Source organism: Umezawaea sp., from assembly GCF_036375055.1.
GTDB lineage: Bacteria > Actinomycetota > Actinomycetes > Mycobacteriales > Pseudonocardiaceae > Umezawaea.
In genome coordinates this window covers 1-57,671 of sequence record NZ_DASUSQ010000142.1, presented here as the reverse complement: position 1 = coordinate 57,671, position 57,671 = coordinate 1, and the positions used below count along the sequence as shown (strand labels likewise).

At 73.3% G+C, this 57,671-nt stretch carries 39 protein-coding genes (1 of these 39 running past the window's edge); 29 read left to right on the top strand and 10 right to left on the bottom strand.

The features are described 5' to 3' along the window. Positions 1-392, bottom strand: partial view of a 4-hydroxythreonine-4-phosphate dehydrogenase PdxA gene (gene pdxA / locus VFZ92_RS34915; protein WP_330880972.1) — the start only. 1,699 nt of this gene lie to the left of the window's left edge; only the first 392 of its 2,091 coding nucleotides appear in the window; its start codon is at positions 390-392; its stop codon lies off the left edge, out of view. A gap of 166 nt (positions 393-558) precedes the next feature. On the opposite strand from pdxA, the gene VFZ92_RS34910 reads away from it, so the two are divergent. From VFZ92_RS34910 to VFZ92_RS34870, 9 genes are read left to right on the top strand one after another with little or no spacing between them, the layout of a single operon-like run. After that, positions 559-2,136 (top strand): ABC transporter substrate-binding protein, encoded by a 1,578-nt coding sequence (locus VFZ92_RS34910; protein ID WP_330880970.1) that lies wholly within the window; start codon positions 559-561, stop codon positions 2,134-2,136. 3 nt (positions 2,137-2,139) lie between these two features. Next, a complete protein-coding gene (locus tag VFZ92_RS34905) occupies positions 2,140-3,075 on the top strand; it encodes an ABC transporter permease (RefSeq protein WP_330880968.1) in 936 nt (311 codons plus the stop codon). Further along, positions 3,072-3,995 (top strand): ABC transporter permease, encoded by a 924-nt coding sequence (locus tag VFZ92_RS34900; protein WP_330880966.1) that lies wholly within the window; start codon positions 3,072-3,074, stop codon positions 3,993-3,995. The genes VFZ92_RS34905 and VFZ92_RS34900 overlap by 4 nt, the downstream gene beginning before the upstream one ends. Next, complete coding sequence (locus VFZ92_RS34895) at positions 3,992-4,822, top strand: ABC transporter ATP-binding protein (protein ID WP_330880964.1); 831 nt, start codon at positions 3,992-3,994, stop codon at positions 4,820-4,822. The genes VFZ92_RS34900 and VFZ92_RS34895 overlap by 4 nt, the downstream gene beginning before the upstream one ends. Further along, entirely contained in the window at positions 4,819-5,646 is an 828-nt protein-coding gene (locus tag VFZ92_RS34890) for an ABC transporter ATP-binding protein (RefSeq protein ID WP_330880962.1), read from the top strand. Before VFZ92_RS34895 ends, VFZ92_RS34890 begins: the two co-directional genes overlap by 4 nt. Then, entirely contained in the window at positions 5,643-6,599 is a 957-nt protein-coding gene (locus tag VFZ92_RS34885) for an aldo/keto reductase (RefSeq protein ID WP_330880960.1), read from the top strand. The genes VFZ92_RS34890 and VFZ92_RS34885 overlap by 4 nt, the downstream gene beginning before the upstream one ends. Positions 6,600-6,618: 19 nt before the next feature. After that, complete coding sequence (locus tag VFZ92_RS34880; protein WP_330880958.1) at positions 6,619-7,386, top strand: HpcH/HpaI aldolase family protein; 768 nt, start codon at positions 6,619-6,621, stop codon at positions 7,384-7,386. Continuing rightward, entirely contained in the window at positions 7,383-8,561 is a 1,179-nt protein-coding gene (locus VFZ92_RS34875; RefSeq protein WP_330880956.1) for a sialidase family protein, read from the top strand. The genes VFZ92_RS34880 and VFZ92_RS34875 overlap by 4 nt, the downstream gene beginning before the upstream one ends. Continuing rightward, on the top strand, positions 8,558-9,238 hold the full coding sequence (locus tag VFZ92_RS34870; RefSeq protein ID WP_330880954.1) for an SDR family oxidoreductase: 681 nt from the start codon (positions 8,558-8,560) through the stop codon (positions 9,236-9,238). The genes VFZ92_RS34875 and VFZ92_RS34870 overlap by 4 nt, the downstream gene beginning before the upstream one ends. Here VFZ92_RS34870 and VFZ92_RS34865 read toward each other — a convergent pair. The 3 genes from VFZ92_RS34865 to VFZ92_RS34855 all read right to left on the bottom strand — a co-directional run bounded on the left by VFZ92_RS34865 (position 9,227) and on the right by VFZ92_RS34855 (position 13,064). Next, positions 9,227-10,342, bottom strand: a complete 1,116-nt coding sequence (locus tag VFZ92_RS34865) for a putative glycoside hydrolase (RefSeq protein ID WP_330880951.1) — start codon at positions 10,340-10,342, stop codon at positions 9,227-9,229. The two genes, VFZ92_RS34870 and VFZ92_RS34865, sit on opposite strands and share 12 nt — an antisense overlap. Positions 10,343-11,088: 746 nt before the next feature. Further along, the gene (locus VFZ92_RS34860) at positions 11,089-11,691 is read right to left on the bottom strand and encodes an NAD(P)-dependent oxidoreductase (RefSeq protein ID WP_330880949.1); all 603 of its coding nucleotides are present in this window, start codon (positions 11,689-11,691) and stop codon (positions 11,089-11,091) included. Beyond that, the gene (locus VFZ92_RS34855; protein WP_330880947.1) at positions 11,688-13,064 is read right to left on the bottom strand and encodes an MFS transporter; all 1,377 of its coding nucleotides are present in this window, start codon (positions 13,062-13,064) and stop codon (positions 11,688-11,690) included. Before VFZ92_RS34855 ends, VFZ92_RS34860 begins: the two co-directional genes overlap by 4 nt. A 97-nt stretch (positions 13,065-13,161) precedes the next feature. Here VFZ92_RS34855 and VFZ92_RS34850 point away from each other — a divergent pair, with 97 nt between their 5' ends. Together VFZ92_RS34850 and VFZ92_RS34845 are read left to right on the top strand one after the other, a co-directional pair. Continuing rightward, entirely contained in the window at positions 13,162-13,872 is a 711-nt protein-coding gene (locus tag VFZ92_RS34850) for a TetR/AcrR family transcriptional regulator (protein WP_330880945.1), read from the top strand. Between the two features lie 192 nt (positions 13,873-14,064). Further along, entirely contained in the window at positions 14,065-15,126 is a 1,062-nt protein-coding gene (locus VFZ92_RS34845; protein WP_330880943.1) for a YbhN family protein, read from the top strand. A gap of 174 nt (positions 15,127-15,300) precedes the next feature. Here the strand turns inward: VFZ92_RS34845 and VFZ92_RS34840 are convergent, their stop codons facing one another. Both VFZ92_RS34840 and VFZ92_RS34835 read right to left on the bottom strand, forming a co-directional pair. Continuing rightward, a complete protein-coding gene (locus tag VFZ92_RS34840; RefSeq protein WP_330880941.1) occupies positions 15,301-16,386 on the bottom strand; it encodes a M20 family metallopeptidase in 1,086 nt (361 codons plus the stop codon). Beyond that, positions 16,364-16,993, bottom strand: coding sequence for a TetR/AcrR family transcriptional regulator (locus VFZ92_RS34835; protein WP_330880939.1), 630 nt, complete (start codon positions 16,991-16,993; stop codon positions 16,364-16,366). Before VFZ92_RS34835 ends, VFZ92_RS34840 begins: the two co-directional genes overlap by 23 nt. Before the next feature lie 88 nt (positions 16,994-17,081). Between VFZ92_RS34835 and VFZ92_RS34830 the strand changes: the two genes are divergently transcribed. The 5 genes from VFZ92_RS34830 to VFZ92_RS34810 all read left to right on the top strand — a co-directional run bounded on the left by VFZ92_RS34830 (position 17,082) and on the right by VFZ92_RS34810 (position 28,065). Beyond that, positions 17,082-18,815 (top strand): ABC transporter ATP-binding protein, encoded by a 1,734-nt coding sequence (locus VFZ92_RS34830; RefSeq protein ID WP_330880983.1) that lies wholly within the window; start codon positions 17,082-17,084, stop codon positions 18,813-18,815. Next, the gene (locus tag VFZ92_RS34825) at positions 18,812-20,671 is read left to right on the top strand and encodes an ABC transporter ATP-binding protein (protein WP_330880937.1); all 1,860 of its coding nucleotides are present in this window, start codon (positions 18,812-18,814) and stop codon (positions 20,669-20,671) included. Before VFZ92_RS34830 ends, VFZ92_RS34825 begins: the two co-directional genes overlap by 4 nt. A gap of 683 nt (positions 20,672-21,354) precedes the next feature. After that, positions 21,355-24,585 (top strand): hypothetical protein, encoded by a 3,231-nt coding sequence (locus tag VFZ92_RS34820; RefSeq protein ID WP_330880935.1) that lies wholly within the window; start codon positions 21,355-21,357, stop codon positions 24,583-24,585. Next, entirely contained in the window at positions 24,585-27,179 is a 2,595-nt protein-coding gene (locus VFZ92_RS34815) for a CHAT domain-containing protein (RefSeq protein ID WP_330880933.1), read from the top strand. Before VFZ92_RS34820 ends, VFZ92_RS34815 begins: the two co-directional genes overlap by 1 nt. Positions 27,180-27,189: 10 nt before the next feature. Then, on the top strand, positions 27,190-28,065 hold the full coding sequence (locus VFZ92_RS34810; protein WP_330880931.1) for a toll/interleukin-1 receptor domain-containing protein: 876 nt from the start codon (positions 27,190-27,192) through the stop codon (positions 28,063-28,065). On the opposite strand, the gene VFZ92_RS34805 is transcribed toward VFZ92_RS34810, so the two are convergent. From VFZ92_RS34805 to VFZ92_RS34795, 3 genes are read right to left on the bottom strand one after another with little or no spacing between them, the layout of a single operon-like run. Beyond that, entirely contained in the window at positions 28,037-28,300 is a 264-nt protein-coding gene (locus tag VFZ92_RS34805; RefSeq protein ID WP_330880929.1) for a DUF6510 family protein, read from the bottom strand. The genes VFZ92_RS34810 and VFZ92_RS34805 overlap by 29 nt on opposite strands. Position 28,301: 1 nt before the next feature. After that, positions 28,302-29,021, bottom strand: a complete 720-nt coding sequence (locus tag VFZ92_RS34800) for a ferredoxin reductase (protein ID WP_330880927.1) — start codon at positions 29,019-29,021, stop codon at positions 28,302-28,304. A 2-nt stretch (positions 29,022-29,023) separates the two neighbouring features. Next, entirely contained in the window at positions 29,024-29,623 is a 600-nt protein-coding gene (locus tag VFZ92_RS34795) for a sulfite oxidase-like oxidoreductase (RefSeq protein WP_330880925.1), read from the bottom strand. Between the two features lie 92 nt (positions 29,624-29,715). Here VFZ92_RS34795 and VFZ92_RS34790 point away from each other — a divergent pair, with 92 nt between their 5' ends. Both VFZ92_RS34790 and VFZ92_RS34785 read left to right on the top strand, forming a co-directional pair. After that, positions 29,716-30,237 (top strand): CGNR zinc finger domain-containing protein, encoded by a 522-nt coding sequence (locus VFZ92_RS34790; protein WP_330880923.1) that lies wholly within the window; start codon positions 29,716-29,718, stop codon positions 30,235-30,237. Further along, positions 30,234-30,869 carry a GNAT family N-acetyltransferase gene (locus VFZ92_RS34785; protein WP_330880921.1) on the top strand — a complete coding sequence of 212 codons (636 nt, stop codon included), beginning with the start codon at positions 30,234-30,236 and terminating at the stop codon, positions 30,867-30,869. Before VFZ92_RS34790 ends, VFZ92_RS34785 begins: the two co-directional genes overlap by 4 nt. Here the strand turns inward: VFZ92_RS34785 and VFZ92_RS34780 are convergent. Continuing rightward, positions 30,817-31,233 carry an STAS domain-containing protein gene (locus VFZ92_RS34780; RefSeq protein WP_330880919.1) on the bottom strand — a complete coding sequence of 139 codons (417 nt, stop codon included), beginning with the start codon at positions 31,231-31,233 and terminating at the stop codon, positions 30,817-30,819. The two genes, VFZ92_RS34785 and VFZ92_RS34780, sit on opposite strands and share 53 nt — an antisense overlap. Before the next feature lie 178 nt (positions 31,234-31,411). Here VFZ92_RS34780 and VFZ92_RS34775 point away from each other — a divergent pair, with 178 nt between their 5' ends. From VFZ92_RS34775 to VFZ92_RS34725, 11 genes are all read left to right on the top strand, one after another. Next, positions 31,412-31,816, top strand: a complete 405-nt coding sequence (locus VFZ92_RS34775) for an ATP-binding protein (protein WP_330880917.1) — start codon at positions 31,412-31,414, stop codon at positions 31,814-31,816. Between the two features lie 130 nt (positions 31,817-31,946). After that, on the top strand, positions 31,947-32,408 hold the full coding sequence (locus tag VFZ92_RS34770) for an Asp23/Gls24 family envelope stress response protein (protein ID WP_330880915.1): 462 nt from the start codon (positions 31,947-31,949) through the stop codon (positions 32,406-32,408). 46 nt (positions 32,409-32,454) lie between these two features. After that, a complete protein-coding gene (locus VFZ92_RS34765) occupies positions 32,455-32,631 on the top strand; it encodes a hypothetical protein (protein ID WP_330880913.1) in 177 nt (58 codons plus the stop codon). Between the two features lie 2 nt (positions 32,632-32,633). Then, a complete protein-coding gene (locus VFZ92_RS34760) occupies positions 32,634-33,005 on the top strand; it encodes an Asp23/Gls24 family envelope stress response protein (protein ID WP_330880911.1) in 372 nt (123 codons plus the stop codon). Continuing rightward, positions 33,002-33,538: a DUF6286 domain-containing protein gene (locus tag VFZ92_RS34755; RefSeq protein WP_330880909.1), complete on the top strand. Its 537-nt coding sequence runs from the start codon at positions 33,002-33,004 to the stop codon at positions 33,536-33,538. The genes VFZ92_RS34760 and VFZ92_RS34755 overlap by 4 nt, the downstream gene beginning before the upstream one ends. Continuing rightward, positions 33,535-34,101 carry an alkaline shock response membrane anchor protein AmaP gene (locus VFZ92_RS34750; protein WP_330880907.1) on the top strand — a complete coding sequence of 189 codons (567 nt, stop codon included), beginning with the start codon at positions 33,535-33,537 and terminating at the stop codon, positions 34,099-34,101. The genes VFZ92_RS34755 and VFZ92_RS34750 overlap by 4 nt, the downstream gene beginning before the upstream one ends. Positions 34,102-34,141: 40 nt before the next feature. Continuing rightward, a complete protein-coding gene (locus VFZ92_RS34745) occupies positions 34,142-34,513 on the top strand; it encodes an STAS domain-containing protein (protein ID WP_330880905.1) in 372 nt (123 codons plus the stop codon). A gap of 1,289 nt (positions 34,514-35,802) precedes the next feature. Beyond that, positions 35,803-36,009, top strand: coding sequence for an MbtH family protein (locus tag VFZ92_RS34740; protein ID WP_330880903.1), 207 nt, complete (start codon positions 35,803-35,805; stop codon positions 36,007-36,009). 541 nt (positions 36,010-36,550) lie between these two features. After that, on the top strand, positions 36,551-37,876 hold the full coding sequence (locus tag VFZ92_RS34735) for a serine hydrolase domain-containing protein (RefSeq protein WP_330880901.1): 1,326 nt from the start codon (positions 36,551-36,553) through the stop codon (positions 37,874-37,876). 80 nt (positions 37,877-37,956) lie between these two features. After that, entirely contained in the window at positions 37,957-51,612 is a 13,656-nt protein-coding gene (locus tag VFZ92_RS34730) for an amino acid adenylation domain-containing protein (protein WP_330880899.1), read from the top strand. A 14-nt stretch (positions 51,613-51,626) separates the two neighbouring features. Then, on the top strand, positions 51,627-57,671 hold a 6,045-nt coding region (locus VFZ92_RS34725), incomplete at its 3' end, for an amino acid adenylation domain-containing protein (RefSeq protein WP_330880897.1).

The window sequence follows — 57,671 nt, the reverse complement described above, 5'->3', positions numbered from 1 at the left end:
CACGCGTCCGTGTCGTGCAGGGGCACGCCGTCCAGGTGCACGACGCCGCCGAGCACCGCGCGGCCGAGCCGGGGGAGCGCGGGGCACACGACGGCGAACCCGCCCGCCCCGCGCACGGCGGCGGCCACGTGCCCGCGCAACTGCGAGTCGACCTTCACGAACACCTGCCGGGACGCCCCCAGCGCGGCGATGGCCCGCGCGGTCCCCGACTCGGCCTCGGTGGCGGGTCCCGACCGCGTGTCGAGGTCCACGACGATCACGTCACCGTCATCGGGAGGCAACACCGGGCCGATCCCCAGCAGCACCAGGTTGCGCGTTGTGCGCACACCGATCGCGGCGGCCACTTCGGCGGATCCGGACAGATCATCAGCAATAACGAGGATCTTTGTCATGTTCGCCCCACCTCCTCCGGTTGAAGGATTGCACAGAACGCGCCAAAATGACCAGAGCGCTTGCGCGAAACGTGCAGGCCGTGTCAGTGTGGCTCGGGTAACACCGGTGTCCCCGGCCGTGCAGGGCCGCAGCGCCGAATCCCCCGAGCACTGTGAGAGGTCGACGATGACCCGATCCGGAAGCGGCCCGGAGCTCTCCCGCCGCACCCTGTTGAGGTGGGGTGCGATAGCCGGAGCAGGCGTCACGCTGGGTCCGCTGCTGACCGCGTGCGCCGGTCCGACCGGGACCCCCGGCCCCGGCACGCTGACCCTCGCGCTCAACCGCTCGCTGGTCAGCCTGGACAACAAGCTGAACCAGTTCGACGCGGCCGTCACCGTCCAGCGCGGTGTGCGCCAGGCGCTGACCAGGGTCGGCCAGGACCTGAAGCCCCAGCTCGTGCTGGCCGACCGGTTCGAGCTGACGGCACCCACCCAGTGGACGGTGCACCTGCGCGACGGCGTGCGCTACTCGGACGGCTCGCCCGTCACGATCGAGGACGTCAGCACCGCGCTGAAGATGTACCAGCAGGTGAACGGGTCGTTCATCGCGGGCTTCTTCTCCGAGTTCCCCACGGTCGTGCCGGTCGACGACGCCACCTTCCTGCTCCAGACCGAGCGCCCCATCCCGGTGCTGGACTACCTGATGGCGAACATCCTGGTCACGCCCTCGGCGAGCAACCGCCCGGAGGAGTTGCAGGACGGCATCGGCTCGGGCCCGTACGTGGTGCGCTCCGGCAACCGCGGCACCGGCAACTACTCCCTGTCGGTCAACGAGAACTACTGGGGTCCCAGGCCGAGCGTGCCGAACGTGCAGGTCCGGTTCGTGCCCGAGGAGTCGAGCCGGGTCGTGTCGCTGCGCAGCGGCGAGGTCGACGTGATCGACTCCATCACCCCGGACTCCGCCGACCAGCTCGCGGGCCTGCCGGGCGTGCAGATCACCCGCACCCCGAGCACCCGCGTCAACCAGCTGTTCTACAACTTCCGCAAGCCGCAGGGCCACCCGCTGGCCGACCCGAGGGTGCGTGAGGCGCTGACCTACGCCATCGACGGCCGGTCGCTGGTCCAGGACGTGCTCGTCGGCTCGGTCACCCAGGCCGACGGCGTCGTGCCGACCGGCCTGGAGGGCGCGGTCAAGACCGGCGAGTACGTGTACGACCCGAACCAGGCCAGGCAGCGGCTGGACGCGCTGGGCGTGCGCGACCTCGAACTGAAGATCATCTGGGAGAGCGGCGAGTTCGCCAGCGACACCTCGGTGATGGAGGCCGTGCTCCAGATGCTCGGCCAGGTCGGGGTGCGCGCCTCGCTCCAGCAGTTCGAGCCGGGCGGCGACATCCTGTCGTGGCGGCAGGGCAAGGCGGGAGACTGGGACGTGCTCGGCAACGGCTTCTCCAGCCCCACGGGCCTGGCCGTGAGCATCCTCCAGGGCATGTACGCGGGCACGCCCGAGAAGGAGCAGACCCGCGACACCTACCAGGGCTACGTGGTCCCGTCGATCGCCGCGCAGATCGCCGACGCCTCCGCCGAGCCCGACGCCGCCCGTCGCGCGCGGCTGCTCAGCGACGCGCAGAAGGCCGTGTGGGCGACCTGGCCGTGCCTCTGGGCGTTCGTGCCGAACGCCGTGCTCGCCAGCCGCAGCCGGGTCGGCGACATCTCGCTCGTCCCCACCAACTCCTACGACCTCGCGTCCGCGCGACTGGAGGGCTGACCGATGGCGCCCTACCTGTTCAAGCGCCTCGGCCAGAGCGTCCTCACGGTGTTCCTGACGATCTCCACCGTGTTCGTGCTGATCCGCATGGCCTCCGGCGACCCGGCCGCCGCGTACGCCGGTCCGCTCGCCACGACCGAGGACCTGGCGAAGATCCGCGCCGCCTTCGGCCTCGACCGGTCCGTGGTCGAGCAGTACCTGCTGTTCCTCAAGGGCATCCTGACCGGCGACCTCGGCACGAGCTACTCGTTCCGCTCGCCCGCGCTGGACGTGGTGCTCGACCGGCTGCCGTTCACCATCACCCTCGCGGTGGCCGCGATCCTGATCACCACCCTCGTGTCCGTCCCACTGGGCGTGTGGATGGCCCGCCGCGCCGACACGGGCCGCGAACTGGGCGCCAACGTCGTGACCATCGCCGGTCAGTCCATGCCGGACTTCTGGAGCGGCATCATGCTGCTCACGGTGTTCGCCGTGCTGATCCCGGTGCTCCCGGCGTCCGGCTTCGCCACGTGGGGCGGCCTGGTGCTGCCCGCCCTCACCGTCGCCATCCTCCAGATCGCGCTCATCTCGCGGCTGGTGCGCAGCGAGATGGCCAAGAACCTCACCGCCCCCTACCTCACCGTGGCCCGCTCGCGCGGGGTGTCGGAGCGGGCGCTGGTGTGGCGCTACGCCATGACCAACTCGTCGATCCCCGTCGTCACCGCGCTGGGCACGCGGTTCGCGTCCATGCTGAACGGCGTGGTCGTCGTGGAGGTCGTGTTCGCCTGGCCGGGGGTCGGCTCGCTGGTGGTCCGCGCGCTGGAGACGCGCGACTACCCGCTGATCCAGGCCACCGTCCTCGTCACGGCGGCGCTCGCCGTCACCGTCCAACTCCTGGTCGACCTCGCCTACCCGCTGCTCGACCCGCGGGTGCGCCTCGGGAAGAAGGTGTCCGCGTGAGCACCACACACCCCGGACCGGCCCGCGTGCAGCGGTCCGGACCCGGGCCCAGCGCCGTCACCCCGAAGCACCTCGCGCGGGCGAAGATCACCCGGCAGCGCCGGGGCTCGCGGCTCAAGCTGTGGGCCGGGCTGGTCTGCACGCTGGTCGTCGTCATCCCCGTGGCGCTGGCCCGCGTGCTGCCCCTGCCGGGGCCCGACCAGCAGGACCTCGCGAGCCGCCGCCTGGCGCCGTTCACCGACGGGCACCTGTTCGGCACCGACCAGCTCGGCCGCGACCTGCTGTCCCGCGTCCTGCACGGCGGCCAGGTGTCGCTGCTGGTCGGTCTGCTCGCGGTCGTGGTGTCCGGCCTGATCGGCATCGTGCTCGGCGCGGCGGCGGGCTACTTCGGCGGCTGGATCGACACGGTCGTGTCGCGGCTGCTGGAGGCCCAGCTGTCGTTGCCGCTGCTGATGATGCTGCTCCTGGTGGTGGCGCTGTTCGGACCGTCCATCCCGGTCATCACGTTCGTCATCGCCATCGCGCAGTGGCCCGAGGTGGCCAGGCTGACCCGGTCGCTCGTGCTGGTGGAGCGGGAGAAGCCGTACGTGGCCGCCGCCCGCGTGCTCGGGCTGCACCGCCTCGCGATCCTGCTGCGCCACGTGCTGCCGAACGTCGTGAAGCAGGCCAGCCTCGTGGTCCTGCTGCTGCTGGCGCAGGCCGTGCTGCTGGAGAGCGCGCTGTCCTACCTGGGCGCCGGTCCGCAGCGGCCGTTCGCCACCTGGGGTCGGATCATCTCCGACGGGCAGGACTACATCACCACCTCGTGGTGGATGGTCACGCTGCCCGGCCTCGTCATCGTCGCGCTCGTCGTGGGCGTGAACCTGCTGGGAGACGGCCTGCGCGACCGCGCACGCCGTCGGAAGGTGAGCACGTCGTGAGCGCCGCGCTGCTGGACGTCGTGGACCTCCAGGTCGAGCTGATCACCGCGGGCGGTGTCGTGCGCGCCGTGGACGGCGTCAGCTTCACCATCGGCGAGGGCGAGACCGTGACCGTGATCGGCGAGTCCGGCTCGGGCAAGTCGACCACCGCGATGGCCGTCCTCGGCCTGCTCCCGGACGACCTGGCCGTGCTGTCGGGCTCGGTGCGCTTCGGCGACACCGACGTCATCGCCGAGCCCGGTGCGCTGCGCGCCGTGCGCGGCCGGACCGTGTCGCTGATCCCGCAGGACCCGATGACCGCGCTCAGCCCGGTGCACACGATCGGGCGGCAGTTGGTCGAGGCCGTGCGCCTGCGCAGACCGGAACTCGCCAAGCGCGACGCCGAGGCGCGTGCCGTGGAACTGCTCGACCTGGTCCACGTGCCGCGCTCGACCGAGCAGCTCGGCCGGTACCCGCACCAGCTGTCCGGTGGGATGCTCCAGCGCGTGCTGATCGCCATCGCGCTGGCGGGGGAGCCCCGGCTGCTGGTGGCCGACGAGCCGACCAGCGCGCTGGACGTGACCGTGCAGGCCGGGATCCTCGGGCTGCTGCTGGAACTCCAGGAGAGCACCGGCATCGGCATCCTGATGATCACCCACGACCTGGGCGTCGCGCGGCTGGTGTCCGACCGCATCCACGTGATGCGCGACGGCCGGTTCGTCGAGTCCGGCGACGTGGAGGCGGTCGTCGACCACCCGAGCCACGAGTACACCCGCAAGCTGCTGTCCGCCGTGCCCGTGCTCGGGCCGTGGGACGAGGACGGCACCGCCGCCGGAGGAGACCGATGACCACACCGCTGCTCGACGTGCGCGACCTCGTGGTGGAGTACCACGTCCGCGGCGGCTCGTTCCGCGCGGTCGACACCGTCAGCTTCACCGTCCACAAGGGCCGGACGCTCGCCATCGTCGGCGAGTCCGGCTGCGGCAAGTCCACCATCGCCTGCGCGATCGTGCGGCTGCTCAAGCCCAGTTCCGGGCAGATCCTGCTGGACGGCACGGACATCGCCCCGCTGTCGGAACGGCGGATGCGCCCGCTGCGCTCGCGGGTGCAGATGGTGTTCCAGGACCCGTACGCCTCCCTGGACCCGCACCTGAGCGCGCAGGACATCGTCGCCGAACCGCTGCGGCTGCGCGGGGTCAGGTCCGCCGCCGAACGCCGCGCGACGGCCGCCGAGCTGATCGACCGGGTCGGCCTGCCGTCCAGCGCGCTGGAACGGCGGCCCGCCGAGTTCTCCGGCGGCCAGCGCCAGCGGATCGGCATCGCGCGGGCGCTGGCCAGCAGCCCCGAACTGCTGGTGTGCGACGAGGCGACCAGCGCGCTGGACGTGTCGGTGCAGGCGCAGGTGCTGGCGCTGCTGGAGGACCTCCAGCGTGACACCGGCCTGACGTGCATCGTCATCTCGCACAACCTGGGCGTGGTGCGGCAGATCAGCGCGGACGTCGTCGTGATGAGGGCGGGCCGGGTCGTCGAGTCCGGGCCGACCGCCGACGTGCTCGCCGCGCCGAAGGAGCCCTACACCCGTGCGCTGCGCCGGGCCGCGCTCGACCCCACCGCCATGACCGGCCGCAAGCCGCGCGCCTTCGTCACGGCCCGAGAGGAGATCCCCGCGTGAGCACGTTCGCCCTGTCCCGGCTGGTGCTGGGCACGATGACGTTCGGCGACACCGTCGACGCCGACGGCGCGCGCCGGATGCTGGACGCGGCGCTCGACGCCGGGATCACCGGTGTGGACACCGCTAACGGCTACGCGGGCGGCGCGTCGGAGGAGATCCTGCGTGACCTGCTGCCCGGTCGCCGCGACCGGATCGTGCTGGCCACCAAGGCGGGCATCCCGCACCCCGACGCCGGGGGAGACGGTCCGCTGTCGGCCGCCGGGCTGCGCAAGTCCCTCCGGGGCAGTCTGCGGCGGCTCGGCGTCGACCACGTCGACCTGTTCTACCTGCACCAGCCCGACCGCTCGACGCCCATCGCCGAGACCGTGTCCGAACTCGGCAAGCTGGTCGCCGAAGGGCTCGTCTCCGCGATCGGGGTGTCGAACTTCGCCGCGTGGCAGATCGCGGACCTCATCCGCGAGTGCGACGCGCAGGGAGTGCCCCGACCCGTCGCGGCGCAACAGCTCTACAACCTGCTCGCCCGCCGGGTCGAGGACGAGTACCTGGAGTTCGCCCGCGTCACCGGGCTGCTCACCGTCGTCTACAACCCGCTCGGCGGCGGTCTGCTGACCGGCAGGCACTCGTTCGCCGAGAAGCCGAGAGAGGGCAGGTTCGGCGACTCCCGGCTGGCCGCGATGTACACCGAGCGGTACTGGGACGACCGGTTGTTCGCCGCCGTCTCCGCGCTGTCGGACGTCGCCGCGGGCGCCGGGATCCCGTTGACCGAGCTGTCGCTGCGGTGGCTGCTCAGCCAGGCCGACGTGGGGTCGGTGCTGCTCGGCGGTTCCCGCGTCGAACACCTCGTCGCCAACGTGCACGCCGCTTCCGCCGGTCCGCTGGCCGCCGACGTGCTCGCCGCGTGCGACGAGGTCGGGGCCGCGCTGCGCGGTCCCATGCCCGCCTACAACCGCTGAAAACCCTGGAGGAGCTGGTATGTCCGCGAGCGAGTTCGCCCGCAAGATCCGCGCCCGTGAGCGGGCCGTCGGCTACTGGTGCGTCCTGGACGCCCCCGTGGCGACCGAGCGGGTCGCGAGGCTCGGCTACGACTACGTGTGCCTCGACGGCCAGCACGGGCTGCTCGGCTACTCGGGTCTGCTGGCCGGGCTGACCGCGATCGACGCGGGCGGCGCGTCCACCGGTCTGGTGCGGGTGGAGGCGAACGACCCCACGCCCATCGGCCGGGCGCTGGACGCGGGCGCGGGCGGGGTGATCGTGCCGCTGGTCGACACCGCCGCGGACGCCGCGGCCGCCGTGACCGCGGCGAAGTACGGCCCCGAGGGCAAGCGCTCCTACGGGCCGATGCGGTCCGCGCTGCGCATCGGCCCGACCCCGGCGGAGGCCAACGCCTCCACGGTGGTGCTGGTGATGATCGAGACCGCGCAGGGCCTGGCGAACGTCGAGGCGATCTGCGCGACCCCCGGCCTGGACGGCGTGTACGTCGGTCCGTCCGACCTCATGCTGGCCCTGGGCGGCGCGTTCCCCGGCGACCCCGCGCTGGCCGCGGAGTTCGAGGTGGCGCTGACCCGCGTCCGCGAGGCCGCCGCGGCGGCCGGGATCGCCGCGGGCATCCACACGATGGACGGCGCCTCCGCCGCCAAGCGGCTGGCCGAGGGGTACACGTTCGCGTCGATCTCCTCGGACCTGACCCACCTGGAGGAGTCCGCGGCCACGCACCTCGCCGCGTCGCTGGACGAGTCGTGAGCGTGCCGACCGTCGCGTTCGACGGGGTGCTGCGCCCCCGTGCCGACGACCCGGAGCGGCTGGACGCGATGCTGCCCGCCCCGGCCGTGCAGAACCACGCCGCGAACCTGGCCTCGCTCCCCGGCGGTGACCTGGGCTGCGTGTGGTTCGGCGGTACGCAGGAGGGTGTTCCGGACATCAGCGTCTGGTTCGCCCGGCTGCCCGTCGGCGCGGACACGTGGTCCACGCCCGTGCGGCTCTCGGACGACAGCACCCGGTCCGAGCAGAACCCTGTGCTGTTCGTCGCGCCCGGCGGTGCCGTGTGGCTGCTGTGGACCGCGCAGATCGCGGGCAACCAGGACACGTCCGAGGTGCGCCGCCGGATCTCGGCCGACGGCGGTCGCACGTGGGGTTCGACCTCGACGCTGATCCCCGCCAGCGACACCGGCGGTGTGTTCGTGCGGCAGCCGATCGTCGTGCTGGACTCCGGCCGGTGGCTGCTGCCGGTGTTCCACTGCGTGTCCGCACCGGGCCGCAAGTGGGTGGGGGACCGCGACACGAGCGCCGTGCTGATCTCCGACGACGCCGGGGAGACCTGGCGGGAGAGCGCCGTGCCGGACAGCACGGGTCGCGTGCACATGAACGTGGTGCCGCTGCCCGACGGCACGCTCGCCGCGTTCTACCGCAGCCGGTGGGCGGACTTCGTCTACCGCTCCACGTCGACCGACGACGGCGAGACGTGGACCGCGCCCCGAGCGGTGCCCGACCTGCCGAACAACAACTCGTCGGTCCAGGTCGTGCGGCTGGCCGACGACCGGCTCGCGGTGGTGTTCAACGACAGCAGCGCCCGCGACGCCACGGAGCGCAGGCTGTCGCTGTACGACGAGATCGACGACGACGGGCTGGCCGACGAGCAGGCCGCGCCGACCGAGGAGTTCGGGGCCGCGTTCTGGGGCGCTCCGCGCGCGCCGATGACGGTCGCGCTCTCGTCCGACGGCGGTCTCACCTGGCCGGTGCGGCGGAACCTGGAGGTCGGCGACGGCTACTGCCTGACCAACAACTCCCGCGACGGGCTCAACCGCGAGTTCTCCTACCCGACCGTCCAGCAGGCGGCCGACGGGGCACTGGACATCGCGTTCACGTACTTCCGGCAGACGATCGAGCACGTCCGCGTGCCCGTGGCGTGGGTCGGATGAGCCCGCACGCGCTGGTCACCGGTGTCAGCTCCGGTATCGGCCTCGCCACCGCGCGCAGGCTGCTGGCCGAGGGCTGGGCCGTGACCGGGCTCAGCCGGGGCGAGCCGCCGCTGCACCACGACCGGCTCACGTGGCGCGCGACCGACCTGGGTGACCTGTCCGCGCTGCGGTCCACCGTGCGGGAACTGTCCTCGGCGGACGCCGTGGTGCACGCGGCGGGGTTCCAGCGCTCCGCGCGGCTCGGGTCGCTGTCCACGGAGGACGGGGCGGGCATGTGGCGGGTGCACGTGGAGGCCGCCACCGTGCTGGTCGACGCCGCCGTCGACCGGATGCCGCGCGGCGGTCGGGTGGTGCTGATCGGCAGCCGCACGATGACGGGAGTGCCGGGCAAGAGCCAGTACGCCGCGACGAAGGCCGCGCTGGTGGGTCTGTCGCGGTCGTGGGCCGCGGAGCTGGTGGACCGGGCCATCACGGTCAACGTCGTGGCCCCCGGTCCGACCGACACCCCGATGCTGCGCGACCCCGGCCGGGCGGCCACGCCCGTCCGGCTGCCGCCGATGGGAGCGCTGATCGATCCGGCCGAGATCGCGGGGACGGTGCTGTTCCTGCTCGGGCCGGACGCCCGCAGCATCACCGGCCAGGCACTGGTGGTGTGCGCCGGGGCATCACTCGCGTGACTTGGCCGCGGTGCAGGGCTTGCGCAGGACGGAGCCGGACGTGCCGCCCAGCGACACCGACAGGACGAAGAAGCCGTGCTCGTCGGAGTGGGTCCTGCCCAGGTCGACCCTCAGCGCGCTTCCGCCGGTCCGGTTGGTGTTCACCACGACCGTGCCGCAGGTGAAGTCGCGGCGGAACAGGTTCTTGCCGATGGTCTGGTACGGGCCGGTCGGCTCGCCCAGGTCCCAGTTGTACTCGGGACGCGTCGGCGCGGGTTCGCCGTAGTTGTCCGTGCCGACCGTCTCCGCGATGGCGCTCTTGCCGCCCTTGACCAAGAAGTAGCTGGAGAGCGCGTACCGGAAGGCCCCGTTCTCGGAGGGGGAGAAGTGCGGCTGCACCCAGGTGATCTTGCCGCGGGCCTCGTTCGAGGCGATCTGCTCCGCCTGCCTCGCCCACCCGCCGTCGCCCGCGGCCAGCAGGTTCGTCCCGCTGAACGCGACCCACCACTCGTCGAACCCGCCGTCCAGGTGTTCGGTGTAGGCGTCCCAGAGACCGGGGTACAGGCGGGCGTTCGCCAGGTTCGCCACGGTGAGGATCCCCGCCGCGGCGAAGCGGGGGCGGAGGTTCGCGAACATCGACTTGTACGCCGTCTGGAACGCCAGGTCGGTCGGGTACGCCTTGGGGCACCTGCCCTCGTGGTAGGTGTCGCACCCGAACAGCGCGTTGTCCATCAGCACGCCGTCGAAGCCACCGGCTTTCGCGCTCGCGATGACGTTGTCGCCCCACCGGCGCTGGTATTCCCGGTTGCCCACGTCCATCTGCCAGTGCCCCGAGTAGCCGCCGTACTCGAACCGCTTCCCCTTCTTGTCGGTGAGGAACCATTCGGGGTTCGACTTCTCCGCTTCGCAGTAGCCGACCCCGGTGGGGATGGCCTTGTCGTCCGCTCCGTTGCGGCACGCATAACTCCGGGTCGACGACAGGTCCTTGTACACGAACACCTTGATGGCGGGATTCGCCTTCTTGAACTTCGCCGAGAGGTCGCCTTCCCACGCGTTGAGCACGACGTAGGACAGTTTCTTCGCCTGTTCGGCGATCGTGGTGTCGCTGATCGGGGAGCTGTCCATGTGCAGCCAGAACGACTGCGCCTTTCCGGGGGAGCTCGCGGGGACCGGTGGACTGGTCGGGCTCGGCGGGGTCGTGGGGGTGGTCGTCGGACTCGGCGGAGTTGTCGGGCTGGTCGGGCTCGGTGGGCTGGTCGGGGGTGTCGGGGTCACCACGGGGCTCGTCGGGGCCTCGGGGGCGATCGGGGCTTCGGGGACCGTGATCTCGGGAGTTGGGGGCTCCGGCGCCGTGACCTCCGGAGCGGGGGCCTCGGGCGCAGGTGCCTCCGGGGTCGGCGTGATCTCGGGGGCCGGAGCTTCCGGGGCCGGGGTCTCGGGGACAGGGGTCTCGGGACCAGGCGGAACCACCGGGCTCGTCGGAACGGCGGGGCTGGTCGGTGCGGCGGGACTCACCGGATCAGTGGGGTCTGCGTGAGCGGGAACTCCGATCGCGCTCGTCAGGACGAGTGCGGCTATCGCGGCTGTCATCCGGGACATCGGAACCCCTTCGGATCGGCGATCACGAGAAGCGCGCTGATCGGCGGATTCCCGACGGCCTTCCGAAACAAACGGATTACCGCCGCCGCCACTCGGGAGTGGGTGGTTCGCAGATGAAACCACACCGGTGCGGGAAAACTCGGAAATTGATGAAACGGTGTCCTCGATACTACCGGGAGTCGGGTTTTGTACCGTCGAGGACAAACTTGTGGTTGACGCCGACATGATCATCGGCGTTAACCATTACTTTGCGGGATTTTTTTGGAGCGCAATCACCTGGCGATGGTCGGTGCCGCTCTCGACCACCGTCGCCCGTCCAGTTCCCCCACCACGAACCGCGCGACGTCCGCGCGGGGCACCTGCCGGCCCGACGCGGGGGTCTCGCCGTCCAGCACGCGGTAGACGCCGGTCGGCTCGGTGTCCAGGAGCCGGGCCGGGCGGACGAACGTCCACTCCGGACCGCTCTCGCGCAGGACCGACTCCATGAGCCTCATGTCGTCGTACAGCTCCCTCGCGAGTGGACGGACGAGGTGGCGGTACCAGAACGAGAAGTTCGGGTCGTCGTCGCGGACGCCGCCCGAGGTGATGGCGATGACCCGGTCGACGTTCGCCGACACCAGCGCGCGGGCGCAGTCGGAGTACAGGCCGTGGGCACGCCTGCCCGCGGGTCCGACGGCGGAGACCACCACGTCGTGCCCGGCCACCGCGGCCCGCACGCTGTCCGGGTCGCGCACGTCGGCGCGCACGACGGCACCCCCGCCGGTGAACTCCGCCGGTGTGCGGACCGCCGAGGTCACGTCGTGGCCCGCGCGCACCGCTTCCGCGACGACGAGCCGACCGGTGCGGCCCGCGGCTCCCAGAACGACGACCTTCATGACCGAACTCCCGACCGGTGGTGGGGAAGCAGGGCGACGAGGAGGGCGCTGACCAGGCACATCGCCGTGACGACCAGCAGGCCCGGCACCAGGCCCCCGGCGAAGAACAGCGTGCCCAGCACGGCCACGCCGAGCGCGGTCGCGAGCTGCTGGACCGCGTTGAGCGCACCCGACGCGCTGCCCACCTCGTCGGGCGAGGCCACCGCCAGCACCGACTGGATCACCGTGCCGAACAGCAGACCCAGCCCGAGGCCCACGACCAGCGTCGGGACCGACAGCGCCCACGCGGGCAGGTCCGAGGACACGACGAGCGCCAGGCCGATCACCCCGGCCGCCTCCACGGCCAGGCCGAGGTGCAGCACCGACCGGCCGGGCCCGGCCTCCAGCCTGGGCGCGGCGATCGAGCTGAGCACGATCCCGACGGCCATCGGCGACAGGGCCAGTGCCGTTCCCAGCGCGGTGTGCCCGAGGACGAGCTGGAGGTGCAGCGAGAGCACCAGCGTCAGCCCGCCCGCCCCGGTGAAGAACGACACGGCGACGACCAGTCCGGTGACGAACGCCCGTTTGCGCAGCAGGCTCGGCACCAGGATGGGTGACCGGCTGGTGCGCTGGCGCCGTCCCAGCGCCAGGAACGCCACGACGCCGGCGGCCAGTTCGGCGAACGTCCACCAGGGCCGGCCCGCCTCGCGGCCCTGGATGAGCGGGTGCACCAGCAGCGCCGACCCCGCCGCGACCAGCACCGCGCCGACCGGGTCGATCCGCGCGGTCGTGTCGCCGCGGTCGGCGGGCATCCAGCGCAGCGCCCCGGCGACGACCAGCGCCCCGATCGGCAGGTTCACCAGGAAGACCAGCCGCCAGTCGAGGCCGCCGGGGTCGAGCGCGATGAGGCCGCCCGCGACGATCGGCCCGCCGATCGCGGCCAGCCCCATCACCGGCCCGAACAGCGAGAACGCCCTGGCGCGCTCGTGCTCCCCGAACACCGAGGCCAGCACCCCGAAGCCCTGCGGGATCATCAGCGCGCCGAACGCGCCCTGCGCCACCCGTGCCGCGACGAGCGCCTCGGGGGAGGTGGCGGCCGCGCACAGCGCGGAGGCGACGGTGAACCCGACGGCGCCGAGGACGAACAGCCGCTTGCGGCCCCAGTGGTCCCCGAGACGTCCGCCGACCACCAGCAGCACGCCGAACGCGAGCGTGTAGCCGGCCGTGAGCCACTGGAGCGTGGCGGCGCCGCCACCGAGTCCGGCGTGGACGGAGGGCGCGGCGACGGTCATCACCGTCGAGTCGAGCAGGTCCACGACCTCGGCGAGCAGCACGACGGCGAGCACCCGCCATCGCCACCGGTGTGCCGTGGTCGGGGGACTGGTTGTGGTCATCATCGGCTCCTGATTATTCACGAACGGTGTTCGCTAACGACTTTTCGAGAGGAACCCTGCACTAGCGAACAGTGTTCGTCAAGGTAGGATCGGCGCTGTGCCCGCCACCCCCCGCGCCCGTCCCGAGAAGTCGACGCTGAGCCTGGAGGCGATCGTGGCCACCACGCTCGACCTGGTCTCCGAGGTGGGGTACGAGGCGGTGAGCATGCGGCGCGTGGCCAAGGCGCTGGAGACCGGACCGGCGTCGCTCTACGTCTACGTCCAGGACCGCCGCGAACTCATGGCGCTCGCCCACGACCTGGCCATCGCGCGGGTCGTGCTCCCCGACGACTCCGACGGCGACTGGCGCGAACGCCTCGAGCTGCTGGTGGACCGCGTCGTCGTCGCGCTGAGCCGCCGCGGTGACATCGCGTCCGTCGGGCTGGTCGACGTCCCGACCGGTCCGCACACCCTCCGCGTGACCGAGGAGGTCCTGCGCCTGCTCCGGCTCGGCGGCATCGACGACGCCGCGTGCGCGTGGGCTGCCGACCTGCTCGCCCAGTACATCAGCTCGTCCGCGCTGGAGATCGCGGCGCGCCTGCGGGCCCAGCGCGAGCTGGAGCGCTCAGCCGGGTCGGAACGGGCCACCGAGGCCGCGATGACGGCCGCGTTCTCCGCGCGCCTGGACACCGTCTACCGATCCGTGTCCCCGGAGGAGCACCCGACGATCCACGCGCTCGCGCCCCTGCTGACCGGCGGAGGCGGCGACAGGGCGTCCTGGAAGCTGCGCGTGATCATCGACGGCCTGCTGGCGCAGCGCAGTCCTTGATTGCCTCGATCACTTCAGTGCAGGCCGAAACAAACGGTCCGGTGCGGCCGGTCGCGGCGCGACGGACCCTGTGGACTTCCTGAACGTCCGAAGGCGGAAGAGCGTTGTGACGTTTGGACTTCGGTCCGCGGTGGAAGATAGCGTCGTGAGAACGCACAGGAACGGCGCACGTCCGACCGGGACGATTCCGGCATGACGGACGTGGTGCAGCGGGGCAGGGGCAGGACCGGGCGTTTTCGACTGGTGGCCGCGGCGCTCGTGATCGGACTGCTGGTGGTGGAAGCCGTCGTGTTCGCGCCGACGATCGAGTCCGCGGTGGCGTCGCTCGCCGCCGTCGACGTGGCGTGGCTCACCGCGGCCGTCCTCGCGACGGCCGTGTCGATGGTCATGTTCGCCCTCACCCGGCGCAGGCTCCTCATGGCCGCGGGCGTCCACGCGTCGGTCGGCAGCTCGGTCGCCGCCGCACTCGTGGCGAACTCGCTGCACGCCACCCTGCCCGGCGGGGCAGCGTTCTCCACCGCCTACACGTTCCGCTGGATGCGCGGCGAGGGCGCGGGCAACGCCGTGGCGACCTGGTGCCTCGTCGCGGGTGGACTCGTGTCGACCGCGTCGCTGGGCCTCGTCGGACTGACCGCCACGCTGTCGGTGGGCGGCAGTCCGAGTTGGACGAAGGTGGTGCTGAGCGCCGCCGGGCTGGTGGTGGTGACCGCCGTCGCCCGCGAACTCGTGCGCCACCCCCAGCCGCTCGTCACCGCCGCGCGCCGGGTGCTGCACGGGGTGAACCGGCTGCGACGCCGTCCCGCGGACACCGGCACCGCCGGGCTGGACGAGATGGTGGCGCAGCTCGGCACCGTGCGTCCCCGCGGCCGTGACTGGAGCGCCGCCACCGGGCTCGCGCTGCTCAACTGGGCGTTCGACGCGGCGTGCCTCGCCGCGTGCGCCGCGGCCCTCGGCGTGCACGGCCTGTCGCTCCCGCTGCTGCTCCTCGTGTACACGGCGGGCATGACCACCTCGGGTCTCTCGCCGCTGCCCGGTGGGCTGGGTGTGGTCGACGCCGCGCTCGTGCTCACGCTCGTCGCCGGTGGGATCCCGGCCGCGAAGGCGCTGCCGGTCGTCGTCCTGTACCGGCTGCTCAGCCTGGTCGGGGTCGTCGCGGCGGGGTGGCTGGTGTGCGCGACCCAGCAGTTCAGCCCCGCACGCGGCAGGCAGGCGCTGGAAGACAGGACAGGTATCGCCCGAATCCCGTCCGCGTGACGCGTCCTCGTCGGAGCCGGGCTCACCGACGATCGTCACCGGCTCCACCCCGCCGTACCTGCCGGAGGCCGTGCGGCGGCCTGGGCGAGTGGGAGCGGTGCGCGGTCGACACCGGCGGGCGGACCGCGGAGGGGACGACCGAGGACGTGCGGATGTGGTCGGCCGCGCACGCGCTCACCTGAGCGACGCGAGGAACCCCAGCAGCGCGCGGCGGTAGGGCTCCACCGTCGTCAGGTCCGCGTACTCGTCCGGCCCGTGCTGGCCGTCGCCGCCGACGCCGAAGATCACCGCGTCGACACCCCGCTGGGAGTAGAAGCGGGAGTCCGCCGCGCCGTGCTTGCGCAGCAGGTCGCCGGAGTACCCCTGGTCCCGTGCGGCTCGTTGGAGCGCGGGCACGTCCGGGTTCTCGGGGTCCGCGCGGTGCGGTGGCTCGACGTGGTCGACGGTCGCGGTGACGCCCGGTGGGCACAGCGCCGCGAGGTGGGCGGCGACCTCGTCAGGGGTGCGGCCGGTGAAGTCGCCGTCCTCCGGTGGGAAGCGGACGTCGAGCCACGCGGTCGCGTCGGCCGGGACCTGGTTCGTCGCCTGGTTGGTGGTGGCGATCCTGGCGACGGTCACGGTGGTGCGCCACGCCTCCTCCGTCGCGACGGGGTAGGCGGCGAGGACGGCCTCGACGGCGCGCCCCAGGCTGACGAGTGCGTTGTCACCGAGCCACTGGTAGGCGCTGTGCGCGGCCCGGCCGGTGGCGTGCAGGCGGACGCCCGCGATGCCCTTGGACTCCGCGACGACCCGCAGCCCGCTGTGTTCGCCGATCACCACGAAGGACGCGGTGACGCCCTGCTCCAGCTGGTGCAGGGTGCCGTCCCGGCCGCCCACCTCCTCGTCGGTCACGAGTTGCAGGCCGATCGGGAACGGCGCGGTCGCGGCCGTGTCGCGGAACACCTGCGCCTGGACGAGGGCGGAGAGCTTCATGTCCTGGGCGCCTCGGGCGATCAGGCGGTCGCCGTCGCGGCGCGGCACGAACTGCTCGTCCGCGCCGGGCACGACGTCCAGGTGGCCGTTGAGGACCACGCGGAAGTGCGGGCGGGACGGGCCCGCGTAGACCAGCGCACCGGGTTTGCCGTTCGACTCGAACCGCTCGACGGTGAAACCGGGGCCGACGACGTCCAGCACCAGGTCCAGCGCGCGGAGCAGGTCGTGGGGGCGGTCCGCCGTGGACCGCACGGCGAGCAGTTCTTCAGCCAGCGGGAGGAAGTCCATGCCCCTCATCGTCGCGGGTGAGCGCGAGTCCGCGCAGCAGCGGCAGGTAGACGTCGTCGACCAGTTCCACGATCGCGTCGTTCGTCATCGGGCCGCCGCTCAGCACGGCGTCGTTGCGCACCAGGTCGAACGGCAGACGCCCGGCGCGCGGCGACAGGGTGGTGGGCGGGATCTCGCCGCGTTCGGCGGCCCGGTCCACGATCGTCCGCACGACGTCGGCGACCGGCGCGCTGAGCAGCCGGTCGCGCAGCAGGTCGGCGACCTCCGGGTGGCGGAAGGCCTCGCTCATGACGCCCACGATCATCTCGTTCATCATCGCGTCGGCGCGGCGGGCGATCCTGGTGAACAGCACGAGGAGGTCGGTGCGGAGCGCGCCGGTGTCGGGCGGGAGGTGCTCCGCGGGCGCCTGGTTCCCCCACGCGGCGAACACGAGTTCGGCACGGTTGGACCAGCGGCGGTAGATCACCGGTTTGCTGGTCCTGGCGCGCGCGGCCACCGAGTCGATGGTGAACCGGGCGTACCCGACGTCCCTCAGCTCAGCCCAGGCGGCGTCGAGGATCGCCTGTTCGAGAGCGGTTCCCCGGCGGCGCGTCCTCGTCTCCGGCACGCTTCCCCTTAAACACTTTGCGTATCTTGTCGGCGTAGCCTACGTTACGCACCATTAGATACGGCAAGTTTCTTCCGTGGGGGCTTCGTTGCTGTACCGCCTGATGCTGACCTACCTGCGCCCGTACCGGCGCGAACTCTGGATCGTGCTGGTCCTCCAGCTCATCGGCACGATCGCGTCCCTGTACCTGCCCAGCCTCAACGCCGACATCATCGACTTCGGTGTCGCGAAGGGGGACGGCGGCTACATCGTGTCCACCGGGGGGTGGATGCTCGCGGTCACCCTCCTCCAGATCGCCTGCTCCGGCGCGGCCGTGTACTACGCGTCCCGCAGCGCCATGGGGTTCGGCAGGGACGTCCGAGCGGCGATCTTCCACCGCGTCGGCGAGTTCTCCGCCCGCGAGGTCGCCGGGTTCGGTCCGCCGTCGCTGATCACCCGCACCACGAACGACGTGCAGCAGGTGCAGCTCCTGGTGGTGCTGATGTGCACGATGCTCGTCACCGCGCCGATCATGTGCGTCGCGGGCATCGTCATGGCGCTCAACGAGGACGTCGGCCTGTCGTGGCTGCTGCTGGTGTGCGTTCCCGCGCTGCTGCTGGCCATCGGCGCGATCGTCCGGAACATGGTCCCGCAGTTCCGGGTGATGCAGACCCGGATCGACCGGGTGAACCGCGTGCTGCGGGAGCAGCTCTCGGGCATCCGGGTCGTGCGCGCGTTCGTGCGCGAGCCCGCTGAGTCCCGCCGGTTCGGCGAGGCCAACGCCGCGCTCACCGACACCGCGCTGCGCGTCGGCAGGCTCCAGGCGCTGATCTTCCCGACGGTGATCCTGATCCTCAACGCGTCCAGCGTCGCCGTCCTGTGGTTCGGCGCGCACCAGGTCGACGCGGGGGAGATGCGGATCGGCTCCATGACCGCGTTCCTCAACTACCTCATGCAGATCCTGATGTCGGTGATGATGGCGACGTTCATCTCGACCCTCATCCCGAGGGCGTCGGTGTGCGCCGAGCGGATCAACGAGGTGCTCGACACCGAATCGTCCGTGACCCCGCCGGAGACCCCCGTGCGCGAGCTGCCGACGCGGGCCTCGGTGGAGTTCCGCGGCGCCGGGTTCCGCTACCCCGGCGCGGCGGAACCCGTGCTGCGGGACATCTCCTTCCGCGTCGAGGCGGGTCGCACCACGGCGATCGTCGGCAGCACCGGCACCGGCAAGACCACGCTGGTGTCCCTGATCCCGCGGCTGATCGACGTGACCGACGGCAGCGTGCTGGTCGACGGCGTCGACGTCCGCGAACTCGACCCGGACGTGCTGTGGGACCGGATCGGACTGGTGCCGCAGCGGCCCTACCTGTTCACCGGCACCGTGGCGAGCAACCTGCGCTACGGCAGACCCGACGCCACGGACGACGAGCTGTGGGAGGCGCTGGAGGTCGCGCAGGCCCGCGACTTCGTCGAGGCCATGCCCGAGGGGCTCGCCGCGCCCATCGCGCAGGGCGGCACCAACGTGTCCGGCGGCCAGCGGCAGCGGCTGTGCATCGCCCGCGCGCTCGTCCGCCGCCCGGAGGTCTACCTGTTCGACGACTCGTTCTCCGCGCTCGACCTCGCGACGGACGCCCGGCTGCGCGCGGCGCTGCGCCCGCACGTCGAGCGGTCCGCCGTGCTCGTCGTCGCCCAGCGGATCACCACCGTCCTGGACGCCGACGAGATCATCGTGCTGGACGGCGGTTCCGTCGTCGGCGCGGGCACCCACCACGAACTGCTCGACTCCTGCCAGACCTACCGGGAGATCGTCCAGTCCCAGCTCACCCCGGAGCAGGCCGCATGACCGCCACCACCACGAGTCCACGCCCCCAGCCGTCGCCGATGGGCCGCGGCATGCCCGGCATGGGCATGCCCGTCGGCAAGGCCAAGTCCTTCGGGCCGTCCGCCAAGCGGCTGGCCGCCCGGATGCACCCCGAACGCGTCACGTTCGCGGCCGTCGTCCTGCTCGGCGTCATCAGCGTCGCGTTCGCCGTGGCCGGGCCGAAGATCCTCGGGCACGCGACCGACATCATCTTCGACGGCGTGATGGGCCGGACGCGCGGAACGCCCGGCGCGGGCATCGACTTCGGCGCGCTCGGCACCGTGCTGGTGTGGGTGATGGTCCTGTACCTCGCGTCCTCGCTGTTCTCGTGGGCGCAGGGCGGGCTGCTCAACGGCGTCGTGCAGCGCGTCGTCCACACGCTGCGCGAGGAGGTCGAGGCGAAGCTGCACCGGCTCCCGCTGCGCTACTTCGACGGCCAGCCCCGCGGCGAGCTGCTGTCCAGGGCCACCAACGACATCGACAACGTCGCGTCGACCGTGCAGCAGACCCTGAGCCAGCTCCTCACGTCGCTGCTGACCGTCATCGGCGTGGTCGCGATGATGTTCTCGATCTCCCCGCTGCTCGCGCTCATCGCCCTGGCGGTCGTCCCGGTGTCGGTGTTCGTCACCGGCGCCATCGGGAAGCGGTCGCAGAAGCTGTTCATGCAGCAGTGGAAGCACACCGGTGTGCTCAACGCGCACATCGAGGAGTCGTTCACCGGCCACCAGGTGGTGAAGGTGTTCGGGCGGCAGAAGGAGTCCGAGGCGGAGTTCCAGCGCCGCAACGACGACCTGTACGAGGCGGCGCTCGGCGCGCAGTTCATCTCCGGGCTGATCATGCCCGCGATGATGTTCCTGTCGAACCTCAGCTACGTCGTCGTCGCCGTGGTCGGCGGCCTGCGCATCACGTCGGGCACGATGAGCCTCGGCGAGGTGCAGGCGTTCCTCCAGTACTCGCGCCAGTTCACCCAACCGCTGACCCAGGTCGCGTCGATGGCGAACCTGATGCAGTCGGGTGTGGCCTCGGCCGAGCGGGTCTTCGAGCTGCTGGACGCGGAGGAGCAGTCACCGGACCCGGCCGACGCGTCGCTGCCCGCCGAGCGGCGCGGCCGGGTGGAGTTCCACGACGTCAGCTTCTCCTACCGGCCGGAGCAGCCGCTGATCGAGCACCTGTCGTTGGTGGCCGAGCCCGGCCAGACCGTGGCCATCGTCGGGCCGACCGGGGCGGGGAAGACCACGCTGGTGAACCTGGTCATGCGGTTCTACGAGCTGGACGCCGGGCGGATCACGCTGGACGGCGTGGACATCACCCGGCTGCGGCGCGAGGACCTGCGGTCGCAGATCGGGATGGTGCTCCAGGACACGTGGCTGTTCGGGGGGACCATCCGCGACAACATCGCCTACGGGAAGCCGGGCGCGTCCGACGACGAGATCGTGGCCGCGGCGCGGGCGACGTTCGTGGACCGGTTCGTGCGGACGCTGCCCGACGGCTACGACACGGTGATCGACGAGGAGGGCACCAACGTCAGCGCGGGTGAGAAGCAGCTGCTGACGATCGCGCGGGCGTTCCTCGCGAGCCCGTCCCTGCTGATCCTGGACGAGGCGACCAGCTCGGTCGACACGCGCACGGAGTCGTTGGTGCAGCACGCGATGGCCGCACTGCGTTCGTCGCGCACGAGCTTCGTGATCGCGCACCGCCTGTCGACGATCCGCGACGCCGACCTGATCCTGGTGATGGAGTCGGGTCGGATCGTGGAACAGGGGACGCACGAACAACTGCTGGCGGCGGAGGGGGCGTACGCACGGCTGTACTCGGCCCAGTTCGCGGCGACGTCCTGATCGGGTGGGGGCGGCGTGGGTCCGGTCCGCGCCACCCCCACCCGAACGCCTGATCCGGGGCGGTCCGGCCGACCGCGGTGACCGGTCCAGCCTTCAGAGTCGATCTGCCGCGTGCTGGGGCTCACGTCCAGCACGTGCCCATGCCCCGTCGTTCCTTGGCGCAGGCCTGGCGCGATGCAGCGCTCGTCACCGGTATCCGTGCTGTCCGCGAGGCTCGCAGCGGTGACGCGATCCCTCACGCCGATCGCGGGTCGCACTGGCACCTCGGGAACGTTCCGGGTCACGCTGACCGGGTTGGACGTGCGCCCTACGGGGCGTGTTCGCTCATCTCGGCTACTCCGACCACTACCGTCTACATTGGACACTACTCGTGCGAAGTCCTCGTCGGCTGTCGTGAAGGTCTCGCCCTCATGAAATCCAGTGTCCGCGCTCACCGCGTCGTCCGACCTCACCAGCCGCGCCCGCTACGACTGGAAACGCTGGGAGGGAACCCACATCGTCACCCGACCGCGCTCTCAGCACCACCATCGCTCGACGACCGTACAAGAGTCCGGCTGGGGCCCAGATGACAGCTTCAGGACACAAAGTTGACAGCCGTTTTTCGGTCCGCTGTGCGGTTCCCCTTCGTGGTTATGCTCCCGGCCGTTCGGTAGCAGTCGCCCGGAACGTCGGAGGAATCGCACATGCGTGCTCGGTCCGCACTCGCGGTGGTGCTCGGCGGTGTCCTGCTGGCACTGGCCGGCTGCGACGATGACGTCCCCTTGAGCACCGATCCCACGGCCGCGGATGTCGACTTCGTCGTCTCCTACACCGGGGCGGCTGGGCGGCTGGCGGGGTTGGACGCGGTCGAGAACCGTGCGCAGGTGCTCGACTGGGCGCGGATCGGGTTGGCGGCTGATCTTGGGCTTGACACCGCGCGGGTGAGGGACGCGTTGTACGACGTCGTTCCCGTGCGGGACGGAGGGTTCGCGGATCTGTCCCGTCAGGCCACCGGGGCTGGTCGGGCGCTGTTCGACGGGAAGGTGTTGCACCTGCTCGTGGCGACGGACGATCCGCGTCGGTCGCGTACCGTGGGGCAGTTGCTCGACCAGTACCGCACCGATTCCGGTGGTGATCCGGAGCAGGTTCGGGTGCACGGTCTCACCGTCCACCCGGACGCCGCAACGGTCGACGTCAGGACCGAGGAGCCGACGTCGGCCGGCGAGGCGCGGGCGGCCAACGGCTACGTGACGGCTCGGGTCGACCAGGTGAGTGGGCTGGCGGACTTCCTGGCGCGGACCCGATCCTTGTCCACGGTGGAGGTTCGAGGGGCGGAGGTGTGGGCGAGCGGGTGGAACTGGTCTGACTCGGGTGCCGCGCTGGACGCGGCGGACGTGTCCGTGCTCCAACGGGGGTACCGGTCCACGGAGCGGAGGACTCCGGCGTTCTCGCTCGACCCGCAGCGGGGGAAGACCGCGGCGGACCTGGTCGCCGCGCTGCCGGGGCTGAGTGCCGAAACCGCCGAGCGGGTGTTGTCGGGCAACTGGGCCGGTACGGCCTTCGGGTCGTCGGCTGAGGTGGTCGACGCCGTCGCCGACGTCCTGCACGGTTCGGCGTCGGCCGACTCCCTCGGGCGGAGTGGGTTGCCGACCAGCCGTGAATCGCTCTGGGGGCTGTGGTCCGCGTTGGACGGTGGCCCGGTGTACAGCGAGGCCCGCTACGACGGGGGCCTCGCGGGCACGGCGGTCGGGATGACGTTGTTCTACACCGACTACGTGGCCAAGAACTGGGTCAACGGGACGGGTGACGGGGTGCCCGCCGGGGTGGTCGAGGGGTTCGTGCCCGACCCGGACGCGGTGACGCCGTGGAGCCAGTGCGAGACCGGGCTGTCGGGTGAGAGCGGGCGGCTGTGGTTCGGGCAGAACGAGTCCGCGTTCGCCCACGACTCCTCGAAGATCAGTATCGGGGCGCAGTCGACGCGGCTGTTCTCGCGGTCGGACGGCGCCGCCGGGGACGAGGTCGAGCCCAGTTTCGCCGCGGGCAGGGGGTTGAGGTGGTGGGACCAGCACTACCAGGCGGTCGCCGACCACGAGCCGCAGTACCAGCGGCTCGACCAGATCATGCGGTGGAGCGGTGCGCTGGAGTGGTTGGCCGCCACGACGTCCGCGACGCTACCGCAGCTGCCCGACTCGGAGATCCCGAGCACGTCGACGTTCGCCGACTGGTACGCGAAGAGCGGCGACCTGCGGGAACGGGCACCGGTCCGGTTTGTGGCGCCACCGTCGGCCACGCGGGAAGCCGTGATCGTCGCCCCCTCCAAGAGCTACGAGAGCTGCGGCTACCGGGTGATCTCGGGCGGTGTGTCGCTCGGCGACCTCATCGCCCGCACGGGAACGCGGGACTACCGGCCGACCCTGCCCGCGCCGGTGAGCCGGGCCGGGTTGTTCGACGCGGGGTCGACGTTCGACCCGGTGAGCGGCACCGGTTCGATCAAGCAGGTGTCCGTCGACGGCGCGGGCACCGCCTCGGCGGCCCACGAGCACGCGTTCCGGGTGGTCGACGGCAAGGCGGTCGTGGACGTCACCGCGCCGGGGCGGAAGGTCGTGCAGTTCGGTGACCTGAAGCTGATGGTGCCCGAGACCGCGCAGCGCAGGCTGTCCACCGCGATCGACGCCCACGACGGCCGGGTGTCGCAGCGGGTCGACTACGAGGGGCGTGAGTTCGGGGAGCTGACGGCCGAGCGCGACGCATCCCTGGTCACCATCACGTGGCGGCGCGGTGTCGTGGACCGGGTCCGCGGCGTGCTCGACGCGGTGCAGCGGACCTTCGCCGCCGCGCCCGAGGGCGTGCCGTCCGCGAAGGACGGTGTGCTCTACGCGTTCCGCGACCCCGCGGGCCGCGTGCTGAACCGCGTCGGCGGTGCGGGCGACCCGTGGCTGTCGATCAGCGGTGATCTTCCCCCGGCCGGTGACGCGCCCGTTTTCCGCCTGGGTGCGCCGAATCCCGACGGGGGCGGGCCGCGCTTCCAGTACGGCGAGATGGTCGCGGCCCCCACCGTTCCGGAGGGACGGTGGCTCGACGTCGCACCCGCCACCGCCGACGGCCCGGCCGCCGCGACCTTCGCGGACGGACCGCCCGCCGACGCGAAGACCGTGCGGGTGACCGTGCGCGACGGCAGGTCGGCGGAGGCGCGCCTGGTGGGCGATCACGCGCGGGTGGATCCGAACGACCCGATCCTGGGCGTGGCCGGGTCGGCCGAGGGGGCGGCGGTGCTGCGGGACCTGTCCCGGATCGTCGGCGCGGGCGGGGACGCCGCGCCCGCCGGGGACGGGCTGTGGCGTGCGGTGCGGCTGGGTGAGGACGGTGCCGCGCTCGTCGACGGCACCGAGGTCCGGATCGTGTCGGGCGACGACCCGTGGGGTGCGAGGGTGCTGCGCGCGGTGGGCACCGATCCCGAGCGGACCGTCCTGGTGCGGGTGCGCGACGACCACGCCGTCGTCGTGGACCGGAGCGATCTGACGGAGGTGCCCGGCAGCGGTCCGGAGCTGATGGACCTCGGCCAGGCCCTCCAGACGCCCGACGCCGATCTCTACCTGCACGAGAGCTTCCGCGCCTCGCTGTCCGTCGAGGACGGCAGGGTGGTCGCGAACTCCCTGCCGCGGCAGGAGAGGGTGACCGTCCGGAAGGCCACCGTCGCCGAGCGGACGAGCGTCCCGAACGCGGACGTCCGCGCGGGTGGCGGGGCCGGGCGGGGCGCCGAGTGGCTGCGGATCGACCTCCCACCGCGCACCGGGGCCGTCAACACCACCCCGAGCCCGGCCCCGACCACGACGCCGCCCGCGCGACCCGGCGGGACCACGGCCGCCGCGGGCGGTGGGCTGGTCCTGCTGATCTGCCCGGCGGACGGTGACGCCCTTCTCGGGTGCGGGGACTGATGCCCGACCGGTTCGACCTCGACCCCGGAAGCCTGGTCGGACGTGCCGTGGCCGCGGCCCGTGAGGCGGTCGACCGGGCCGATCCGCCCGCCGTGGACCGGGCCTACCGCGAAGCCGTGGCGCTCGCGCCCGAGGACGGGACGCGGGACGCGCTCGCGGTCGACCACGCGGCGGCGCTGCTGGAGCTGGGAGCGGCGTCGGCGGCGTTGGCGCGGTGCGACGAGTACCTGCGCGAGGCAGGGGGAGCGCACCCCGGACTCCTCCTGCTGCGTGCCGAGATCCGCGGTTCCGTCGGCGACCACGGGGGAGCGGCGGCCGACGCCGTGGCGCTGCGCGGGCTGGGCGGCCCGTCGTCCGACGGCGACCGGGCGCGGGTGCTGCGGGTGGAGGCGCTGGCCGCCGCCGACCGGGGCGAGTTCGACCTGGCGGACCGCGCGTGGGAGCGGGCCGGGGCGGCGTTCCGGGCGGTGGGCGACGACGCGGGCGTCGCGATCGTCGACCGGGACCGGCTCGCCGCGGCCGTCCGGCTGGGGGACGCGGGAGCGGTGTCCGCGGTGGTGTCGGCCGCGGCTCCGCGCACGGTCGCCGACCACCTCCTCCTCGCCGCCGCCCTCCGGCGCGACCTGCGCTACGAGGAGGCGCTCCACGTGGTGGTGAGCTGCGTCGCCGACACCGTCGTGGACCCGGCCCTGCGACTGCCCCTGCTGAGGGAGATCGTGGTGCTGCTCTGGGCGACCAGGCAGGAGGCGGCGGTGGCGCGGCTGGAACCGCTGCTGCGCGAGGCCGTCGCGGACTCGCCCGATCCCGTTGCCGCGGGGGAGGACCTGGACGGCCTGTTCCCGGACACGCCACCGGGCGGCTCGGGTTCCACGCGGTTCGGCAGGCGGATCGAGGAGGCGCGTCGGCTGCTGGTCGCGGCCCGCCTCGACGAGGCGGAGGCCCTGCTGGTCGAACTCCGCGACCTCGCCCGCGCCGAGCGCGACGTCGCCGGGTGGCACCTGGTCGCCGGTGAGGTGGAGCTGGCCCGGCACCGGCACGGCGGCGACGACGCGTCCCTGCGCCAGGCCGTCCTCCACCTCGACACCGCCGCCGAGCGGGCGGGCACCACGGCGCTGGCGGAGATCAGGGTGGTGGCGCTCAGGCTGAGCGGGCGCGCGTCGTTCGCGCTCGGTGACGAGGACCGGGCCGGTGACCGCTGGATCGAGGCCCACGCCGTCGAGGAGCGGGTGGCCGAGCGCCAGGTCACCGACCAGGTCCGGGTCGGGATGCTGCTCTCCGCGCCGGACGAGCACGACGAGCGGGTCAGGGCCGCCGCCGAGGCCGTCGACCGGCACGGCGCCGCGGCCTCGGCGGCGGTCGTCGTCGCCATGGAGACCGCGCGCGGCGCGACGATCCTCGGGAGCGTCCTGCCGGAGGCCGAGGGGTTCGCCAGGACCCCACCCCGGCTGCGCGACCTGCACGGGGCCTGGCGGTGGCTGGGTGAGCAGACCCGCGACCTGCCCCGGTCCCAGGTCGTCTGGATGGTGCACGCGACACCGCACCGCGTGCACCACGCCGTGATCGGCCGCGGGGCGCTGCACCACCTCTCGGTGGCCCTGGACCGGACCGCGCTGTGGCGGGCCGTCGACGAGCTGATGGCCTGCTGGACCGAGGGACTGCTGGACGAGGCCATCGCCTCCGGCGACTTCGACGGGTCGCTGGCCAGGATCGCCGACCACCTCGACGTCGGCGCGGTCCTCGACCTCCTCCCGCGCGGTGTGCGCCGGATCGCCCTGGTCGCGGGCGGTGTGCTGGCCGGGGTGCCGTTCGCCGCCATGACCGTGCCGGGCACCGCGGAGCTGGTCTGCCACCGGTACGCGCTGTCCGACCTGCCGTGCCTGTCGGCGCGCCGACCGCTGCGCCTGCGCTCGGCGGCACGGCGGGGTGACCGGGCGCTCCTGGTGAGCCCACCCGGTACCGACCTCGCCCGCGCGGCCGACCTGCCCGGCCGCGTCGTCCTGGAGAGCGAGCGGGTCACGCCCGACGAGGTGCGGGCGGCGCTGGAGAGCCGGTCGCACCACCAGGTCCGGATCGACACCCACGGCTGCTACGACCACGCCGACCCGACCGGGTCCTGGCTGCGGCTCGGACCGGAGGGAGCCGAGGGCCGGGTGCGGCCGGACCAGCTCCAGTGGATGGACCTGCGCGGCTGCGGGACGTTCGTCCTCGGCGCCTGCGAGACCGGGATGGCCCTGCCGCGCGGTCGGGACGAGCGCGTCGGGTTCGTGCGGGCCGCGATCCACGCGGGCGCCGCCTCGGTGGTCGCGGCCACCTGGATCGCGGACGCCCCCGTGGCCGCGGCGGTGCTGGACCGGTTCGACCGCTACCTCCGGTACCTGCCGCGCGACGTCGCGCTCCAGCGCGCCCAGCTCGACGTGGCGCGCGGAGCGTGGGACCCGCCCGCCGACCTGGAGCACCCCCACCACCCGGCGCGCTGGGCGTGCTGGGTCGTGTGCGGGGCGTCCGACCGGCAGACCGGGGCCGGACCGGTCCGGCGCCTGCTGCGACGTGAACTCGACCGACGGAGGCACCGTGCCGCTGACCGCTCACCCTGACCGTCCGAGGGTGTTCCTGTCCTTCGCCGGGGACGACCGGCCGAAGGCCGTGCTGCTGGCCGAGGAGCTGCGGGCCAGGGGCGTCGACAGCTTCGTCGACTCCCTCAGCGTCGGGCTCGGCGAGGACTTCGTGCTCGCGGTCAACCGGGCGCTGGACGAGTCCGACTACTACGTGCTGCTGTGGTCGCGGCACTGCGACGACCGGCCGTTCGTCGACGCGGAGTGGACCGCCGCCCTCTGCCGCGACCTCGCGGGCAGGCGGGCGTTCCTGTTCGTCGTCCGGCTGGACGACCGGGTCCCGCCGACGCTGCTCTCGACCCGCAGGTACCTGGACGCCTACGACGACTGGGCGATGGTCGCGGACGAGCTCACCGCGACGTGGCGGGCGGACTCGTCGGTCGGCGCGGCCGTGCTCCCGGCTCCCGTCCCGCCCCCGGTGGCCGGTCGGGGACCGTCGATCTCCCTGCGCGTCCGCAACCGCGCGCTGTCCGTGGCGCACGTGCTCGACGTGCCTGCCGCGTCGACCGGCGGTGAACTGCACGACCTGGTGCGCGCGGCCCTCGCGCTGCCCGACGAGGAGACCAGGTTCGGCGGTGCGGTGGGCCTGAAGTTCTTCTACCAGCTCAAGAACGGTGACGACCCCATCGCCGACGGGCCGCTGGCCCTGGTCGGCGTCACCGAGGGCGCGACGATCGACATCGAGGTGCGGATGGAGTCCTTCGGCCCGGACGGGTCGTTCGCCAGGTCGACGTTCCGCCGCGACGGGGCCACCGCCGGGGTCAACCCGGCGATGGTGCGCACCCTCGTCCGCTCGGCGCTGGGCCACCTGGTACCGAGCAGGCCGCGGTCTCGTCGGCTCACTCCGCCAACGGGATCCGCAGGCTGACCGTGCCGCGCAGGTCCAGCCACGCCGAGTCGGGGGTGCGGACCACGCGCAGCACGACGTCCTCGCAGCCGGGGCAGCGCGCGACGAGGCCCGGAGCGCTCGCGTAGACGTGCAGGGTGGCGACGGTGCCGCCGAGTCCGCAGCCCGCGCAGCGGGCGGTGGCCGCGGTGATGTCCACGGCGAACAGCTCGCGCAGGGGCCCCGCCAGTGCGTTGCCGTCGAGGTGGGTGGTCATGTCAGCCTCCGCTGGGGCCGAAGCGCTCGGTTTTGATCTTGCGTGGGTCGTGGCCCGCGGCCAGCAGGATGTCGGCCGCGACCTCCACGAAACCCGTGGGGCCGCAGACGAAGCAGTCCGGGGCGAGGTCGGCGGGCCGGCCCGCGGTGGCGAGGTCGGCCACGGCGAGGCGCGCGGGTGGGCGGGGCCAGTCCGGTGGCGCGGTGCGGGTGTAGAGGTAGGTGACGTCCAGGCCCGCCGCGGGACGGCGCAGCTCCTCGACGTAGTACCGGTCCTCCGGGGTGCGCACCGAGTAGACCAGGCGGAACGGCACGGGGGTCGTCCGCGCGCGGACCATCGCCATCAGCGGCACGATGCCGGAGCCGCCCGCCACCAGCAGGACCGGCGCCGTGCTCGCGGGGCGCCACACGAACCAGCCGCCCACCGGGCCGCGCAGCTCCAGTTCGTCGCCGACCTCCAGCACCTGCGTGAGGTAGGGCGAGACCTCGCCGTCGTCCACCCGCTGCACGGTCAGCTCGACGCGCGCACCGTCGGCGGGCGTGGCGATCGAGTAGCTGCGCTGGGTGCTGTAGCCGTCCTCGGCGGTGAGGCGCACGTCCACGTGCTGGCCCGGCAGGTGGCCCGGCCACGCGGGCACGTCCAGCACGAGGGTGCGGGCGGCGGCGGTCTCGTCCCGCACGTCGACGACCTTCGCGACGTGCCGGTCCAGCCTGCGCACCACGGCTAGTCGCCCTGGTAGCGCTGCTCGCGCCACGGGTCGCCGTAGTCGTGGTAGCCGATGGTCTCCCAGAAGCCGGGCTCGTCCTCCAGCAGCAGCTTGATGCCGCGCACCCACTTCGCGGACTTCCACAGGTACAGGTGCGGCACGAGCAGCCGGGCCGGGCCGCCGTGCTCCGGGGTGAGGTCCTCGCCGTCGTAGCGGTGGACGATCCAGGCCTGGCCGTCGAGCAGGTCCTCCAGCGGCAGGTTCGTGGTGTAGCCGCCGTAGGAGTGCGCCAGCGCGTGGTCCGCCGCCGTCTCGACGTCCTCCAGCAGCACGTCCAGCGACACGCCCTGCCACGTGGTGCCGAGCTTCGACCACTTGGTGACGCAGTGCAGGTCGACCCTGGGCTTCTCGTGCGGCAGCTCCAGCAGGTCCTGCCAGCTCCACGTGTGCTCCTCACCGACCTCTGTGGTGACGGTGAACTCCCACCGGTCGGTGGGGACCCGCGGGGTGGGCCCCGCCGACAGCACCGGGAAGTCCTCGGTGAGGTACTGGCCCGGCGGCAGCACCACGTCCTCGTCGCGCGCCCTGCCCCGGAAGCCGCGGGAAACGATCGCCACGTGCCCTCCTCTCGTCCGTCGGACAGTGTCCACCCCGGTGCGCCGGAAAACTCGGTGGCTGATGGTTGGACTGTCCACCTACCGTCAGCGTCGTGGACTTCCCGATCCTCGGAACCGAGCCGCACGCGGTGGAGCTGGCCAACACGCTCCACGGCGGCGAGGACCACCTGCGCACCCGGCAGCGGGTGGACGGGTGGTTCGCCCGCGTCGGCCTGCCCGCCGTGGACGCGGGGTCGGCGCGGGTGCTGCGCGACGCCGTGCACCGGTTGTTCACCGCGGCCGTGGCCGGTGTCTCGCCGGACCGGGCCGACGTCGAGGTCGTCAACGGCTTCAGCACGCCGACGCGGCTGGAGCTGGCCTGGTCCGCCAGCGGGCCCGTGGCGCGGCACCGGGACACCGCGACCGGCGGCGCGGCCGTGCTCGGTCGCATCGCCGCCCGCGCGATCGAGCTGCTGGCCGGCCCCGACGCGCTCCGGCGCTGCACGGCACCCGGCTGCTCGCTGTTCTTCGTCCGGAACCACCCGCGCAGGCGGTGGTGCCACCCGTCGTGCGGTCACCGCGACCGCCAAGCCCGCTACCACCGCCGTCGACGGCGTCCGGAGGTGTCCCGGTGATCACGTGGCGCAGGCTGACCGAGGCGGACTTCCCGCTGCTGCGGAGCTGGCTGCTCCAGCCGCACGTGGCGCGCTGGTGGAACCACGAGACGTCGCCGGAGGCCGTGGAACGCGATTTCGGGCCCGTGGCCAGGGACGAGGAGCCGTCGGAGGACCTGCTGGTGTTCGCCGACGGCACGCCCGTCGGCCTCGTGCAGCGCTGCCGGTACGGCGACTACCCCGAGTACCTGGCGGAACTGGCGCCGATCCTGGTCGTGGACCCGGAGACCGTGAGCCTCGACTACCTCGTCGGCGACCCCGACCGGTGCGGGCGGGGACTGGGGTCGCGGATCATCGCCGCCGTCGTCGCGGCCACGTGGACCGACTACCCGGCCGCGCCCGCGGTGGTGGTGCCGGTGGCCGCGGCGAACCGGGCGTCCTGGCGAGCGCTGGAGAAGGCGGGGCTGAGCCGCGTCGCCGAGGGCGAACTGGAGCCGGACAACCCCGTCGACGACCGCGACCACGTGGTCTACCGGGTCGAGCGCGGCACCAGCGGACCGGCAGGGCCGCGGTGCCCCGGCGTCCGCCCGAGCGTCGAGGCTAGTGCGCCGACGCCGCCCCCAGCGCTTCCTCGACCGTCGGGTGCAGGGTGAAGAGCTGGTCGAGCTGGGCCGAGGCGATCGAGCGCAGCACGGCCCGCGAGGACACGACCAGGAGCATCGGGGTGCCGTTCGCCTCGCCGAGCTGGTGGTGCGCGACGAGCACGGACAGGCCCACCGAGGCGAGGAAGTCGACCTCGCTGAAGTCGACCACGACGGCGGGGCGCGACCTGTCCTGAGCGGCCGAGGCGGCCGCGAACGCGGCGGCCATGTGCTCGCCGAACGCCGGGGCCGTGTTCATGTCGATCTCGCCCGCCACGCGCAGCACCAGCGCGGACGCGAGGTCCTCGGTCGCTACCCGCAGGGGGGTGCTCCGCTCGTCGCCGGAACGCGCGTCCTGCGCGGAGTTGCGTGGCATCGTGCACCTCGTCTCGTGGTGGACCAAGTCTAGGGGGCGATCCACGATGTCGGCGTGGCAGTGCACGGCCGTGCCGCTCTACAGTCTGACGTGTGATGGGCCGTCCGCCGGGGTAGCCCCCACCAGTCGAACGCCGCCGTCCTCGAACCGACCGCGGCAGCACCAGCCGAGGAGTCAGGTGAGCACGCCGACCACCCGCCCGCAGCACGAGTTCCGTCTCGACGACCACGAGACGCCGCCGTTGTCGCAGGTGCGCGCGTGGATCAGGGCGGTGCTTGCCGACCTCGACCCCGATCTGGTCGCCGACACCGAGCTGATCGCCACCGAGCTCGCGGCGAACGCCTTCGAGCACGCGAAGGCCCCCCGGCTGATCCGCCTCGACCACCGCGGCGCGGTCGGGATCGTGCGGGTCGAGGTCGACGACGCCGCGCCGGACGTGCTGCCCAAGCCGGGGACCTCGACGCTGGGGGAGTTCCGGGGGCGCGGGCTCGTGCTGATCAAGTCCATGGGCGCCACCTGGGGTGTCGACCGGTACGGCGACCGCAAGACGGTGTGGGCGGAGATCCCCGAACCCCCAGCGTGAGCGCTTGGTCCGATCGGGGGAGACGGGCGACACACACGATCGGGTCGTGACGATCCTCGCGATGGCCGTGTCCTAGTGATGTGGAAACGACGAACTTCCACTCCACCAGGCGCGGACCAGAGGAGAAGCCATGACGAACACGATTCCCGGCACCCGCCCCGCGGGCAGCGAGGTCGCGAGGTCCAACGGCGAGGTGCGGGGGTCCTCGCTCGGGTCGACCAGCATCGCCGACGTGGTGGTGCAGAAGATCGCGGGCCTGGCCACGCGGGAGATCTCCGGGGTGCACGCGCTCGGCGGCGGGGCGGCGCGGGCGTTCAGCGCGATCCGCGAGCGCATCCCCGGCGCGTCGTCCAGCGCGGGCCAGGGCGTGTCGGTCGAGGTCGGCGAGAAGCAGGCGGCCGTCGACGTCCAGATCCTCGTGGAGTACGGCGTGCCCATCGCCGAGCTGGCGAGCGCCGTGCGCCGCAACGTGATCACCTCCGTCGAGCGCATGACGGGCTTGGAGGTCGTCGAGGTGAACATCACCGTGACCGACGTGCACATCCCCAGCGAGGACGAGGGCGCCGCTCCCGAGACCGGTCGCGTGCTGTGAGCGGTGGCGTCCGCCCGTGTCCGCTCGGCTCAGTGAGGAGGAACCCGTGACCCCCACCCAGGTCGGTCTGCTGACCGGCGTCGTCCTCGGCACGGCGGCGGCCTTCGGCGGGTTCGGCGCCTTCCTGGTCGTGCTGCTGTTCGGGGCGGTCGGGCTGGTCGTCGGCCGCGTGCTCGAAGGCAAGCTCGACCTGTCGCAGCTCACCGGTCGCGACAGGGGCTGACGATGACCGCAACGCTGGTGGACCCGGACGCCGGTCCGGGCAGTCTCACGATCTCCGACCGGACGGTGGAGCGGATCGCCGCCGCGGCGATCGGCGAGGTCGACGGCGTCGGCGGATCGGCCGCGCGGGTGCTTGGCGTCGCGGTGGGCCGGGACGAGGCAGTCCAGGTCACGGCGGTGGTCGGAGCCCGCACGACCTCGTTGGCCGTTCGGCTGTCGGTGGCCTACCCGGCCCCGGTCGCCCGCACCACCGGGGCGGCGCGGGCCCACGTGGTCCGGCGCGTCCAGGAGCTGACCGGGCTCGCCGTGACGCGGGTCGACATCACCGTCACCGCCTTGCACGGCAACACCCCGCACACCAGGAGGGTCCAGTGAAACGTCGTCCCCGCCGCGGCGCACCCGCCGTCCTCACCGCCATCGCGCTGCTCGCGGCGTGCGTGCTCGTCGCCACGGCCGCCGTCCAGGCGATCCTCGGGGAACCGGCGTTGATCGACTACCGCGCCGCGGCCGACTCCCTGCGCGCCACGCGCTGGAACGACGTCGGGCCGCTGGTCGTGGGCTGCGCGGCCGTGGTGCTCGGTCTCGTCCTGCTGCTGGCCGCGGTCCTGCCCGGCAAACCCACCGTCCTGCCGTTGCGGGACGGGGAGACGGCGTTCGAGTCCGGCGCGTCCCGGCGCAGCTACCGCAGCACGCTGCGGGCCGCCGCGTCCGCTGTGGACGGTGTCAGCGGAGCCGCGTTGTCGGTCGGGCGCCGCAGGGTGTCCACCGTCGTGCGGACCGAGCGGACCACCACCGACGGGCTCGCCGACGCCGTGCGCGCCTCCCTCGACCACCGGCTCGACCAGATCGCCCCCGAGGACCGTCCCGAACTGAAGATCAAGATCAAGGCCGCCAGGAGCGAGTCGTGACCAACCTCAACCGCCCCGCCCGCCTCAACCGCGTCCTGCTCGGGGTCATCGGGGCGGTGCTGCTCGCGGCGGGCGCCGTCACCCTCGCGACGCACTTCGGGCTGCTGCCGGCGGTCGCGTCGGACGCGCCGCTGGTGCCGGAACTGGCCGATCCACCCACCTGGGCGTTCTACGCGGCGGCCGGGGTGGCCGTGGTGATCGGGTTGCTGTGCCTGCGCTGGCTCCTCGCGCAGCTCGCCCGCGCCCCGAAGACCCACACCTGGCGCTTCGAGCAGGACCCCGACCTCGGCCGCACGGAACTCGCCGCGAGCACCGCCGTCGCCCCGTTCGTCGAGGAGGTCACCGCTTATCCGGGTGTGCACGCCGTGCGCGCGACCCTGGCTGGCCACCGTGACGCGCCCGCGCTGGCCATGGTCGTCAGCGCCGAGCAGGACGGCGACCTCACCGAGATCCGCCGCCGGATCGACGCGGTCGGCCTCCCGCGCCTGCGCCAGGCGCTCGACCTGGACGAGGTGCCGGTGACCATCGAGTTCAGGTTCTCCAGCACGACCGGTGTCCGCTGACCGCGGTCGCGGCGTTCCGCCAGCAGGGAGTTGGTTCGAGATGTCGGAAGCGTCGGCCGCCACGATCACGATCGGGGCCCGGCGGGGAGTGGTGGTGCTGAGGTGTTCCGGTGAGGTCGACATGACGTCGGCGGTCGCGCTGCGGGACGCGATCGACAAGGCGTTCACCGACGACCCGCCCGCGCTGGTGATCGACCTCGTCGACGTGGTGTTCTTCAGCTCGCCCGGGATCTCCGCGCTCATCGCGGCCCAGGGGCGGGCGGACGCCGCGGGCGTGGCGCTCGCCGTGGCCGCCGCGAGCCGGTCGGTGCTGCGCCCGCTGGAGGTGACGACCGTCGACCTGATCCTCACCCTGCGCCCGTCGGTGGACGAGGCGCTGGCCGCGCTGGTGTCAGTTCGGGGCGGGTGGTGAGGTTGAAGTGAGGATGTTTCGGGGTATGTCGTGGTGACCGGCTGACCTGGTCAGCCGGTAGGGCCGGAACAGGGCCCGCTCCGACCCGTCCTCGCGTTGAGCAGCCAGCGCCGGTGACGGACTCGGGGAGAGGGACGTGGTGCGAGCCCACCCGGACAACCGCTGGCTCGGTCGGGCTCGCACCACTGCCTGGTCCGCCCGTGGTCGTCGGGGGTTGAGCGGCCGGAAGTGCTTCGGACACCGGTGGGGTGCGCCCGGTGCGGGAGTGGGATGACGGGCGGGGGACCGGGAGCGCCCGGTGTGGACCGGGGGGTGACCAGTGGGGGCCGGGGTGACCGGGGGTGACCGGTGTGGACCGGGGTGACCGGTGATGGACCACCGGTGGTCGGTGGTGGACCACGGCTGGTCGGTGGTGGACCACAGGTAGTCGGTGGGGGACAGGGCTGTGGTCAGGTCTGTTGGTGCGTCCTGGTGGTGGGTGCTGACGATTGCGTCGTAGTGGGTCACGCTGCTGCCATGCCGCCTGCCAGCGGTTGGTAGTCGGGTCTTGCCGGGGGTTGGCCCAGACGATCCGGTGCGTGACACGTGAGATGCTCGCCATCCTGTCGCCGGGGTGGCGGGATCGCCGGTTCCCCAGCGTGCGAGGTGATTACCACCACCGCTTCCCGCGCGGGTGCGGCGCGGTGGCGTTCGCAGCACGAACCGGCGCACCAGGTCCGCCAGAGCGGCCAACTCGGCGGGTGTGAGGTCGGTGAGGTCCTTGCGCCCCGGCAGGCCTCGCGGGGTGGAGCGCTGCGTCGGGGTCCGCGCCGTCCCTCACCCGCGCCCGCCGGCTGTCGCGCGGACCGAGGGTGCCCGCTCGGTGTCCTCCGGCTCGCGGCTCGTGCTCCGACGACTCCCGAACGGCGTTCGACCCAGGCCGCGTGGACGGCACCGCCCGCGAACCCATCTGTTCAGTGAACGCTTCACGGAGTCGTCGGCTCCGGGTGAACGCGTGTTTGATTTCTGTTAAACAGCGGCGGCGACGGAGAATATAGGTGAGACGTGCTCAATTGGGACGCGCGTGGTGCCCTTCTCGTCCGGTGGCTAAACATCTGAATTTTTGATCTCGAATAGTGGTGTTCGCGCGGTCGAATCCTCCTTTCGGCGGTGTCGTCGGCACTGTGGACACGGCACGGTGTGCTGATCTGTGGTCCGCGACCGGTTCGGTCGCGGGGATTCCACTCGGCCACCGGAAACCGGTGGGTCCGCTTCCACATCCGAGGCAGGACGAGAAGAAGGAGAACGCCGTGGACGACAACGCCACCTTCCAGGTGCTGGTCAACGACGAGGAGCAGCACTCGCTGTGGCCAGTGGGGAAAGAACTCCCCGAGGGCTGGAGCAGAGTCGGCAAGGAGGGGACCAGGCAGGAGTGCATGGACCACGTGGACGCGGTCTGGACGGACATGCGGCCCCGCAGCCTCCGCGAGCGGATGGCGGTGGACTCGCAGGCCTGACCACCTCCTGAGCGCCGGGTCGCGGGCCCGCTCGCCCTGTCGGGGCGGGGTGGGAGCGCACACCGCCGTCGTGTCGCCGACCCCGGTCGCACCTCGACCGGGGTCCGTCTTCGTTCGGCGACCGGTGGGGTGTGCCCGTTCGCCTCAAAGCGGTTGAAACATGGCATTCGAGTGAATCGAGCAGGGCTGTGACAGGCCTTCCGTGCGATTCCACCCTGTTCCGGTCGAGGTCGATATCGGCTTCCGGGAGATGCGTAACCTCGGCGGTCGTGGCTCGTTGGGCCAAACGTAAAGGACTACCGGTCGTTTCATTGTCGGGTGGAATTTCGGCGGTGTCGAAGTTCTAGGCATGGAAGAACGAAAAAGTGGGTACATGGTGGCGTCGGGCCCTTCGCGGCTCGGCTCCAGGCGGCTCGGCGGACGTGATAATGGCGTTCGGTCGAGTCGTCGTCGCTACAGGTCCGGTGGGCACGCGTCTTTGTCGTGGCTGGAAACAGTTCGTCGGGAAATGCGCGCCGCTCGTCGGCGAGGGAGGATAATAGTGGAACACTTATACGAGGCTCTGGAGAGATCGGCCCGCCGCAACGACGTCCCCGGAGCGCAGCTGGTCGTGTGGCACGGCGGTGAGGCCCACGAGTTCGAGTTCGGCGAGGAACGGCACGGCACGGGTCGCGCGGTGCGGCGCGACAGCAAGGTGCCCATCGGTTCGATCACCAAGACCTTCACCGCGACCCTGCTGATGGTGCTGGTGTCCGACGGCGACGTCGACCTGGACGAGCCGGTCGCGGAGTACCTGCCGGAGGTCCGGCAGGCGGGCGGCCCGGCCGCCGAGCTGCTCACCGCCCGCCACCTGCTCAGCCACACCGGGGGACTGCACTCCGAGGTCGCGTCCGCCCCCGACGGGCGCTCGCCCCTGGCGGCCTCCCTCCTGGACCTCCTCCAGCTCCCCGGCGCGGGATTCTCCTACTCCAACACCGGTTACGCGCTCATCGGTAGCCTGGTCGAGGTCGTGACCGGCATGACGTGGGCCGAGGCGGTCCGGACGATCCTGCTCAAGCCTCTCGACATCACCTGCGGGTTCACCGCGGACCACACCTCCGCGCACACCGAGCCGCCGACGGCGAGCGGCCACACCGTCAACCACGCCCTGCGCCTGGTCCGCCCGGTCGAGCAGGAGCTGCTGTCGGTCGAGGCCCCCGCCGGTGGACTCGCCGCGAGCGCCGCGGACCTGGTCGAGCTCGCGAGGATGCACCTGCGCCCCGAGCACGGCGGCCTCGACCACGACCTCGTCACCGCCGAGCACCTCGCCGAGATGCGCCGCCCCCTCCCCGCCGCCGAACCGTTCGGCCTGGCCGACGGCTGGGCCCTCGGCCTCGCGGTGTTCCGCAACGGCGGCACCTGCTGGCTCGGCCACGACGGCACGGCCGACGGCACCTCGTGCCACCTGCGCTTCGACCCGGAGTCGGGCACGGTCGTAGCCCTGACCGCCAACTCCGTCACGGGTTCCGCCCTGTGGCGGGAACTGCTCCCCGACCTGCGTTCCGCGGGCATCGACGTCGACGAGCGCGTCGCGACGGTCGACGAGACCCCCCGCAGGCCCATCCCGCGCGACTGCACCGGCACCTACGTCAACGGCGACACCGCCTACGCGGTGGTCGAACGAGGTGACGAGCTGCACCTGGTCGTCGACGACGAACCCGCGGCGCGACTCGCCGTCCACGAGGGGTTCGTCTTCTCGGTGACGGACCTGGCCAACGGCGCGACCGGCCACCCCGGTCGCTTCCTGCGCGACCCCCGCAGCGGTCGGATCGACCGCATCCAGATCGGCGGTCGGGTCGCGGGCCGACTGCTGCGCGACGTGGCCTGACCCGCGCGCCCGCTCACCTCAAGCCCAGAACCCCCTCGTTCCCGTGGCGCTGCACCGCGCCCGAAAAAGGTTGGACGGCGATGACGCTCCCCGACACCGTGCCCGCCACGCTGGCTGGCGGTTCGCTTCCCCCCGACTGCCACGACCGCACCATCGTCGACCTGTTCGCCGAACAGGTCCTGCGCGCACCCGACGCCGTCGCGGTGGTCGCGCACGACGAGGAGTGCACCTACGCCGAGCTGGACGCGCGCTCCGACCGGCTCGCCCGACGCCTGCGACGTCTCGGGGTACGGCCGGAACGGCCCGTCGGGGTGCTGGCCGAGCGCTCGGTGGACCTCGTGGCCGCCCTGCTGGCCGTGCTGAAGGCCGGTGGCGCCTACGTGCCGCTGGACTCCCGCGCGCCCGCCGAGCGGATGACGGCGGTCCTGGCGGAAGCCGGGGTTTCGGTGCTGCTGACCGACGACGCGTGGCGGGCCGTCGCCGAGCGCGTCCACGGCGGCGACCTGCTCGCCGTGGACGGTGCGGCGGCGGACGAGCCCGCCGACGGCCCGAACGCGGTGGTGCACCCGGACAACCTGGCGTACGTCGTGTTCACGTCGGGGTCGACGGGAGTGCCCAAGGGGGTGGCGGCGCGGCACCGCGACGTCGTGGACCTCGCCCGCGACGCCCGGTTCGCCACCGGCGCGCACGACCGGGTGCTGGTGCACTCGCCGATCGCGTTCGACGCGTCGACCTACGAGCTGTGGGTGCCGCTGCTCACGGGCGGCGCGGTCGTGGTGGCCCCTCCCGGCGACGTGGACGGGCGGGTGCTGCGGGACGTCATCGGCGGGCACGGCGTGACGGCGATCTTCGTGACCTCGGGCCTGTTCCGGGTGCTGGCGCAGGACGACCCGGCCTGCCTCGCCGGGCTGCGCGAGGTGTGGACCGGCGGCGACGTGGTGCCGGCCGCGGCGGTGCGGCGGGTGGTGGAGGCGTGCCCCGGCACCACCGTGGTGGACGTCTACGGCCCCACCGAGACCACCACCTTCGCGACCTCGCACCCCATGACCGACCTCGGCGCGGTCCCCGACGTGCTGCCCATCGGCACGGCCCTGGACGGGATGCGCCTGCACGTGCTGGACGAGGACCTGCGCCCGGTGCCCGACGGCGAGATCGGTGAGCTGCACATCGCGGGCTCCGGTCTCGCCCGCGGCTACCTGAACCGCCCCGGCCTGACGGCCGAGCGGTTCCTGGCCGACCCGTTCGGCGAGCCGGGGCAGCGGATGTACCGCACCGGTGACCTGGTCCGGTGGACGCCGGAGGGCACCGTCGACTTCGTCGGCCGCACGGACGACCAGGTCAAGGTGCGCGGTTTCCGCATCGAGACCGCCGAGGTCGAGGCGGTGCTGGCCCGGCACCCCGGCGTGGCGCAGGCCGCCGTGCAGGCGCGCGTGGACCGGACCGGCACCAAGCGCCTGGTCGCCTACGTCGTCCCGGCCGACGGCACGGCACCGTCCGACGACGACCTGCGCGAGGCCGTCCTGCGGTCGCTGCCCGACTACATGGCACCGTCCGCGTTCGTCCTGCTGGACCGCCTTCCGTTGAACACCAACGGGAAGGTCGACCGCAAGGGCCTGCCCGAACCCGAGTGGCACACCGACCGGCGCTCCGGACGCACGTCGCCCCGGACCCCGACCGAGAGCGCGGTCGCGAGTGCCTGGGCCGAGGTGCTCGGGCTGGCCGCCGACGGGGTCGCCGCCGAGGACGACTTCGTGTCCCTCGGCGGCGACTCCATCCAGGCCATGCGCGTGGTCTCCCGGCTGCGCTCGGCGCTGGACGTGCCCCTGTCGTCCCGCGACCTGTTCGACGCGCGCACCGTCGCCGGGCTCGCCGAACTGGTCGCCGACCGCGGTCCCTCGGGAGCGGAGGACCGGATCGCCCCCGCCCCGCGCGACGGCGCGGTACCGCTGTCCCCTGTGCAGCAGCGGCTGTGGTTCCTGCACCGGCTCGACCCCTCCGCCACCGACTACAACACCGGTGTCGGGCTGAGGCTCTCCGGTCCGCTGGACCTCGCCGCCCTGCGGACCGCGCTGGACGGGCTGGTCGACCGGCACGAGGTCATGCGGACCACCTACGAGGAGGTCGACGGCGTCGGCGTCCAGGTCGTCGCCCCGCGCGGGAGCGTGCCGCTGCGGGTGGCCGACCTGTCCGATGTGGACCCCGCCGACCGCGACGGCGCCCTGGACCGGCTGTGCGCCGAGGAGTTGACGACGCCGTTCGACCTGCGGGTCGGCCCCGTGGCCCGCGCCGTGCTCGCCCGGCTGGCCGAGGACGACCACGTGCTGCTGCTCGACCAGCACCACATCGCCACCGACGGCTGGTCGATCCGCGTGCAGGTCGACGACCTCCTGGAGCTGTACCGGGCCGCCGTCCGAAGACGCCCGGCCGACCTGCGCCCGCTGCCCGTCCGGTACGCGGACTTCGCGGTGTGGCAGCGCCACCGCCTCGACGACCCGGCCCTGGCGGACGAGCTGGACCACTGGCGGCGCGGGCTCGCCGACCTCGAACCGCTCGACCTCCCCACCGACCGGCCCCGCCCCGCGCGTCGCACCACGGCGGGCGCCGTGCACCGCGAACCCCTGCCGGGCGCACTGGTGGACCGCCTGGCCGAGGTGGGCCGGGCCAGCGGCACCACCCTGTTCACCACGCTGGCAGCCGCCGTGCAGCTGCTGCTGGCCCGCTACACCGGGCGGCGCGACGTGGCCGTGGGCACCGCGTCGGCGGGCCGCGGCCGACCGGAGCTGGACCACGTCGTCGGCTTCTTCGTCAACACCCTCGTCCTGCGGTCCGAAGTGGACCCCTCCGCGCCGTTCGACCGGTTCCTGGCCGAGGTCAGGGAGACCGTGCTCGACACGTTCGCCCACGACGAGGTGCCGTTCGACCGGCTGGTCGACGAACTGCGGCCCGACCGCGACCCCAGCCGCACGCCGCTGGTCCAGGCGCTCGTCCTGCTCCAGCAGGAGATGGTGCGGCCGACCGCGGTCGACGCGCTGCGCGTCACCGAGCACCACCTGCCGCGACCGAGTGCCCGGTTCGAGCTGCTGGTCGAGTTCTGGCCCCGCGACGGCTCGCTCGACCTCTCCGTGGAGTACAACACCGACCTGTGGGACGCCGCCACGGTCGAGCGGATGGCCGGGCACCTGAGGGTCCTGCTGGAGGCCGTCGCCGCCGACCCCGGCCGCCCGGTCGGGGAACTCCCGCTGCTCGGTCCCGACGAGCGCCGGGTCCTGGCGGAGTGGAACGACACCCGCCACGACCGCCCGCCCGCCACGATCACCTCCCTCTTCGCCGAGCAGGTCCGCCGCACGCCCGACGCGCGGGCCGTGGTCGCCGACGGCACCGCGCTCACCTACGCGGAGCTGGACGCCCGCGCCAACCGCCTCGCCCACCACCTGCTGCGCCGCGGTCTGCGCGCGGGTGAGCCGGTGGCGCTGCTGCTGGGCCGCTCGACCCACCTCGTCGTCGCCGAACTGGCCGTGGTCAAGGCGGGCGGGGCGTACGTGCCGCTCGACACCAGGGCGCCCGCCGAGCGGTTGGCGGTGCTGCTGGCCGAGAACGGCGCCTGCGTGCTCCTCACCGACCGGACGTGGCGCGCCACCGCCGACGAGGTCCACGACGGCCGCGTGGTCGACCTGGACGCCGTCGATCTGGACGCGGAACCGGCCACCGGGCCCGACGTGGCCGTGCGCCCGGACGACCCGGCCTACGTCATGCACACCTCGGGGTCCACCGGGGTGCCGAAGGGCGTGGCGGTGCGGCACCGCGACGTGACCGACCTCGTCCGCGACCAGCGGTTCGCGGGCGGCGCGCACGACCGGGTCCTGCTGCACTCCGCGCCCGCGTTCGACGCCACCACCTACGAGCTGTGGGTGCCGCTGCTCAACGGCGGCACGGTCGTCACCGCCCCGGTCGGCGACCTCGACGCGGACCTCCTGCGCGACCTGATCACCCGGCACGGCGTGACGGGCCTGTGGCTGACCGCCGGGTTGTTCCGCGCCGTGGCGCAGGACGACCCCGCCGCGCTGGCGGGCCTGCGCGAGGTCTGGACCGGCGGTGACGTCGTGCCCGCCGCCGCGGTCCGGCGGGTCCTGCGGGCGTGCCCCGGAACCGCCGTGGTCGACGGCTACGGCCCCACCGAGACCACCACGTTCGCCACCGCGCACCGCATGGCCGACCCCGACGCCGTCCCGGACGTGGTGCCCATCGGCCGTCCGCTGGACGGGATGCGCGTCCACGTGCTCGACGAGGCGCTGTCGCCGACCCCGATCGGCGTGCCGGGCGAGCTGTTCATCGCGGGCGCGGGCCTGGCCCTCGGCTACGCGGGCCGCCCCGGCCTGACCGCCTCCCGCTTCGTCGCCGACCCGTTCGGCGCGCCGGGGGAGCGGATGTACCGCACCGGCGACCTGGTGCGGTGGAAGGCCGACGGCACGGTGGAGTTCGTCGGCCGCACCGACGACCAGGTCAAGATCCGCGGGTTCCGGGTCGAGCCCGGCGAGGTCGACACGGCCCTGTCGGCGCACCCCGGCGTGGCCCAGTCGGTGACGGTCGTGCGCGCCGACGACACCGGGCGCAAGCGGCTGGTCGCGTACCTGACCGCGCGGGGCGCACCGCCGGACGTGGCCGCGCTGCGGGAGTTCCTCGGTCGCGCGCTGCCCGACTACCTCGTGCCGTCGGCGTTCGTCGTCGTGGACGCGCTGCCGCTCAACGCCAGCGGCAAGGTCGACCGGCGCGCCCTGCCCGACCCGGAGTGGGCCACCCCCGGCACCGCCCACGTGGCGCCCGCCGACGGGCCGGAGGCCGTGCTGGCGGGCATCTGGGCGGACCTGCTCGGCGTCGACCGGGTGGGAGCCCGCGACAACTTCTTCGAGCTGGGCGGCGACTCCATCCTCAGCATCCAGGTCGTGTCCCGCGCCCGCCGCGCCGGACTCGCGCTCACCCCCGGCGACCTGTTCCGCCACCCCACCGTGGCCGCGCTCGCCGCCGCCGCGTCCACCTCGGGGCAGTCCGAGGTCGACCAGGGAGCGGTGGCGGGCGAGGTGCCGCTCACCCCGGTGCAGCGGTGGCTGTTCGCCACGAACCCCGACCACCCCGAGCACTTCTCCCAGGTCCTCACCGCGGAACTGGCGGAGGACGTCGACGTGGCCGCGCTGCGGACGGCGCTGGCGGCGCTGGTGGAGCACCACGACGCGCTGCGGATGCGGTTCGAGCGCACGGGATCGGGCTGGCGGCAGCACAACGCGCCGGTGGAGCGGGCCGACGTCCTGACCGCGCACCGGTCGGCGGGCTTCGACCTCGCGAGCGGGCCGCTCCTCGGTGCCGTGCTGGAGGGGAACCTGCTGCGCCTGGACATCCACCACCTCGTCGTGGACGGCGTCTCGTGGCGCGTCCTGCTGGAGGACCTCGTCACGGCCTACGACCAGGCCGCGCGCGGCGAGCCCGTTCGGCTGGCCGCCAAGACCACCTCGTTCCGCGACTGGTCGCACCGGCTGGCCCGGCACACCGCCGACGGCGGCTTCGACGACGAGCGGGACCACTGGGCCGGGGTCGCCGAGGTGGACCCGTCGCTCCCGGTCGACCGCGGTGGCCCCAACACCGCCGGGTCCACGCGCGCCGTGTCGGTCCGGCTCGACCGCGAGACCACCAGGGCGTTGCTCCAGGACGTGCCCGCCGCGTACCGCACGCAGGTCAACGACGTGCTGCTGAGCGCGGTCGGGCGGGTGCTGGCCGACTGGACCGGCAGGAGCCGGGTACCGGTGGACCTGGAGGGCCACGGCCGCGAGGACCTGATCGACGGCGTCGACCTGTCCCGCACGGTCGGCTGGTTCACGTCGATCTTCCCCGTCGTGCTGGACGTCCCCGACGGCGACTGGGGCGCGGTCCTCAAGTCGGTGAAGGAGCGGCTGCGCGCGGTGCCCCGCAGGGGAATCGGCTACGGCGCCCTGCACGAGCCCGGCGGCACCGGGCCGCTGGTCAGCGTCAACTACCTGGGCAGGCTCGACTGGTCGGCCGTGGAGGGCGGCGTGCTGCGCGCCGTGCGCGGCAGCCTGGAACTCGACAGCGCGCCCGACGCCCCGCGACCGCACCTGCTCGACGTGGTCGGCGCCGTCGAGCACGGCTGCCTCGACCTCACCTGGTACTTCAGCGACCAGGTGCACGACGAGTCGACCGTGCGGCGCCTGGCGGAGGCGGTGGCGAACGCGCTGCGCGAGGTCGTGGCGTTCTGCGCCCGGCCCGGTTCCGGTGGCCGGACCCCGTCGGACTTCCCGCTGGCAGGCCTGGACCAGGCCGCGGTGGACCGGCTGGTCGGCGACGGCCGGGACGTGGAGGACGTCTACCCGCTGACCCCGATGCAGGCGGGCATGGTCTTCCACGGCCTGGTCGACGGCGCGACCTCCGGCGCCTACTTCAACCAGATCCGGTTCCGGCTGTCCGGCGTGACCGACCCGAGGGCGCTGGGCGAGGCCTGGCAGCGGGTCGTGGACCGCAACGCCGTGCTGCGCGGCGAGGTCGTGTGGGACGGGCTGCCCGAGCCGGTGCAGCGCGTGCGCCGCCGCGTCACCCTGCCCGTGACCCACCTCGACTGGACCGGGCTCGACGTCGACGAGGAACTGCGGGGCCTGCTGGACCGCGACCGCGCCGCCGGGCTGGACCTCGGCACGGCGCCGCTGATGCGCGTGGCCGTGGCCCGGCTGTCGGACGACGAGGTGCTGGTGCTGTGGACGTTCCACCACGTCCTGCTCGACGGGTGGAGCGCGGCCCAGCTGTTCGCGGAGGTGTGCGAGCACCACGCGGCCGTCACCACGGGTACGGCGGGACCCACCACCGACCGCCACCCCTTCCACGACTACCTGCACTGGCTGGACCGGCAGGACCTGGCGGAGGCCGAGCGGTACTGGCGGCGGGTGCTCGACGGCTTCGACGAGACCACCCCGCTGCCCTACGACCGCCGCCCGGTCGAGGCCCACCGGGCCGAGTCGGGCGGCACCGCCCGGTTCGAGCTGAGCGCCGAGCGCACCGAACGGCTGCGCGAGGCCGCCCAGCGCAACGGCCTGACCGTGAACACCGTCGTGCAGGGCATGTGGGCGCTGCTGCTCGCCCGCTGCGGCGGCACGTCCGACGTCGTCTTCGGCACCACCGTCTCCGGCAGGCCCGCCGACCTCGCGGGCGTCGAGTCGATGGTGGGCATGTTCATCAACACCGTGCCCACGAGGATCTCCGTCGACCGGGGGCGGGACCAGGTGTCGTGGCTGCGCGAACTCCAGGCCGAGCAGGCCGAGGCGCGGCGCTTCGACCACGTGCCGCTGGCCCAGCTGCGCGGGTGGAGCGCACTGCCCGGCGGGGCGAACCTGTTCGACAGCATCCTGGTGTTCGAGAACTACCCGTTCGACGACGGCGCCACGGCCGCGCACGGCCTGCGGCTGCACGACGTGCGGGCGGACGAGCCCACGAACTACGCGCTCACCGTCGTGGTCTCGCCCGGCAGGCGCCTCGTGGTCGACCTCGACCACGACCCGGCCCTGTTCGACGAGGCGACGGTGCGGCGGCTGGGACGGCACCTGCTGGCGCTGCTGGACGACGTGCTCGCGGACCCTGAGCGCCCGCTGGACGACCTGCGGCTGCTCGACGACGCCGAGCGCCACCAGGTGCTGGTGGAGTGGAACCCCACCGGGCGCGACTACCCGGTGGACACCCTGCCCGCCCTGTTCGCCGCGCAGGCCGCCCGCACGCCCGACGCCGTGGCCGTCACCTGCGACGGCGAGGGCCTGACCTACGCCGAGCTGGACGCCCGCGCCAACCGGCTGGCCCACGCGCTCGTGGAGCGGGGCGCCGGACCGGAGCGGTACGTCGCGCTGCGGCTGCCGCGGTCGACCGACCTGGTCGTGGCCGTGCTCGGCGTGCTGAAGTCCGGCGCCGCCTACCTGCCGATCGACCCGTCCTACCCGGCCGACCGGGTGGCGGGCATGGTCGAGGACACCCGGCCGGTGGCCGTGCTGGCGGAGCTGCCCGACGTGTCCGACCGGCCCGCCACCGCGCCCGAGGTCGCGCTGCGCCCGGAGAACCCCGCCTACGTCATCTACACCTCGGGGTCCACCGGCAAGCCCAAGGGCGTCGTCGTCCCGCACGCCAACGTGGCCCGGCTGTTCTCGGCCACCGACCACTGGTTCGGCTTCGGACCGGACGACGTGTGGACGCTGTTCCACAGCTACGCCTTCGACTTCTCGGTGTGGGAGCTGTGGGGTCCGCTGCTGCGCGGCGGACGGCTCGTCGTCGTGCCGCACGAGGTGTCGCGGTCGCCGGGCGACTTCGCCGCGCTGCTGGCGCGGGAGCGCGTCACGGTGCTCAACCAGACGCCCTCGGCGTTCTACCAGCTCATCGCCGAGCGGCCCGAGGGTCTGTGCCTGCGGTTCGTCGTCTTCGGCGGCGAGGCGCTGGACGTGCGCAAGCTGGCGGCGTGGGACGGTCCCGGCGAGCTGATCAACATGTACGGCATCACCGAGACCACCGTGCACGTCACGTGGACGCCCGCCGACGGCTCGGTCGGCGAACCCATCCCGGACCTGCGCGTGTACGTCCTGGACGAGGACCTGCGGCCGGTGCCGCCGGGTGTCGTCGGCGAGATGTTCGTCGCCGGGGCGGGCCTCGCGCGCGGCTACCTCAACCGGCCCGGCCTGACCGCGGCCCGCTTCGTCGCCGACCCGTTCGGTGAGCCCGGCACGCGCATGTACCGCACCGGCGACCTGGCCCGGTGGAAGGACGGCAGGCTCGACTACCTCGGCCGCGCCGACCAGCAGGTCAAGATCCGCGGCTTCCGCATCGAGTTGGGCGAGGTCGAGGCCGCCCTGGAGGCGCACGAGGACGTGACCGCGGCCGTCGCCGTCGTCCGCGAGCACGCCGGGCGCGACGTCATCGTGGCCTACGTGGTCGCCGGTCGTCCGCTGGCGGACCCGCGCGGCTTCCTGTCCAGGACGCTGCCCGAGCACATGCTGCCCTCGGCGTTCGTCCACCTCGACCGGCTCCCGCTGACCGGCAACGGCAAGCTCGACCGCAAGGCCCTGCCCGCGCCGGGGTGGGAGGCGGCGGGCACCCGGTACGTCGCACCGCGCACGGAGGCCGAACGGGCGCTCGCGGAGATCTGGGAGCGGGTCCTCGGGGTCGACCGGGTCGGGGTCGAGGACGACTTCTTCGAACTCGGCGGTGACTCCATCGTCAGCATCCAGGTGGTGTCGCGCGCCCGGCAGGCGGGCTACGGCCTGGTGCCGCGCGACCTGTTCTCCCACCCGACGGTGGCGGCGCTCGCGGCGGCCGTGCCCGCCGCGGCGACGGCGGAGACCACGCCGCAGGGACCGGTGACCGGCGAGGTGCCGCTGACGCCGATCCAGAGCTGGTTCCTCGACACCGAACCGCCGCACCCGGAGCACTTCGACCAGTCCGTCGTGGTCGAGTTCGCCGACGAGGTCGACGTGGCCGCGCTGCGGACGGCCCTGGCGGCGCTGGTGGAGCACCACGACGCGCTGCGGATGCGGTTCGAGCGCGCGGGGACCGGGTGGCGGCAGCACAACGCGCCGGTCGGGCCGGTCGACCCGCTGTCCGAGGTGGACGACGCGGGGCAGGTGCACAGCGGGTTCGACCTCGCCGGGGGACCGCTGCTGCGCGCGACGCTGCTCACACCGCGCAGGCTGCTGGTCGCCGTGCACCACCTGGTCGTGGACGGCGTGTCCTGGCGGATCCTGCTGGAGGACCTGGAAGCGGCGTACCTCCGGGCCGCGCGCGGAGAGGAGGTCGTCCTCCCCGCGAAGACCACGTCGTTCCGCGACTGGGCGCTCGCGCTGGCCGAGCACACCGCGGCGGGCGGGTTCGACGACGAGGCCGACCACTGGGCGGGCGTGACCGGCGACCCCTCCGTGCCCGTCGACCGCGACGGGACCGGCACCACCGGTTCCGTGCGCGGCGTCACCGCCGAACTGGACGCCGACCTGACCCGCGCGCTGCTCCAGGACGTGCCCTCCGTCTACCGCACGCAGGTCAACGACGTGCTGCTGAGCGCGCTGGGGCGCGTGCTGGCCGGGTGGACGGGCCGCGACCGGGTCCTGGTGGACCTGGAGGGCCACGGTCGGGACGGCGACTTCCTCGACGACGTCGACCTGTCCCGCACGGTCGGCTGGTTCACCTCGGTGTACCCGGTGGCGCTCGACGTGCCTGCGGGCGACTGGGGCGACGTGCTGAAGGCGACCAAGGAGCGCCTGCGGGCCGTGCCGCGGCGGGGCATCGGCCACGGCGCCGCACACCGCTCGCGCGGTCCGGTGGTGGCGTTCAACTACCTCGGGCAGTTCGACGGCACGGCGGGTGGGACGGCGTTCCGGACGGTCGGCGGACTGGCCGCCGACGCCGCCCCGGACACGCCCCGACCCCACCTGCTCGACGTCGTCGGCGCCGTGGAGGACAAGCGGCTCCGGCTCACCTGGTACTTCAGCGACGAGGTGCACGACGAGTCGACCGTGCGGCGCCTGGCGGAGGCGGTGGCGGACGCGCTGCGCGAGGTCGTGGCGTTCTGCGCCCGGCCCGGTTCCGGTGGCCGCACCCCGTCGGACTTCCCCCTGGCAGGCCTGGACCAGGCCGCCGTGGACAGGATCGTCGGCGACGGCCGGGACGTGGAGGACGTCTACCCGCTCACCCCGATGCAGGCGGGCATGGTCTTCCACAGCCTCTCCCACGGCAGGGAGGGCCTGTACACCGAACGGATCTCCTTCGTCCTCGACGGTGTCGCGGACCTCGCCGCACTGGCCCGCTCGTGGCGTGAGGTGGTCGCGCGGACGCCGGTCCTGCGCAGCCGCGTCGTGTGGGAGGGCGTCGACCGGCCGGTGCAGGTCGTGTGCCGAGACGTCGACCTGCCGATCTCCGACGTCGACGGGGGCGGAGAGCTGGACCTCGGCACCGCGCCGCTGATGCGTCTGGTGCTGACCCGCGAGTCCGCGACGGCCGTGCGGGTCGGGTGGACGTTCCACCACGTGCTGCTGGACGGGTGGAGCACGTTCCAGGTGCTGACCGACGTCCTCGCCTGCTACGCCGCCCTCACCGCGGGCCGCGAACCCGACCTCGTGGCGCGCCGCCCGTTCGGCGACTACCTGCGCTGGCTGTCCACCCAGGACCCGCGCGAGGCTGAGGAGCACTGGCGGCGGGTGCTCGCCGGGTTCACCGCGCCCACTCCGCTGCCGCTCGACCGGCAGGCGGAGCCCGGCCACGCCACCCGCTCCACCGAGTGGACCACCCGCACGCTGCCCGGCGGCGGGCTGCGCGACTTCGCCCAGCGGTGCGGCCTGACCCTCAACGCCGTGGTGCAGGGCGCGTGGGCCCTGCTGCTGTCGCGCTACAGCGGGCAGCGCGACGTCTGCTTCGGCTCCACCGTGTCCGGCCGCCCGGCCGACCTGCCCGGCGTGGACGCCATCACGGGCATGTTCATCAACACCCTGCCGGTGCGGACCGAGGTCGTGGAGGACGAGCCGGTCGCGGTGTGGCTGCGGCGGTTGCAGACCGAGCAGGCCGAGGCCCGGCGGTTCGAGCACGTGGCGCTCGCGGACCTGCGGGCGTGGAGCGGGGCCGAGCTGTTCGACAGCATCCTGGTGTTCGAGAACTACCCGGTCGACGAGGCCGCCGCCCACGGCGTCGTGGTGCGCGACCTGGACGCCGTGGAGACGACCAACTACCCGCTCAGCGTGGGCGTCCGACCCGGCGAGGACCTGGAGTTCCGGCTCAGCTACGACCCGGCGCTGTTCGACGCCGCCACGGTCGAGCGCGTCGCCGGGCACCTGACCCGCGCCCTGCTCGGCCTGACCGCCGACCCCGACCGGGCGGTGGGGGAGGTCGACGTCCTGGACGACGCCGACCGGCGGATCGTCCTGCCCGACCGCGTCCGCACCAGCGCTCCTGAGGCGACGGTGGCCGAGCTGGTCGCCGCGCGGGTGGACCGCACGCCCGACGCGACGGCCGTCGTCGCGGACGGCACGTCGCTCACCTACACCGAGCTGGACGCGCGCGCCAACCGGCTGGCGCACCGGCTGATCGCGCTCGGCGTGCGTCCCGAGGACCGCGTGGGGCTGCTGCTGCGCCGCTCGGCCGATGTCGTGGTCGCGGTGCTCGCCGTGCTCAAGGCGGGAGGCGCGTACCTGCCGCTGGACAGCCGCGCGCCCGTCGAGCGGCAGCGGCTGGTGCTGGAGCAGGCGGGCAGCAGGGTCCTGGTCACCGACCGGGACACCACCCCGTTCGACTGCCACGTCGTCGTCCCGGACGGTGGGGTTTCGGCGGAGCGGCCCAGGGCGGTCGCGCACCCGGACGGCCTGGCCTACGTCGAGTTCACCTCCGGCTCCACCGGCACGCCCAAGGGCGTCGCCGTGCGGCACCGGGACGTGGTGGCGCTGGCGCTGGACCCGCGCTTCGACGGTCCGGCCCACCGCGCCGTGCTCGTGCACTCCCCGCTGGCGTTCGACGCATCCACCTACGAGCTGTGGGTGCCGCTGCTGCGCGGCGGCCGCGTCGTCGTCGCCCCTCCGGACGAGCTCGACGCCGCCGTGCTGCGGGAGCTGATCACCACGCACGGTGTGACGGCGCTGTGGCTCACCGCGGGCCTGTTCCGCGTCCTGGCCCAGGACTCGCCCGACTGCCTGGCGGGGGTCGCCGAGGTGTGGACCGGCGGCGACGTCGTCCCGGCCGCGGCGGTCCGGCGCGTCATGGCGGCGTGCCCCGGCCTGGTCGTGGTCGACGGGTACGGGCCGACCGAGACCACCACGTTCGCGTCGGCCCACCGGATGCCCGACCTCGACCACGTGCCCGACACCGTGCCCATCGGCACACCGCTGGACGGCGTGTCCGCGTACGTGCTGGACGACCGGCTGCGGCCGGTGCCGGTCGGCGTGCCCGGCGAGCTGTACCTCGCGGGTGCCGGGCTGGCCCGCGGCTACCTCGACCGGCCCGGCCTCACCGCGGCCCGGTTCGTGGCCTGCCCGTTCGCCGGGCCGGGGGAGCGGATGTACCGCACCGGCGACGTCGTGCGGTGGCTGCCGAGCGGCGAGCTGGAGTTCGCGGGCCGCGCCGACGACCAGGTCAAGCTGCGGGGCTTCCGCATCGAGCTGGGCGAGGTCGAAGCCGTGCTCGGCCGCCACCCCGACGTGGGCGGGCTGGTCGTGGTGGTCCGCGACGACGCGCTCGGCGGCAAGCAGCTCGTGGCCTACCTCGTGCCCGCCGATCCCGGCCGCGCACCCGACCCGGCCGACCTCGCCGCGTTCACCGGGCGCCACCTGCCCGACTACATGGTGCCGTCGGTGTTCACGGTGCTCGACGCGCTGCCGTTGAGCACCAACGGGAAGGTCGACCGGGCCGCGCTGCCCTCGCCGTCCGCCCCCGCTCCCGCCGCGCGGTACGTGGCGCCCCGGACCGACACCGAACAGGTGATGGCCGGGATCTGGGAGGAGGCGCTGGGCGTTCCGCGCGTCGGCGTCGAGGACGACTTCACCGCCCTCGGCGGCGACTCCATGCGGAGCCTGCTCGTCACCTCCCGCTGCCGCGCGGCCTTCGACGTGCCGCTGACCCCGCACGACGTCCTGACCAGCCGCACGGTCGCCGCCCTGGCGCTGCTGGTCGAGGAGAAGATCCTGCTCGAACTCGAACGAGTCGCCTTCGATGACGGCGTCACCCCGGACCTGTGAGGAGAGACCACACCATGTCGTCGTCGATCGAGGACCGCATCGCCGCACTCCCCCCGCACCTGCGCGAGCAGATGCGCCGCCGCCTCTCGGGCCGGTCCGAGAGGACCGGCACCATCACGCCGGTCGATCGGGACCGCCCGCTGCCGCTGTCGTTCCCCCAGCAGCGCCTGTGGTTCCTGGACCGGTTCCAGCCGGGGGGTTCGGGGTACAACAGCGCGCTGGCGCTGCGCCTGACCGGGCGCCTCGACGGGGAGGCGCTGACCGCCGCGCTGCGCGGCCTTGTGGCCCGCCACGAGTCGCTGCGCACCACGCTCGCCGAGGTCGACGGGCGCGGCACGCAGGTCGTGCACCCGCCGTTCGACCTGGCCGTGCCCGTGGTCGAGCAGCGCGATCCCGCCGGGCTGGACGAGGTGCTGGTGGAGGAGTACTCCCGCCCCTTCGACCTGGAACGGGGTCCGCTGGTGCGGGCGCTGCTGGTCCGGGTCGCCGACGACGAGCACGTGCTGCTGGTGACCGCGCACCACGTCGTCACCGACGGCTGGTCGATGGGCGTGCTCACCGAGGAGCTGGGCGAGCTGTACGGCGCCGCCGTGAGCGGCCGGGAGGCGGCGCTGCCCGCGCTGCCGGTCCAGTACGCCGACTTCGCCGCCTGGCAGCGCGAACGCCTGTCCGACGACGTGCTGCGCGGCCACCTCGACCACTGGACGCGGCTCCTCGCGGGCACCTCCCCGCTGGAACTGCCGACCGACCGCCCCCGGCCGCCGGTGCGCACGACCCGCGGCGCCGCGCACGCGTTCACGGTGCCCGCGCCGGTCACCGCGGCGCTGCGCGACCTCGCCCACGAGCACGGCACGATCCTGTTCTCCGTCCTCGTGGCCGGGTGCCAGGCGCTCCTCGCCCGCTACGCGGGCCAGGAGGACGTGGCGGTCGGCACCGTCACGACCGGCCGCGGCCACCCCGGCCTGGAACGGCTGGTCGGGTTCTTCGTCAACACGGTCGTCCTGCGGTCCACAGTGGACTCGCGGAGTGACTTCACCGAGTTCCTCGACCGGGTCAAGGAGACCGTCAAGGAGGCGTTCGCCCACGACGAGGCGCCGCTGGAGCAGCTCGTCGACGCCGTCCGGCAGGACCGGGACGTCAGCCGCAACCCGCTGTTCGACGTCATGGTGCTGCTCCAGAACGCCGAGCGCACACCGCCCGCGCTGCCGGGCCTGCGCGTCGAGCCGGTCGGCCTGTCCCGGCGCGACGCCATCTTCGACCTGACCATCGAGTTCCAGGAGCGCGACGGCCTGCTGGCCGGGGTGGTCGAGTACAACACCGACCTGTTCGACGCCGCCACGGTCGAGCGGTTCGCCGACCACCTCGTGCGGCTGCTCGACGGCGTGGCGGCCGACCCGCGCCGACCGCTCGGCGCACTGCCGTGGCTGTCGGACGCCGAGCGCGAGCAGGTCGTGGAGGGCTGGAACGACGCCCACCGCCCACCGGTCGACGCCACGGTCCCCGGCCTGTTCGCCGAGCGGGCGCGCCGGACCCCGGACGCACCCGCCGTCGTCGCGGACGACGCGGTCCTCACCTACGCCGAGCTGGACGCGCGGGCCAACCGGCTCGCCCACCGGCTCCTCGGTCTCGGCGTGCGGGCCGAGACCCCGGTCGGGCTGCTCGTGGAGCGCTCCGCGGGCCTGGTCGTCGCCGAACTGGCCGTGGCCAAGGCGGGCGCGGCGTACGTGCCCCTGGACGCCCGCGCGCCCGCCGAGCGGATGAGGAGGGTGCTCGCCGACGCGGGGGTGATGACGGTGGTCACCGATCCCGCGGGCGAGGCGCTCGCCGCGTCCGTCCACACCGGACAGCTCGTGGTGCTCGACGGGGACACCGCCGGTGCTCCCGACCCCGGCGTGGTGGTGGACCCCGACCAGCTGGTCTACGTCATGCACACCTCCGGCTCCACCGGCACGCCCAAGGGCGTCGCCGTGCGGCACCGGGACGTGGTGGCGCTGGCGCTGGACTCCCGCTTCGACGGCGGTGCCCACGACCGCGTGCTGCTGCACTCGCCGTCGGCGTTCGACGCGTCCACCTACGAGCTGTGGGTGCCGCTGCTGCGCGGCGGCCGGGTCGTCGTCGCGCGGCCGGGCGACGTGGACGCCGACGCGGTACGGCACGCCGTCGCCGCGCACGGCGTGACCGCGATCTGGCTGACCGCCGGTCTCTTCCGCCTGGTCGCCCACGAGGCGCCCGAGGCGTTCGCCGGGCTGCGCGAGGTGTGGACGGGTGGTGACGTGGTGCCCGCCGCCGCCGTGCGCGGCGTGCTCGACGCGTGCCCCGGCCTGACCGTGGTCGACGGCTACGGCCCGACCGAGACGACGACGTTCGCCACCTCGTTCCCCATGACGTCGGACGTGCCCGACGTGATCCCCGTCGGCCGCCCGCTGGACGGCATGGCGGCCTACGTGCTGGACGACGGGATGAGGCCCGTTCCCGTCGGCGTGCCGGGGGAGCTGTTCCTCGCGGGCGCCGGGGTGGCCCGAGGCTACCTCGGCAGACCCGGCCTGACCGCCGAGCGCTTCCTGCCCGACCCCTTCGGCCCGCCCGGCTCCCGCGTGTACCGCACCGGCGACCTCGCCCGGTGGCGGGCGAACGGGGTGCTGGAGTTCGTCGGCCGCACCGACGACCAGGTCAAGATCCGCGGGTTCCGGGTCGAGACCGGCGAGGTCGACGCCCTGCTCACGCGGCACCCCGACGTCGCGCAGGCGATCACCGTGGCCCGCGCCGACGACGGCCGCAAGCAGCTGGTCGCCTACGTCGTCCTGACGGCGGACCTGTCCCGTGCCGACCTGCGGGCGTGGCTCGCGCGGGAGCTGCCGGACTACATGGTGCCGTCGGCGTTCGTCGTGCTGGACGCGCTCCCGCTGAGCGACAACGGGAAGGTCGACCGCCGCGCGCTGCCCGCGCCCGAGGGCCGCCCGGTCGGCGGTCACGTCGAGCCCACCACGCCCGTCGAACGGGAACTGGCCCGCGTGTGGGCCGAGGTGCTGCGGGTGGACCGCGTCGGGATCGAGGACAACTTCTTCGAGCTGGGCGGCGACTCCATCCTCAGCATCCAGCTCGTCGCCCGCGCCCGCCAGGCCGGGCTGCGGCTGTCGTCCAAGGACGTCTTCCTGCACCCCACGGTCGCCGAGCTGGCCGCGACCGCGACGGCGGCCGTGGAGCAGGTGCCGGACGCCCCGACCGCCGGGCCCGCGCCGTTGACGCCCATCCAGGAGTGGTTCTTCGAGACCGCCCCGCGCGCGCCGCACCACTTCACCATGTCCACCCACGTCGAACTGGCCCCAGGCGTGGACGAGCGGGCGCTGGCGACCGCCGTGGACGCCGTCGTCGCGCACCACCCCGCGCTGCGCACGCGCTTCACCCGCGTGGACGGTCGGTGGGCGCAGGAGGTCGTGCCCACGCCGCCGACCGGTGTGCTGCGGGTGCGCGACCTGTCCGGCCTCGACGAGCGCGGGCAGCGGGAGGCGGCGGACACCGACGCGCTCGAAGCCCAGTCGAGCCTCGACCTCGCCGCGGGACCCCTCGTGCGGGCCGTGCTGTTCCGCCTCGGCGGAGGCCGGTCGCGACTGTTCCTGGCCGTGCACCACCTCGTCGTGGACGGCGTGTCCTGGCGGATCCTGCTCGACGACCTCGACACCGCCTACCAGCGGGTGTCGCGCGGCGAACCGGTCGCACCCGCCCCCGCGGGCACCGCGTTCTCCACGTGGGCGCGCAGGCTGGCCGACCGGGTGGCCGCAGGGGAGCTCGACGCCGACCTCGACCACTGGGCAGGCTTCGCCGCGTCCGCCCCGGCCGACCTCCCCGTGGACCACGAGGGCGGCGACCCCGCCGAGGACGTCCGCTCGGTCACCGTCCGGCTGGGCCGGGCCGACACCGACGCGCTGCTGCACCAGGTGCCCGGTGTCTACCGCACGCAGGTCAACGACGTGCTGCTCAGCGCGCTCGGCCGGGCGCTGGCCGACTGGACCGGTCGCGACCGGGTCCTGCTCGGACTGGAGGGCCACGGGCGTGAGGACGTGCCCGACGACCTCGACGTCTCCCGCACGGTCGGCTGGTTCACCAGCCAGTTCCCCCTCGCCCTGCACGTGCCGGGAGGGGACTGGGGTGACGTGCTCAAGTCGGTCAAGGAGCAGGTGCGGGCGCTGCCTCGCCGCGGTCAGAGCTACGCGGCCCTGCGCTACCTCGGGTCGCCGTCGGCGGGCCTGCACGACGACCCGCACCCGCTGATCAGCGTCAACTACCACGGCCAGTGGGACGTGGCGGCCGACGACGACGGGCTCTACCGGGCCCGGTGCGCCCCGATCGGCCGCGACACCGCTCCCGGCAACCCCCGCGCCTACCTGATCGACGTCGTGGGCCTGGTGGAGGACGGGGAACTCGAACTCACCTGGCTGTACTCCGAGCGCGTGCACGACGGGTCGACCGTGCGGGCACTGGCCGACGCGGTGCTCCACGGGCTGTCGGAGATCGTGGCGCACTGCGCGCTGCCCGGTTCCGGTGGTCGCACGCCGTCGGACTTCCCGCTGGTGCGCCTGGACCAGGCGACCGTGGACCGCGTGGTCGACGGCGGGGTGGAGGACGTCTACCCGCTGACCCCGTTGCAGGAGGGGATGCTGTTCCACGGTCTGGCCGACCCGTCGTCCACGGCCTACTTCGACCAGGTGCGGCTGCGGCTGACCGGTGTCGACGACGACCGCGCGCTCGCCACCGCCTGGCAGCGCGTCGTCGACCGCACGCCCGTGCTGCGCGGCGCGCTGGTGTGGGACGGCGTCGAGCGGCCGGTGCAGGTGGTCCGCGCCCACGTCGACCTCCCGATCACCCACCACGACTGGCGGGGACTGTCCGAGCAGGACCGGGAACGCGAGCTGGAGGTGCTCGCCGCCGAAGGCCTCGACCTGCGCCGCTCTCCGCTGATGCGGATCGCCCTCGCCCGGCTGTCGGACGACGAGGTGCTGCTCGTCTGGACCTTCCACCACGTGCTGCTGGACGGGTGGAGCCTCGCGCAGGTGTTCGCCGAGGTGTGCGAGTCCTACCGCGCGACCACCGAGGGCCGCGCGCCGCGGCTGCCTGCCCGGCGGCCGTTCCGCGACTACCTGCGCTGGCTGGCCGGGCAGGACCGGTCCGAGGCCGAGCGGCACTGGCGCGAGGTGCTGGCGGGCTTCTCCGCGCCCACCGCGCTGCCCTACGACCGGCAGCCCTCGCGCGACCACGCCCCCGAGTCCTCCACCGCGGTCCCCGTCGCGCTCACGCCCGAGCAGACCGATCGGCTGCGCCACACCGCCCGCCGCCACGGGCTGACCGTCAACACCGTGGTGCAGGGCGCGTGGGCGCTGCTGCTGGCCCGGCACAGCGGTGAGTCCGACGTGGTGTTCGGCACGACGGTCTCCGGCCGCCCCGGCGAACTGCCCGGCGTCGAGCAGATGATCGGTCTCTTCATCAACACCGTGCCGACCAGGGTCACCGTGCCCGACGACCTGGACACCGCGTCGTGGCTGCGGGAGGTGCAGGCGGCGCAGACCGAGGCGCGGCGGTTCGACTTCGTGTCGCTGGCGGACCTGCGGTCGTGGAGCGACGTGCCCGCGGGGTCGTCGCTGTTCGACAGCGCGGTGGTGTTCGAGAACTACCCGCTCAACGACGTCGCCGAGGTCGGCGGCATCCGGGCGACCGACGTGCGGGCGCGGGACACGACCACCTTCCCGCTCGCCCTCAGCGCCGTCCTCGACGACCGGCTGCGCCTCGACCTCGCCTACGACCCGCACCTGTTCGACGCCGACACGGCCCGCCGCCTCGCCGACCGCCTGCTGCTGCTCGTCAACGCCGTCGCGGCGGACTCCGAGCCGTCCATGATGACGGACGACGAGCGGCGCCAGGTGCTCGTGGAGTGGAACGACACGGCCGGTGAGGTGCCGGACGCGACGGTGGTGGACCTGTTCGAGGCTCGGGCGGTGGGGACGCCGGACGCGGTCGCGCTGGTGGTGGGGGACCGGTCGTTGTCGTTCGCGGAGCTGAACGCGTGG

Coding starts and splice junctions, on each gene's coding strand:
- VFZ92_RS34805 (WP_330880929.1), bottom strand. CDS start 28,300: ATGACCACCCACCTCGACGGCAACGCACTGGCGGGGCCCCTGCGCGAG.
- VFZ92_RS34820 (WP_330880935.1), top strand. CDS start 21,355: ATGCGTGCTCGGTCCGCACTCGCGGTGGTGCTCGGCGGTGTCCTGCTG.
- VFZ92_RS34855 (WP_330880947.1), bottom strand. CDS start 13,064: ATGACCACAACCAGTCCCCCGACCACGGCACACCGGTGGCGATGGCGG.
- VFZ92_RS34825 (WP_330880937.1), top strand. CDS start 18,812: ATGACCGCCACCACCACGAGTCCACGCCCCCAGCCGTCGCCGATGGGC.
- VFZ92_RS34860 (WP_330880949.1), bottom strand. CDS start 11,691: ATGAAGGTCGTCGTTCTGGGAGCCGCGGGCCGCACCGGTCGGCTCGTC.
- VFZ92_RS34880 (WP_330880958.1), top strand. CDS start 6,619: ATGTCCGCGAGCGAGTTCGCCCGCAAGATCCGCGCCCGTGAGCGGGCC.
- VFZ92_RS34815 (WP_330880933.1), top strand. CDS start 24,585: ATGCCCGACCGGTTCGACCTCGACCCCGGAAGCCTGGTCGGACGTGCC.
- VFZ92_RS34845 (WP_330880943.1), top strand. CDS start 14,065: ATGACGGACGTGGTGCAGCGGGGCAGGGGCAGGACCGGGCGTTTTCGA.
- VFZ92_RS34770 (WP_330880915.1), top strand. CDS start 31,947: ATGACGAACACGATTCCCGGCACCCGCCCCGCGGGCAGCGAGGTCGCG.
- VFZ92_RS34910 (WP_330880970.1), top strand. CDS start 559: ATGACCCGATCCGGAAGCGGCCCGGAGCTCTCCCGCCGCACCCTGTTG.
- VFZ92_RS34760 (WP_330880911.1), top strand. CDS start 32,634: ATGACCGCAACGCTGGTGGACCCGGACGCCGGTCCGGGCAGTCTCACG.
- VFZ92_RS34840 (WP_330880941.1), bottom strand. CDS start 16,386: ATGGACTTCCTCCCGCTGGCTGAAGAACTGCTCGCCGTGCGGTCCACG.
- VFZ92_RS34865 (WP_330880951.1), bottom strand. CDS start 10,342: ATGGACAGCTCCCCGATCAGCGACACCACGATCGCCGAACAGGCGAAG.
- VFZ92_RS34905 (WP_330880968.1), top strand. CDS start 2,140: ATGGCGCCCTACCTGTTCAAGCGCCTCGGCCAGAGCGTCCTCACGGTG.
- VFZ92_RS34870 (WP_330880954.1), top strand. CDS start 8,558: ATGAGCCCGCACGCGCTGGTCACCGGTGTCAGCTCCGGTATCGGCCTC.
- VFZ92_RS34890 (WP_330880962.1), top strand. CDS start 4,819: ATGACCACACCGCTGCTCGACGTGCGCGACCTCGTGGTGGAGTACCAC.
- VFZ92_RS34730 (WP_330880899.1), top strand. CDS start 37,957: ATGACGCTCCCCGACACCGTGCCCGCCACGCTGGCTGGCGGTTCGCTT.
- VFZ92_RS34780 (WP_330880919.1), bottom strand. CDS start 31,233: ATGCCACGCAACTCCGCGCAGGACGCGCGTTCCGGCGACGAGCGGAGC.
- VFZ92_RS34745 (WP_330880905.1), top strand. CDS start 34,142: ATGTCGGAAGCGTCGGCCGCCACGATCACGATCGGGGCCCGGCGGGGA.